The sequence below is a fragment of the Paenibacillus sp. FSL W8-1187 genome (assembly GCF_037965485.1).
Taxonomy (GTDB): Bacteria; Bacillota; Bacilli; order Paenibacillales; family Paenibacillaceae; genus Paenibacillus_O; species Paenibacillus_O pasadenensis.
Genome location: NZ_CP150181.1, coordinates 1,766,289 through 1,823,959, shown reverse-complemented (window position 1 = coordinate 1,823,959; position 57,671 = coordinate 1,766,289). Strand labels below are relative to the sequence as shown.

The following is a 57,671-nucleotide window of genomic DNA, read 5'->3' as shown; positions in this document are numbered from 1 at the left end:
CCTGTCCGGCTCAGATCGGCGCCGACAGGCGGCGTGTTGATCCGGATGTGGACGGTTTTGTCCGCTGCGGCGTACAGCTCGCCGTCGCTTCCGTTCCAGCGGAATTCGGCCGTGCCCGTCGCGCCGGCCTCCGGCTGGAACACGAGGCGGTCCAGATCGGCTGCGGCGATCGGCATGCCTGCGACGATCGGCACAAGCGGCGCATCGGCACGCTTGAGGTACAGCTTGCCCTTGGCCGGATCCGGCAGCTGTGTCACCATGATGGCGGCCAGCGGCTGCTGCTCCGGATCCACATAAGCGGATGCCTGCGCGAAGTCGGTCCGGCTGAAGGAAAGCGTCTCGCCCTTCAGCGCCGGCTTGCTCAGCGACTCCACGATCGGAGCGCGGTTGACGCCGAAGCTCGCTTGGCCCGGCTTGGAGGCATATTTGCCCTCGGCAAAGCCGGTCCAGCCGAATTCGGCTTCCCCGTCGGTGGTGGAGGCCGGACGGAATCCGAGCTTGGAGACGTTCGCGATCGCGATCTCCTTGCCGATATCGGCGGCGCTCAGCGGAACGCCGTCGTACATCAGCTCGCCGTCCTGCGGATCGGGGAGCGACGCGATGCGGATCTTTTCCAGATTGGCTCCGTTGGCCAAGGCGTCAGCGCCCTCGACGCCGTTCGTCTTGAAGAAGCTGGAACGGAAGTCCTCCGCCGCGAAGACGGACGACGGCTTGCGGAAGTCCTCCGCCAGCATCTGGATTTCCGAGGTCGGGATATCGAGCAGATGCTGCACCTTGCCCGGATTCGGGTTCGATCCGTTGCCTCCGCGATCCTCGAACAGGATCAAGTTGATCCGATAGTCCTCGCCGAGACGGATGTCCGGGTTCTCGAGATCAAGGCTCCAGCGGCCCGGCTCGCCCGGATCCACGCTGGCGACCCGCTTGCTGTCGAGAGCGAGGTTGACCTCGCGCACCGTCCCGTCCGCATCCGTGACCTCTTGGATGACGTTGGCTTCGAGCGAGAACGGGCCCTGGTATCCGGCCTTGCCCAGAAAAGCCGAATCAATCGAGATTTTCCCGTTCTTGACCGTGATGCCGGCGCTCGAAAATTCCGCCTTGTCCCGGATGCCGCCGTCCACGACGAGCTGCGCCCAGTCGATCTCGGTCACCCAGCCGGCGTTCAGCCTGCTCGACTTGAAGTAGTGGTGGATGGATGCGCCGACATACTGGTCGCCCAGCTTGATCCTGTCCGGATCGACCGACAGCACCGTCGTATTCCACTTCTCGTTGGCTCCGGACAGAGCTCCGACATAAGCGGATTGCTTGAACTCTTTCTTGTAGGAGGCCGTCGCGCTGCTCCAGCCGCCGGTCGTCTTCCACGGCGTGTAGGGATTGCCAAGCACGATATCCTCCGGCTTGTCCGACAAGTAGATCCGATCCCATTCGCCTGTCGAAGTGCTGTCCGTCCCGTCATACTCGTCGACATCGTACGCCCGTATGAGCAGCCTGGCGCTCTCGGCCGGAAGCTTGTCGACGTTCTCGATCTTGAGCTCGATCGGGTACAGCGCGTGACCGTTGGAGATGCGGTTGGTCGCGTAGTCGAGATCGCCGTCCGGCGCGCTGCCGGCGGCGCCTCCTCCCCAGTTGTCCGTATCGGTGAAATAGGTTCCGCCGACCGAAGCTTGCGCTCGGACGCCTTGAGGCGCCGGAAAACCGGACCCGAGCAGCACGGCTGCTGCGGTCAGGGCCGCTATTCGCGGCCTTGTTTTGCTATGAATGAAAATAACGTACTCCCCCTTTTTCTTTCTGACGCCGTTTTTTTATCGGCATCTAGATCGAAAATATGAAGAAATACCTATAATTTCTTAGACTTTTGTCCTAATTCGGTCCTAATTCCGTCCAAATGTCATCTCTCCACCGGAACGAACCGCACCCGGTCTCCGGGGGCGAGCAGCGCGGGGCGCTCGCGGCCGGGATCGAACAACAGGACGTCGGTCCGTCCGATCAGCTGCCAGCCGCCCGGCGACTCCGACGGATAGAGGCCGGTCTGCGCGCCGCCGATGCCGACCGAGCCGGCCGGAACGCGCGGCCGCGGCGCATCGAGCCGGGGCTGCGCCAGCTCCGGCGGCAGTCCGTCGAGATAGGGAAAGCCCGGCAGGAAGCCGAGCATGACGACCCGGTAAAGCGGCTTGGAATGCGCCGCGATGAACGCGCTCGGCGTCATGCCGCTGCGCCGCGCCGCCTGCTCCAGATCGGGCCCGTGCTCGCCGCCGTAGCGCACCGGGATCTCGATTGCGGCCCGCTCCGCCGCCTCGGGGAGCGGAGGCAGCGCGGCCAGCCGATCCTCGATCAGGCGCTGCGCCAGCCGCCACGGGACAGCGCCCTTCCGGCCGCGCTGCAGCCGCACCGGATCGTAGACGGCCAGCACGCTCTCATAGGCTGGCACCGCATCCTCCAGCCACTCCCAGCCTGCCGCCTCCAGCCAGGCCGCGGCATGGGCCAGCAGCCGCTGCAGCGGCTCGCCCTCCGGCGGCGCCGAGCCGTCCTCCGGCGGGAGCAGCAGCAGCGCCCGGTCTCCGGCCGGCTCGCAGCGCAGCGGCGGCTTGCGCAGCCCGGCAGCCGCGCCGCTCATGACCGCTTCGGACGGCCTCTCCCGCTCGCCTCCCGCCGGCTTCCGCTCCCGCTCGTCGCGCCCGCTGCCTATCGCCATCCGCTCCCGCTCGTCCCGCTCGCCTCCCGTCGCCATCGGCTACCCCTCCGCTCGTTCTCCTGCGTTGTCGGCATGCGGCGGCAGCCTCCCGCCGCCTCGCCTGCCGGCCCGTCGATCACATTCCTTCATTATCTTCGCCGCGCCGCGAAGCTGTCAACGAAGCCCGGCGGAGGACGCCTCGCCCCCGCGCGGCGTTCTCCGCCGGCGGCGCGCTCCGGCTCCGGATGGTATACTGCTTTCTATAGAGAAACTTTTTGCGCGAGGCAGTCGTTGATTGCACAGGAGGCTCACATCTACATGCTTACCGCCTGCAAGCTGGGAAAACAATACAAGACGGGCTGGGCGCTGCGCCCGCTTACGCTGGAGCTCGGCCCCGGCCTCCACGGCCTGCTCGGCCCGAACGGAGCCGGCAAGTCGACGCTACTGCGGCTGCTGGCCGGCATGCTGGCGCCGACGACCGGCGACGCGCTGCTGCGCGGCAGCTCGGTCCGCGACTTCCGCCGCAGCGGCAGCCGCATCGGCTACCTGCCGCAGAACATCCGCGTGCTGCCGCAGTTCTCCGCCCGCCAATGGCTGCTCCATGCCGCCTCGCTGCAAGGCGGCGGCTCGCTCGCGGAGCGCCGGCGCAAGGTCGACGAGGTGCTCGAGCAGGTCAATCTGCTCGGCGAGGCCGATCTGCCGGCCCGCCACTATTCGTACGGCATGACCAAAAGGCTCGGCGTCGCCCAGGCGCTGCTGTCGGCCGGCGATCTGCTGATCGTCGACGAGCCGACCGCCGGCCTCGATCCCGAAGAGCGCATCCGCCTGCGGCGGGTGCTCGCCGAGGCCGCGGCGACGCGGGTCGTGCTGCTGTCGACGCATGTGCTCGGCGACATCGGCGCGAGCTGCCGCGAGGTGATCGTGCTCGGCGAAGGACGGCTGCTGTACCACGGCAGCACCCAAGGGCTCGCCGGCTTCGCCGAGGACCGCACCTGGGCGTGGGAGACGTCGGAGAACGAATGGCGGCGCATGCCGCTGGGCGGGCTGCTGAGCGCACGGCGCACGGAGGAGGGCATCCTCTGCCGCGCGCTGAGCGACCGCCCGCCGTCGCCGTTCGCGGAGCGCGTGGAGCCGACGCTGGAGGAAGGCTATCTGAGCCTCATGAACCGCCAGCCCTCCGGAGGTCCGGCATGATTCCGAACGTGCTTCGCCAGGCGGCGATGGAGCTGCGCTCCCTGCTGCTGCTGCGCTGGACGCTGCTGCTGCCGGCCGCGGCCTCCATCTGGATGCTGCTGCACACATGGCGGCTGCGGCCGGAGTCGTCGCAGGACATCAATCTGTACGCGTCCGACACGCATCAGATGCTGCTCATGCTGACGACCGCCATCCCGCTGCTGCTCGGCGTGCTGCTCATGCGGCGCGACCTGCTCCATCCGTCCGCCGAATGGCTATTCCGGCTGCCGCTGCCCGCCGGCGGCTGGATGGCGGCCAAATGGCTCGCCGGCCTGGCCTACATGACGCTGTACACGCTCGCGGTCGGAGCGGCGTACGCCGCCTCGGCGCTGCGGCACGGCCTGCCCGCCGCCTCGATGGGGCGGCAGCTCGCCCTTTACGGACTGCTGTACGAGCATGCCTTCGCCGTCTCGCTGGCGCTTGGACTGTTCCTGGGCGTGCTGCTGCCGCTCCGCTTCTCGCTGCCGGCGGCGTTCTGCGCCTGGGTGTTCGGCTCGCTGTTCCTGCAGGCCTACATCCGGCCGGTCTACGAATGGAGCTGGCTCAAGGCGTTCTACCTGCAGCCGCTGTTCGAGAACAGCCTGCTCGGCAACGAGGTCTGGTCCTGGCCGCTCGCCCGCGGCGAGCTGCTGCGCATCATGGGCTTCGGCGCCGCGTTCTCGCTGTTCCTGCTCGTGGCCGGCGCGGCGCTGCTCGGCCGCAGCAAGCCGCCGCTGAACCGGCGGCGGCCGTGGCTGCTCGCGCTCGTCGCGATGCTGGCCGCTGCAGGAGCATTCGCGCCGTTCGCCTCGCTGGAGGCGGCCCGCGACGTCCATCGCGCGCAGCTCGAGCAGGCGGCGGCCGGCCCGGACGAACGGCTCGATCCCGCCGCCTACCGCTTCCGGCTGGAACGGATGGACCTGCGGCTCGAGCTGGCCGGCGACGGCAGTCTCGTCGCCGAGGCGACGCTCGAGCTGCCGACCGAAAAGGGCCGGCTGCTGCCGGCCGAGCGGGGGCGGACGCTGCGCTACAAGGAGCCCGGCATCGTGTCGCTGCTGCTCTATCCGTCGCTGCAGGTGCGGTCGGTCCAGCTGAACGGCGTGCCGATCGCCTGGGAGCGCAAAGGCGACAGCATCCGCTTTCCCGAGCTCATGCTCGATCGCGGCCGGCCTGTCCAGACGGTGGAGATCCGCTACGGCGGCCGGCTCGACGAATGGCTGAGCGGGCCGGGCGGCAGCGAGAGCTATCTCGCCTTCCTCCGCTCCGATGCGCTCTACCTGCCCGCCTCGCTCGGCTGGTACCCGCTGCCCGGCGGCGACACGCTGCTGGCGCTCGACGAAGACGGCAGGCTGCTCGACCGCCCGTCGTCCGCGCTGACGCCCGGCGCCGCCTACGAGGTGGAAGCGTCCGGCTTCCGCGCTCCGCTGTTCGGCACGCTGCCGGAGGAGCCGTCGGCGGACGGAGCCGTCCGCTTCCGCGGCGTCTCCGGCGCGGGACTCACGCTCGTCGGAGGCCGCTTCGAGACGGTCCGGCGGGAGGGCGAGGCGATTCGGATCGTGACGACGCCGGGCAACCGGGACGAGGCGGAAGCGTTCCTCGAGCGCTTCGAGCGGCGACGCGAAGGATTGGAGGAGCTGGCCGGAGCTCCGCTCGGCGCGGTCCGGCAGCTGTTCTTTTTCCCGATGCATCTGATCGGCGCGCCGGTCGAGGCTCCGAGCGTGAACCGCTCCTGGCATGCGGAGAACGACACGCTGTTCATCCCGCAGACGGAGCATCGCAATCTCGACGGCTACGCCGAGGACGCGCTGAGCGACCTGCTGCTTTTCGGCGACGTCGGTCGGGGAGAAGCGATGGCCCGGGAGAACGCGCTGGAGGATCCTTCCGGCAGCGAATCCGTTGCCTTGGCGATCCGCTCCGCTTATGCTTATCTGTACAACAAGCAGCGCGGCCCGGACGAGCCGTACCGCATCGAGGCGGAGGAGCTGCCGGCATGGAGGTCGATGCGCGCCTTGATCCAGGCCGCCTACGACCGAGGCCATGCCGCGCTGGCCCGCGAGGTGCTGGAGCAGTTCCGCAGCCGCGGGCTCGCGCTGCCGGAGCCGCCTCGCAGCGGAGCCGGCGAGCGCATGGCCGCAGCCGCGCCGCCGTACGTGACGGTGGACGAATTTATGAAGGAATGGCGCGCGCGCATGCCGGACGACCGCTGGCCGCCGATGACGGACGATGAAGGAGGATGACCGCGTGACGGTGACGGATGAAGAATTGGTCCAAGGAATGATGGACGGAGACCAGGCGAGCTTCGAGGCGCTGGTCCACCGCTACCATGCTCCGCTCTCGGGCTTCCTGCAGCGCCAGCTGAAGGATCCGGGGCGGGCGGAGGATATCGTGCAGGAGACGTTCCTCAAGCTGATCCGCCAGCTCAAGGACCGGCGCAGCCCCGACAACGTGCAGGCGTGGCTGTACCGGGTGGCGATGAACCAGTGCCGCGACTATTGGAAAAGCTCCGGCTACCAGACCGACCGCAACCGCTTCGGCGAGCCGCCGGAGCGCAAGGACGAGCGGCCCTCCGTCGTGGAGATGGCCGAGCGCTCGGAGACGCGCCGCGAGATCCGGCAGACGCTCGAGGAGCTGCCGCAGGTGCAGCGCGAGGTCGTGCTGCTCCGCTTTTATCAGGATCTCAAGCTGCAGGACATCGCCGACGCGCTCCAGCTCCCGCTGGGCTCGGTGAAGACGCATCTGTACAAGGCTCTGCGCCGGCTCAAGACGAAGCTCGGCAAGGAGCAGAAAGCCCCGATGCGGGCGGAAGGAGGGGAACCGGATGGAATTGCCGAACGATAAGGAACTGAAGCAGCTGGAAGAGGAGCTTCGCGGTCCCCTGTCCTCGCTGCACGCGCGGCCGGTGACGGCCTCGGATACGGCGCGCCTGCTGGCGTCGCTGCAGCCCGCCTTCGACGGGCTGCGTCCGGAGCTCTCCGGCCGAGGCGTGCCGGACTGGATGGGCGGCAGCGTGCCGGACGCCCGCCGGCCGACGCTGCTCAAGCTGCTGCGCACGCAGCTCGGCGCGTATTCGCGGGCGTACTGGCTTGCAAGCCTGGGGGTATTCCTCATGCTGATGTACATCCTGCCGTACGGCTCCGGCGAGGAAGGCTCGTCGATGCTGAGCGAGGTGAGCGCCAAGCTGTCGCTGTTCCTGCCGATGATGTTCCTCTCCGGCCTGCTGTACAGCTTCCGCAGCTGGAACCGCGAGATGCGCACGATCGAGAGCATCACGCCGTATCCGCCCGCGCTGCTGCTGATGGCCCGCGTCATGATCGTCGGCGGCCTGAACGTGCTGTTCGGCGTGGCGGCCTCGCTCTATCTGGCGACGCGCATGGAGCAGTTCCCGGTGCTGCCGTTCATCCTTCAGTGGATGTCGCTCATCCTGCTCATCGCCGGCGGCGCCGCCTACGTCATGCTGCGGGCCGGGGTCAAGAGCTCGTTCGTGATCGGCTCGCTGTTCTGGATGGCGTGGAACGTCATGGAATACGTGCTGCGCATGCCCGAAAGCGGCAGCTCCGCGCCGGAAACGATCCGCACCGCCATCTACTGGCTCTGCCTTGGAGCCGGCGCGCTCATGATTTCGATGGCGTACCGCCGCAGCCTCGTCATCAAGCGGGTCGTCTAAAGGAGGCCCGCCGATGATCGAGCTGAGCGGCGTGCGCTGGGAGCGCCGGGCCGGCGTATTCACGCTGGACGTCCCCCGGCTGCTGCTGCGCGAAGGCATCACCGTCATGGCCGGCGCCAACGGCTCCGGCAAGTCCTCCTTGCTGCAGCTGCTGGCGACCGCCGAGTTTCCCGACCAGGGCGGCATCCGCTACGGCCTCATGAGCGGCGACCGCGATCTGGCGGCGATCCGCTCGTCGATCGGCTATGTGCCGACCGGGCTGGAGCTGTACGAGGACATGCGGATGGAGCGGCTGCTGCGCTATTTGTCCGAGCTCAAAGGCGAGGCCGGCCGCGCGGAGACCGACCGGGTCATCGGGCTGTTCCAGCTGGAGCCTTACCGGCGGCGCGCGATCAAGACGCTGCCGCAGGGCATCCGCCAGCGGATCGCGCTCGCGCAGTCCGTCATCGGCTCGCCGGACTACCTGTTCCTGGACGAGCCGCTCAACGCGCTCGACTCGGTCGAGCGGCTGCGGCTGATCCGCTTCCTCGCCTCGTACGCCCGCGGCCGCGCCGTCGTCGTCTCCACGCATGAGCTCAACGAGTGGGAAGCCTGGGCGTCCCGCATCCTGTGGCTGGCGGACGGCAAGCCGCAGTTCCACGGCACGCCGCAGGAGTGGACGTCCGCCCTGCCCGGCTCGGTGTGGGGAGGATCGGTCTCGCCGGAGCGCTACCGCGAGCTGCCGCCTGGCGACCTGCTGCAGGTTCGGCCGGAGCTGGACCTCTGGAGCGTGCGCCTGCTCGCAGCGGACTGTCCCGGGCCGGAGTTCGCCGTCCAGGAGCCGACGCTCGAGGACGCGTACTTCCTGCGCTCGCGGGCGCGGCTTCGAGAGGAGCAGACCCGCATCAACACAACTCTACAGAACGATCATAACGACATGTAAGATCAGTTAATGGTAGAAAAAGGGCTGCTCTTGGTGAATTATGTTAAATATTCACTAAGAGCATCCCTTTATGCTACTTACGAAGTATTAAATTGCGATTGTTCGACTTAAAATATTCGTTTCGAATTTTCAAAGAACTATTTCGGCATAAATAATTTTTCTCCAAATCTAGTTCTTAGCTCGTTTTGAATACTTAATGCTTCCTCCTCACTTGATCCCGTAACAACAAAATAATTGCTACTCTCATCCTCATCATTAATCCAAACATTTATTTTATGAAATTTTTTGTCAAACCAAATGACATTCGAAGACACTATGCTAAACGGTTTTTTTGGACTTAAATACATTAATGAAGCCATTCGTACTCCATCTTTTTCTTTAGTTATTATTAATTCGGTTTGATTAGTCTTTGATTCATTATAAGAGTCAATAAGAATATTCCCTTTAAATGTTGACTTACCAAATAGAGAATATTTCAAATCTCCTTTGATGTGAATTTTTGTTTTACTAAAAAAAGATGAGTTTTCCGAATCCATAACTATTGCATCTCGTTTAACATCTATATTTTCCGAGAATTTAAAGAAAACAAAAAAAAGAACAATTACAACGGTAACGAAAAGGGATTTCTTATATTTCAAATTAATCATCCTTTTTTAAAAAAAATTTCGTTTAAATGAGATAATATAAAATTTTAAAAATATTCTTTTTATAAATAGTAAAATTGGATCTCGCTTGAAAGCATTGTAATGGGTATTCGACAAGAAAAGCCTTGATTAATTGGATAACGTACGTTATCACTATTCCAAGTATCAAAACTCCTTTACGAATGCAATTTTTAATTTAATCGTTTAAACAGAGTCCGAGAGTTCAATCCCAATGCTGTTAAGCGGTTTTGAGATAAATGAAGCATGGTGTCGTAAACAATGTCGTGCTTCACAAGTCTTATTAAATTCGTATAAAGGTTTCAAAATTTCATTGCCAGAGTCAACTTCTCTTCTCAAGAACTTTTTATTAATTATTCGGTAAAGCAGAAGAAACTCTGATTTAATTTATCCGCAACTTTTCCAGAAAAAATTCAATAGATAAAAACCCACTTAAAGGAAGTAGATTTGAGAGAATGTTCCTTATTCTAAGTGTAGCATAATTAACAACTGATTTTAAGCTTCACTTTTCTACAACGAAAAATTAGTCTTTATAATGCGTTAAAAGGCCCTCTCTTTAGAGGACCTTTAAGAACTAAGTAATCGAACCTGGGACACTTGGATTAGTTCCGTGAATTGTAGTGGCTAGCTTATTTTGAATGGTTCTCATTTCAAGGGAAAATAAATAAGCATTTTTTGGTGCATAAGGGCTTAAATAAGCAGCTATAGCAGCGGAACCATTTCTATGATTATCAGGCCTTAAATCATATGTTCTTGAACCCATACCGATTTGAGCACTTTCCACAGCACCGGTCGATTTCTTATAATTGAATGAGAGCGTATTCCATGATAGTGTCCCTGCCATTGAAGATGAAACAAAGCTCATTATTTGCTGGTTATCTGATTGTCCAACTTTTTTCACATACATAAAATCGACATTCTCATACCAAAGATAAGAGTAGTTTACCGAAATATTTTCAATAACTGTAGTTTTCGAAAAATTAGAATCAGTAACGAAATCTTTCACATAATCATAAACGGTTAATCCGATATTTATCGGTAGACTAATTGTTTTAGCAGCATCTTTAGCTACTGTTGCAGCTAAATTCGTCGCTCCAGCTTGAAAGGAATTATCTGACTGAATTATTTTTCCATTGGCTCCTTTTAGACTAGAGTTTTGACTGTTAGCTTCTGCTGTAAGATGCTGTACTTCATAAGTTATCCCATCTTTAACCCAATTTTCGCGATAACTAGTCCAAGCAATATTCGATTGAGATGGTATGACCACATACGGACTTATTCTGTCATAATTAGACAAATTATTAATTTTCATTTTCACTTCTTGATTGCTTAAGAATTCCACACCTAATTTCTGCATCTCATTTCCAAGACGGTTCCATTCCATTAAAAACCCTGGTTTCTCTTCAGCTAAAACTATCGCTCTCTCTGCCATTAAATCACTAATCATTTTGTTTCTAGCAGGTATTTCTTGCGAATATAAATTAACAGAATTCACTTGCTCCCTTGGTTCTAATGAAACTATGTCTTCGCTTGTCGCCGCATTACTAATACCACTAAAACTTGTAGTGATAGAAACTAGACTAGCTACTATTAAGAGCTTACCCTTCACCTTCATGGTATATCTCCTTTTATTTGGGATATTATTAATATTAACATTTTAAACCAAAAAAAACAGGGACAAAAGAACCAATCCAATAATAGGTAATAATAGCTGTTGATATATCCTTAAAATAAATTAACAAGACTTTGGTACCAAAGAATACTGGAATATGCATAATCGGCAGCTTGATTCTTCGAAAGCTCTTGGCTTGAGGTGCCTTGCATCAGTCTAGAAAGACTTAGTTACCTTTAGTGACTGTCGATTTAATGTGGACAGGTCCATTTCACATTAAAAAGTTGACTTCAGGAAAACGAAAAAAAGGCTGTCCCGTACGATCCGGCTTCATGACCGGCATCGAGGGGAACAGCCTTTTTGCTTTTGCTACTTGGAGCCGGCTTGGTCAATCAAGCCGGCGGCGATGAGCAGCCGCTGCACGAGCGCAGCCGTCTCGGCGCGGGTGATCGGCCGCTTCGGCTCCAGCCCCTTGCCCGAGCCTTGGACCAGTCCATGGCGCAAAGCGGCCGCGAACGCATCCTGCGCCCATAGGCTGACCTGGCCGCCATCCCGGTGCGCAGCCAGGGAATCGGCGCCTGCACCGCTGGCGTCCATGCCTGCGATCGCCATCGCTCGGGCCAGCATCGTCAGAGCCTCCTCGCGGGTCACGCTGCGGCTCGGGTTGAACGAGCCGTGCCCGTCGCCCTGGACGAGGCCGTACGCCTGCGCCGCCGCGATCGAGCCCGCATGCCAGACCGCTGCGTCGACATCGGCGAACGGCGAAGCGGCGGAGCTCGGAGCGAGGCCAAGCGCACGCACGAGGATCGAGGCGATCTCGGCGCGGGTGACGGCCGCATCCGGACGGTAATGCTCGGCGTCAACGCCGCTGACGACCATCCGCGAGGCCAGGTCGTTCACGGCCGGCTCCGCCCAATGCCCTGCGACATCGGCGAAGGCGGCGGGATGGTAGACGAGCGCGTAGGCGCTGTTCGTCAAGCTGTTGACAATCGCGTATTGCGCCCCGTCCCGCATCTCGATGAAGGTCGGCACATGCCGGACCGTACCGTCCTTGCCGATGACGACAGCGGTCGTGATCTTGGCCGGATCCGCGCCTTGCGGCAGCGGCAGCTCGCGCTTCACATAAGAGCTGAAGCGGTCGATCGCGACGCTTTTGCCGTCAAAGGCAGCCGCCGCCTCGAACGTCACCGGCGCCGCGGCGACGTGGAAGCCTTGACGAAGGCCGGCTTGCCGCGCCAGCTCGGCTGTCGCCGCATCGCTTTGGACGACGTCGATCCGCAGCAGGATCTCCGACAGGCGGTCCGCAGCGCCAAGCCGCGCCGCCAGGCTCGCGATGTCGATCTGTCCCGCCGGCAGCGCGTAGGTGCCGCTCGGCGCCTGCACCTGCAGCTGCGCCTTGCGGGCGGCCATCGCCTGGACGACATCGCCGGTCAGGCGGACGGATACGCCGTCGACCGGCTCGTTCGCGGCGGGGATCGCCATTACGGCCCCGTCAGCCGCAGCCGCCAGCTGCTCCAGCAGCTGCGCGCGGTTGACGGACGCGACGAGAATCGTCTGGCCGTTCGTCTGCTCCGTCGCCGCCTGCACGAGCTGCCCCTTCGGCTGGCCGTTCACCGTCATGCTCAGGCCGGGAGAGGCCGTCGGCGTCGCTGTCGGTGTCGGCGTCGCTGTCGGTGTCGGCGTCGGCGTTTCGACCGGAGTCGGGGTCGGAGTCGATGATTCCACCGGCGTTGGCGTCGGCGTCGGCTCCTCCGTCGGCTGTTCCGGCTGCGGCGTTTCCGTTGCTTGCGCTCTCTGCACGCTCACCGTATAGATGAGCATGCTGCCGTCCTGCGCGCTCACCCGGATCTCGATGACGTTGTCGCCTGCCGCCAGAGGCAGCGCGGGCGAGGCTCCCCCTCCGCTCAAGGCATGAGGTCCGCCCGTCAGCTTGCCCGTTCCATCATACACGCTGACGGCTACGGTGCCGTACACCGCATCCGCCACGCTCGGCGTGACCGTCAAGCTGGAGATCTCGCTGGCCACGCTGGCCGAGTACCGGGTCGTGCCGCTCGAGAAGGCCGGGCTCAAGTCTCCTGCCGACAGCGACAGGCTTTGCAGATCGGCATTGCTCGACTTCGGCGTCTCGATGACATACGAGAACGTCACGACGTCGCTGTCGAGCAGATTCGGCCCTGCCGCGAACGCCTTCACCGTCACGGTCTCGCCGGGAGCGCCGCTGACGGCGACTGCCGTGCCGGCGGCGCTGGCCGTCGTCGGCTCCGTGCCGTCGGTCGTATAGTAGATGGACGCGCCCGGCGTCGTCGTCGAAAGAGCGATGCCGCTGCCGTCCGCCACGACGGAGCCGCTGGCCGGATCGGCTGTCGGCGCGGCCGCCTTCCGGCTCACCGTGACGTTGATCGTGCGGGCAGCCGAGCCTCCCGCTCCGTCGCTGACCGTGACCGTGAACGGGTCCGTGCCGAAATAGCCTGCAGCCGGCTCGTATTCGATCGCATCGGCCGGCGTCAGCCCGGAGCCTCCGCTGGCAGCGACGCCTTGGCCGAGGCTGACGGCTCCATGAGTCGGCGCTGTCGTCAGCGTCCAGCTCAGCGTCTGCCCGCTGTCGCTGTCCGTGACCTTCAGCAAGGATCTGACATCCGTCGGCGAAGAGTCCTGCGCGACCGCAAGCGCCGTCTGGCTGCCCTCGAATACCGGAACGGTGTTCTGGCCGAGCGTCTTCACGAACTGCCCCTGCGCGTCGAACATCAGGATCGACCTATGGTTGTCGCTGACATAGATGGTGCCGTTTCGGTCTGTCGCCACATGGTAAGGGGAGGTCAGACTCGGGGCTGTCAACGTCATGTGATAACTGCCGTCGCTGTTATACACCTGCACCCGCTTGTTGCCGCCGTCGGCGATATAAAGGCGATCGTCGCGGTCGACATGCGCGCCCCAAGGCTGATTGAAATGCATGTTGTCCGTGCCCGGTTTGTCCTTCTCACCGATCGTCTTCTGATACGTGTACTTGTCCTGACTTTTATTGTATGTGTATACCACTATCGTGTTTCTCAATACTTGGGAGATGTATAACGTTCCCTTGGAATCCGCCGCGATTCCTAGCGGCCTGTAGTCTACATCGGGATAGCCGAAGAGCTGCTTATAGCCGCTTCCGTCCGTATTAAAGCGGTAGATCATGTTGTTGTGGTCCGTCACGAAGACATGTCCTAGGCCGTCCAGCGCGACAGACTCCGACACTGCGCTGGCTGGAAGAGCAAGGCTGCGGAGATAGCTTCCTTGGCTGCTGTACACCTGGATGCGCTTGTTGGAAGTATCCGTTACATAGATTTCTCCCGTCGCAGCATCGACTGCTACCGTCGTCGGCGTATCCAGATGGGCGTTGTCCGCCCCTCTGATCCCCGTTTCGCCCAGCGTCATCGACAAGCTCTCGTTTTCGTTGAAGACCTGAATTCGATGATTGCCTATATCCGCGACATAGATGCGTCCGCTGCTGTCCGTCGCGATGCCGCGAGGACTTTTCAGGTCCCAGCCCGTGCGGACGGCACCGAATGCCGTCGGCACGGCGGTGAAGAGCATCGCGATGACGAGGAGAAGCGATCCCCATTTTTTCATTCGTATTCCCACCTTGTCCTTGAGTGATTGCGTTCCGCCTCGTCCAGTGTAGCAGGGCGATTCTCAACACTTTCACAACAATCTCGCCAAAAAACGACAAAAACGGCTGTCGAATGATGCTTCGACAGCCGTTTCCTGCTGCAGCCGGCCTTTGCTCGTCCCGGCCGGCCAGCCTTACTCCCGTCCCATCCGTTCCTTGAGCGCCAGCGCCTGGCGCGCGCCGCTCCAATGTCCCATCTGCTCCTGCGACTCGGCCAGCAGGTCGTAATACGGGCCATGCTCCGGCTCCAGCTCGATCAGCTTGCCGAGCAGCGCCAGCCGCTGCGCGGAGCCGGCTTGGACCAGGCCGGCTCTCAGCGCCGCCGTGAACGAGGAGCGCAGCTCGATCCGGTACGCGTCCGCCCACGGGTAATGCTCCGTCTCCAGGTAGTCGCCCCGGTAGAGCCCCGCCGCGTCCTGTCCGGCCTCCCCTTCCAAGCCGGTCTTCGACCGCTCCAGCAGCTCCTCCAGATCGCTGCGGATGCCGCCCGCGTCCAGCCAATACCGCTCGTCTCCATAATGGACGATCTCCCCGCAGCCCTCCGCCTTCAGCAGGCTCCGCAAATAATAGAGCGACGTATGCAGCAGCTTCTGCGCCCGCTCCGCGGAATCGTCCGGCCACAGATGCTCCAGGATGGCATATTTGTAGACCGGTCGGCCGCGATGATGCCAGAGGTAGGCGAACAGCTCCTTGGTCTTGCGGGTGCGCCAGGTGAGCAGGCGGCCGCCTCCGCCGTACAGCTCCATGCTGCCCAGCACCTTCAGCGACAGCGTCGGCGAATCCGGCGGCGGGACGAGGTCGAGCGGACTGGCTTGCCCGGTCCCGGTCCTCCCTGTCGTCGCGCCGCTCGGCTCCTGACCGGCGCCGCTGCGATCGCGCAGCCGGTCCCGCAGGCTCTCGTAGCGCGACAGCGCCTGAAGCAGCTTGTCTTTGGCGACGGGCTTGAGCAGATAGCCGATCGCCTCCGTGCCGAACGCATCCACCGCATAATGGTGGTAGGCCGTCACATAGATCACCTCGGCGTCCGGGCAGACGGCGCGCAGCGCCGCGGCGGCTTCAAGCCCGTTCATGCCGGGCATCTCGATATCCAGGAAGAGAAGCTCGGGCTGCAGCGCGCCGCACTGCGAGATCGCGTCCGCCACGCGCTGGAACTTGCCGACGACATCCACTCCGCCCGCCTCGTTCAGCTTGATTTCCAGGACATCGAGCGCTATTTCTTCATCGTCGATCAAAATCGCCCTCATGCGCGCTCCTCCTTCGTCACGATCATCGTCATTCGAGTCCCCGCCCCCGGGCGGCTGGCGATGTCCAGCTTGCGCCCATACCTCATCTGCAGCCGGCGGTTGACATTGCCGATGCCGATGCCGCCGGCCTGCCCGGCCTCCAGCCTGGCCAGCATCGCCTCGTCCATGCCGACTCCGTCATCCTCGACCCGGATCTCGACCCCAACCGGGATGCTGCGGATCGAGACCGTCACCGTGCCGCCCTCGGGCTTGGGCCCGATGCCGTGGCGGACGGCATTCTCCACGATCGGCTGCAAGGTCAGCGGCGGCAGGAGCGCGCGCGCTCCTTCGTCGACGACGCATTCCACCTGCAGCCGCGGGCCGAAGCGCAGCTGCTCGATCGCCAGATAAGCCCGCGCCAGCTCCAGCTCCCGCTCCAGCGGGACCGCTTCGGCCAGGACAAACGTAAACTTGGCGCGCAAATAGGTCGTCAGATGCTCGATCGTCTCGCGCAGCTTGTCCACGTCCTTGTAGCTCAGCCCGATCAGGGCATTCAACGTGTTGTACAGGAAATGAGGGGTGATCTGGGCCTGCAGGAAGTCCATCTCCCGGCGCACCGCCTGCTCCGAGGAGCTTTTCATCGCCAGCAGCGACTGGACGCGGGCCTTCAGCTCCGCCAGCTCGAACGGCTTGTGCAGAATGTCGTTGGCGCCGGCGGCAAAGGCGGCCACAATGTCTGCGGTCTGGCCGGACGCGGTGAGCATGAGCACAGGAAGCTCGGACAGCCCGTGCAGCGACCGGATCTCCCGGCAGACGTCCAGTCCGGACACGCCGGGCATCATCAGGTCGAGCAGCACGAGATCCGGCTGCCGGCGCCGCAGCGCCTCAAGCGCTTCCGCTCCGCTGCTGACCGCCGTGAAGCGATGTCCGAGCGAGGCGACCGCGTCCAGCGCCACTTTCAGATTGGACGGCTCGTCGTCGACGATCAGAATGTGCAGGGCTGCTGTGGAGCCGCCGCCCTCGCCCAAGCGCATCGGATGCAGCGCCGAAGCGCCGTGCCGCGCTTCGCTCCCTTCCGCCCGCATAGCGGAGGAGGGCGCTGCGGCAGCCGCGGCGGGCCGCTCCCCGGCATCGGCCACCGGCAGCGTGAACGTGAACCTGGATCCTCGTCCGACCTCGGACTCCAGCGACATGGCGCCGCCCTGCAGCTCCACCAGCTGCCGGGCGATGCTCAACCCCAGTCCGATGCCCTCGCGCGAGCCCGCCCCCGATTCGCGGCCATGGACGAACGGCTGGAACAGCTCCTCCCGCAGCTCCGGGGGAATTCCACGGCCCGTGTCGCTGACCGTCACCGCCAGCATGTCTCCCTGCCGTGCGGCCGAGAGCGACACCGTGCCGCGCTCCGTGTATTTCAGCCCGTTTTCGAGCAGATTGTGCAAAATCTGGCGCAGCCGATTCTCGTCCGCCAGGACGAGAGGCAGCTCCGCCGGCAGCTCGTTGCGCAGCCGAATGCCCGGATTGACCGATGCGATCGCCAGCGTCTCCCAGACGAATTCGGCGGAGACCCGCATGTCGACCGGCCTCAGCTGCACCCGCAGCTCCCCGTAGCGGATCCGATTCAGATCGAGGATGTCGCCCACCAGGCCGGCGAGCCTCCTCCCGAGCCGATTCAGCAGCAGGATGTTGTCGCGATGCTCCGCTTGGAGCGGAGTCTCGGCCTGGTCCAGCAGCGACTGGGACAGGTTCACGATGCCGTGCAGAGGCGTCCTCAGCTCATGCGACGTCTTGGCAAGGAACTCATCCTTTTGCCGATCCTGGATCAGCAGCCTCCGAGAGAGCCGCTCGCTCTGCACAAAGGCGGAGCGCAGCCGGTCCGACATCAGGAACGATTGGGACAGCACGACGAGCAGCAGCGTGACGACCATGTAGTAGGGACTGTCCAGCGCCAGCTGATAGCGCGTCTGCGCGAACACCCAGCTGATGATGAGGAAAAAGGTCCCGAGCAGGATGGAATAGACCCTTGCGCCGAGATGGCGCTTGCGAAAGATCGACGTGAAGATGAAGACGAACGAGAGCGTCTGCATGAGGATGCCGGGCCACAGGAGCGGAACGAGCCCCTCGTTGGGAATGAAGATGAGCACGGCCAGAAAGCCGTAGCTCGCTCCCAGGAACGCCTTGAGCCCCCTGCCGGGCTTGTCGTCCAAATACAGCCGGACGTAATGGATGAAGAACAGGATCGACAGCGACGGCACGATGAAGAGCAGCTTCTGCAGCGCCGGGAACGAGATCGACGGAAGCAGCGACGCGAGCACGATCTCGTTGTCGATGCTGAAGAACAGGCCGAGCGAGAGGCAGAACAGGCTGAAGTAGAGCAGGTAAGGCTCGCGCCTCCATTGCCTGAACATGCCGGCGAAATAAAGGCCGAAGACGAGCAGGGCCGTGACGAGAATCATGTCGCCCATGCGCGAGACGTCTCGCCTGGCCGCCACCTCCTCCGCCCGCCCGAACTCCGGCGGCTGCACGAGTCCGCCCGGCAAATACCGGTAGCTGGCCACCTGGATGACGATGTCGATCGTGCGGCTCTCCGCCTTGACCGTCCCCAGGACGGGCAGATTGCTCGGCACGAAGCGGCTCGGGTCCGCAGCGGGCGTTCCGCTGCCTCCAAGCTCGTCCCCCGCCGCGTAAATGCGGCTGGACAGGCGGATCTTTTTTGCTCTCACGCTGTAATATCCCGGCTCGCTCACCTCGATTCGGAGCCGGTACGTTCCCGCGCCGAAGCCGTCCGCCGAGTTCCAGTTGCCGGGCACGTTCAGCAGGCTTCGTTCGCTTTGCAGCTCCTTTTCGCTCTGAGCGAAATCGGCCGGCGTTAGAAGCCTGTCTTCATAAAATTCCCATTCTCCCTGCAGCGGGATGACGCCTTGCTCCGTAAAATCCCAATCGCGGGCGTCGAGGACGCCTGCTCGCGCTTGCGGATAGTTTTCGACGGGATGGAGCCAGTAGTAGACGACGATGGTAGCGGCGGCCGCGAAAATCAGGACCAAGCCGACGAGCAGGAGCAGTTGGTTCTTCATGTCGATTCCTTCCTGATGGCTGATCGGACGGCGTGAATCGTTCCCTCACGAGGAGGATAGCCGCTAGTTCATTATCGGAATAATCGATGGAAATGCTGAACAGCCCGGCTCCGGCGGATGCCGGAAGCGGGCTGTTGCTGTTGCTGTTGCGGGAAGGGAGGATCGGGCGGATGCAGGCGGGCTCAGCCCTCCGCGTGCCGGCTGATCAGATCGACGAGCAGATCGTTCAGCGGCATGATCTGCGGCTCGACGCCCTCCGGCTGCTTATGGCCGTTGCCGATGCCGCTGTCGTCGGTCAGGAACACGTAGCTGCCGCCGGTCGAGACGGCGAGCGTGCGCAGAAGCAGCTCCGTCTCCAGGTCGGTGCCGCTCGCGGCGACCGGCACGATGCGGATGCCCTGCTTCGCCGCCTCGGCGGCCGCATGCTGGATGCTTTCGCGCTCCCGAAGTCCTTGGTGGGGCGGAGCGTCGAGCACGAGCAGCATCAGCCTCGCCCTCGCGCTGCGGCTCCAGTCATGCTCCAGCACGGCATCGGTCAGCGCCTCGGCGACCGCCTCCGGGTAGTCCTGTCCGCCGTCGGCCTCCTGCCGGGCGATATGCGCCTGCGCCTTGACGGCGTCCTCGAGGAACGGGAACGACCGCACGACATACTCGTCGTTGTGGTCGCGGTAGAAGTTCGGGCTGATCCGGACGGTCAGGTTCTGCCCGATGTTTTTCTTGACGCGGGAGACGACGTTCGTCAGCTCGGTCGATAGATAGCTCAGCTCGTCGGCCATCGACCCGGTCGTATCGATCATGAGCAGCAGGTCGAGCACGGCGTCCGGCTGCGCCGCTTCCCGGTCGGTCTCAAGCTTCATGACCCGCCCCGCCCAATCCTTCGCTTCCGCTTCTCGTACGAGAAGTCCGTTCCCCCCGTCGATTTGGACCGAGCAGTCCTGAGGCGCGGCGGCCTGATCTTTTGAGCCTCCCTGCTGCTCGCTCGAAGCAGCCGGCTCGTTTTGCAGCTCCACGTCCTGCCGGCTTCGCGACTCGAGCAGTCCCGCGAACAGCGTCGCCTGTCCCTTGCCGTCGGTGCGAGCCGTCCATTCCCGCTTGCCGCCGCATTGCAGGATGACCTCGACGTCCCGTGCCGGCTTGCCTTTGGCCGTCGCCTGCACCGTCAGGCGGCGATAGGGGGCGAAGCCCCAGGCAGCCGGATAAGGACTGTCCTGAATCAGCTCCGTCCAGCGGCTCCACGCGCCGAGATCGTCCCATTCTCCTGCCGTCAGCATGCCGGCTTGCGGTTCGGGCATTTGCCGCGGCTCTGCCTTTGGAGGCATGGCGTCCGAATGCTGGAGCTCAGCGCTTTCTGCGGCGGATGCTGCGGCGGATGCGTCAGCCGCAGAGGGCTCCTCGCTCCCTTGCGCCGCGGCAGCGCCGGACGAAGCCTCTTCCGCCGCGCTCTTCTGCGGCGCGCCGGCGACGGACTCCCGGCTGGCCGCGTCTACGGCGGCGGCTCCGCCTGCAGAAGCTTCCCCGCTCCCCGGGACCGCCCCTTCATCCGCCGCGCCGCAGCCGGTCAGCAGCGCCGCGATCAGCAGGCTGGCCGTGGCCAGCTTCAGCCGCGGACCGATCTTGGTCCATCGGAGTCCTCGGCCGCTCTCTGGCGCAGGCTGCCGGTTCGTTTCCGTGCCCGACGGCTCGTCGTTTCTCTTTTTCATGCTCATCGCCCCCGGTTGCTTTCCTGTGGGATCAAGACCCAATTCTGGATCTTGCTGTGATGGACGGACGCCCGCTCCGAAAGGTTGCATCGCGGCAGTGCCGCAGGTACAATCAGGAGCAGACGGGAGAGAAATCGACATGGAAACGTATCCGCTGCTGCTGTTGACGCTGACTCATGGCGGCTGGACGAAAGAGCTGGAGATGGAATCGGCCGAGCTGGCGCTCGTCACGGACGCCGGCTCGAGGCTGTGGTATATCGACGTGAACGGAGTGGCCGACAGCGAGCTGCTGGACTATTTCTATACGGCATCGGACATCGGCGTCGAGGTGTCCGCGCTGACGAAGGACGGCCGCAGGCTGGAAGGAACGGCTTACTTCCATGCGAACAAGCTCCATCGGGCCGCCGCGCTGCGCGGCGACGGCGAGCTGATCGGCGTTTAGGCCGGAGGCCGGCGCGGCTCCGGGCCGACCGCGATTCCAAGCAAGAGGCAGCCGGCACGTCGCTCGCGGCGCGCCGGCTGCCTCTTGCATGTTGAAAAAGCAGGGGCGGTTCCGAAGGTCAATGAAAACGACCTTTGGAACCGCCCCTTTTCAAAAATGCGGCCGCTCCCGGGCAGGCAAGGCCTGACATGCATCAGCTCTCCTTGTCTCCCCCGTCGAGCACGCGCAGGTTGTTCCGTCTCCGGCTCGGAGAGCGGACCTCCGCCTCGAGCTCCCGCACTTTGTCCTCCAGCTCGCGGATGCGCCGGGTCAGACGGTAGACCGGCTGGGCCATGAGCGCGACGGCGATCAGCAGCCACACGACCGGCAGCATTCCTTCGCTCATGACCGGTCTTCGCCGACTTCAGCCAGCGCCTCCAGCAGCAGCTCCAGCTCCAGCTCCTGAACCCGCTCCAGCAGCGGCGTATCCGCTCCGGCATGGCCGGTCAGCGCGGAGGCGGCCGCCAGGTCCGTCAGCAGCGCCGGGTCCACGCCCGGCTCGCGGCGCAGCCGGCGGGCGAGAGCCGGCTCCGCATCCGGCGTGCCGTCGAGCAGCTGCTCGGTCCGGCGGCGCCAGGTCTCGGCGCGGGGATGCGGGCCGGCGAGCCGGAACCAATACTTCGCGTTGGAAAAGTCCCCTTCCATCCGGTGCATCATCCCGTGCAGATAGCTGCCGTCGGGACCGTCCAGCTCCTGCGACAGCTCATGCGAGCGGTTCAAGCTGCCGTTGCGCAAATGCAGGCCCGATACGAGCGCCAGCAGCCGCAGCCTCGACTCCTCCTCCCCGATCCGGCGCTCACGCAGCTCCAGCAGCCGCGCCGCCTCCCGGTCGAGACGCCGCTCGCGCTCCTCGACGATCGGATTCCCGTCCGGAGCCAGCGGCAGCCTGCGCTCCTGCAGCGCGGCAGCCAGCTCTGCGGCCAGCCTGACCTGAATTTCCTGAAGTTCCCTTTCCATCCGGACTCCACTCCCTCCTGATTATCCGTCGCCCAGCGGCTCCAGTCCGCCGGCGGCAAGCGCACAGCGGAACCGATGCAGCGAGCCTTCTTCATCCTCGACCGCTACCATGACGCCGCCGTCCGCAGCGACGATGTGATGGATCTCGCCGCCGGGCACGAGCTCCGCCGCCTGTGCCGTAAGCTGCGGCAGCAGGGCGTTCTCGAGCGCGATCCGCTCGCGATGCCAGCGAGGCGGATCGGCGCGCGGCGGGTAACCGCCGGACGGCGCGCCGAGCGCGGCGGCCAAAGCCGCCGGCTCATCCGGCAGGCGTTGCCCTCTGCAGGCGCCGTCCACGAACCGCAGGCAGAGCTCGACGACGCGCCTGACCTCGGCCGCCTCGAGCGTTCCGTTCGCGTAGCGGATCTCGACGGTGCCGATCTCGCTCCACGGCCTCAGATTGATGCCGCAGCGATGGGACTGCGGCCGTCCGCTGCGCCTCAGCGCCGCCAGATCGCCGCTGGCGCGGAAAGCCTCCGCCATCTCCGCCGTGATCGGCGGCGCATAAAAGCGGCGATGCGGGCTCGTGCCGAGCAGAGAGCTAAGCGCTTCCTGCGAGCTCAGCGCCGCCTCCAGCAGCGCGGGGAGCGCGGCTTCGCCGAACGGCTCCAGCCCTACATGCACATGCAGGCCGCAGCTCCAATTGGCTTGCGCCCCTTGCCGCCTCAGCCGCTCCAGCATCGCCTCCGCTTGATCGAGCTGCTCCCAGCGGAGGGGCGGCGACTGCAGCTCGCTGCCCGACGCCTCTCCGTCTCCGTCGATCTGCTTCTCGTCCAGCGCCATCGTCCAGCCCGGCAGCAGCTCCAGCCGCTCCGGCTCGCCGCCGACGAACTCGATCTCCAGCCCGAAGCGCAGCTCCCGCCAGCGCTCCTCCATTCCGTCAGCAACGTTCCACTCGTTCCGTTCTCTCATTCTCGCCATCCTCCCTTTTACGTTTCCTCCGTTCCGACCGGACAGGAAAGCGCAGGGAGGAGCGCGGGCACGCTCGGCTCCGCGAGCGACGGCATCGACGTTTGCGCGAATTCCGGCATTGCAGCCGGATCTGACGCCTGTGCGGACGCCGACATTGCAGCCGGCTCTATCGCCTGTGCGGACGCCGACATTGCAGCTAGCTCTGACGACTGTACGGGCGCCGACATTGCAGCCGGATCTGGCGCGTACGCGGACGTCGGCCCCAGTTTTTGCTCCGGTCTTCTTACGGGATTAACGGGGCACCTTGTCTCTCGTCATCGTCCTTCCTCCCTCGCCGTTCGTTTGGGAATAGTTTACCATAACCTCCAGACCGCACCTAGCACCTTATCCAGCAGGATTATTTGTCATGAACGGCCGCTGCGAAAAGAGCCTGAAAGCAGCTCCCACTTGCTGGAGCTTACCCAGGCTGCAACGACTTGGGCCCGTATCGAAATCGCTCGCGCGATCCAAAGGACGTCGGCCTCTCTCGTCTCGGGCTAGCGGAGGCCGAACCCATCGGAGTTACGCGGAAAAACCGAGTAACTCGAGCGAGCGGAGGCCGAAACGGTTGGAGTTGCTCGGAAAAACCGCGTAACTCGGGCTAGCGGGGGCCGAATCGGGCGGAGTTGCTCGGAAAAACCGAGTAACTCGGGCTAGCGGAGGCTGCACCAGTCGGAGTTACGCGGAAGAACCGAGTAACTCGAGCAAGTGAGTGCCGCACCCGTCGGAGTTGCTCGGAAAAACCGAGTAACTTGGGTTAGCGGGGGCTGCACCAGTCGGAGTTACGTGGAAGAACCGAGTAACTCGAGCAAGTGAGTGCCGCACCCGTCGGAGTTGCTCGGAAAAACCGAGTAACTTGGGTTAGCGGAGGCTGCACCAGTCGGAGTTACGCGGAAGAACCGAGTAACTCGAGCAAGTGAGTGCCGAACCCGTCGGAGTTAAGCGGAAAAACCGAGTAACCCGGGCTAGCGGGGGTCGAAACGGTCGGAGTTGTGAGGCTAATCAAGTAACTCCGGTAGGCAGGCGTGTCGGTTAGAGTCGAAAAGACGGGCTGGCGAGACGCTGTAACCCGATTTTTTCGGGTTACAGCCTGAAAGACAGGCTGGTGAACCGCTGTAACCCGATTTTTTCGGGTTACAGCCTGAAAGACGGGCTGGCGAGACGCTGTAACCCGATTTTTTCGGGTTGCAGCTTGAAAGACGGGCCGGTTAACCGCTGTAACCCGATTTTTTCGGGTTACAGCCTGAAAGACAGGCTGGTGAACCGCTGTAACCCGATTTTTTCGGGTTACAGCTTGAAGACGGGCTGGCGAGACGCTGTAACTCGCAAAAAGGCAAGGCGAGGAGCGGGCAGCTGCCCGTTCCTCGCCTTGCGATCATTTGCCTCACCTTGCGTTGCAAAGACTTGCACAACCTTGCATTGTCTTGCCCAACCTAGCCTTGTCTTGCCCAACCTAGCCTTGACCTGCCCAACCTTGCATGGCCGCGCCCAGTCTACTAGCCTTGCTTTGCGCTTCCCCGCGCTTGCACAACCCGGCTTTGCCGCGCCCAGCTTTGCCGCGCTGCCTTGCGCCGGGCATCTGGCCCCACGCCCGCGCGGCCTACCGCTTCGCGACGTATTTGCGGATGTCGAACGAGACCGCCGCCACGATGATGAGCCCTTTGATGATGAGCTGCCAGTACGGGCTGACGCCGATGAACGTGAGGCCGTAGTTGATGACGCCGAAGATGAGCACGCCGGCCATGATGCCCGGCACGGTGCCGATGCCGCCGGCCGTCGACACGCCGCCGACGACGCAGGCCGCGATCGCGTCCAGCTCGTACATGTTGCCGTAGTTGTTCGTCGCGCCGCCGGTGCGCGCCGCCTCGAGCACGCCGCCGAGGCCGTACAGGGCGCCGGCGATCGCGTAGATGAAGATCAGGTTGCGGGCGACGTTGATGCCCGACACATGCGCCGCCTGCACGTTGCCGCCGATCGCGTACATGTTTTTGCCGAGGCGCGTCTTGTTGAAGACGACCCAGCAGATCAGGCCGACGCCGACGGCGATGAGCACAATGTACGGAAGCGTGTAGCCTCCGCCGAAGTGGATCGAGCCGGTGCCGATCTTGGTGAAGTCCGGTCGCAGGCCGGCGATCGGCTGCGACTGGTTCGGATCGGAGTCGAAGTAGATCGAGTTGATGCCGTACACGGCGACCATCGTGCCGAGCGTGGCGATGAACGGCGGCACCTTGAGCTTGGCGATGATGAAGCCGTTGACGCAGCCGACGAGCAGGCCGGCGACGATGCCGACGACGATCGGGATGCCGACCCACAGCTGGGGCAGGTTCGGGAAAAACTTCGCCGCATAGGTGTCCACCTGCAGCATCGAGGCGGAGACGACCGCCGTCAGGCCGACGACGCGGCCCGCGGACAGGTCGGTGCCGCCGGTGATGAGCACGAAGCCCGCCCCGAGCGCGATGATCGCGCGGGTGGAGTTCTGCTGCAGGATGTCGCGCAGCGTCGAGTACGCCAGGAACGTCGGGTCCATGATCGCGATCGCGACGACGAGCAGGATGAGGACGAGGAAGATCGCCCGGTTGGTGACGAGATGCTTCAGATAGCCCAGGACCGCCTGGCCGGCCGGCTTTTTCGCCGGCGTGTTCATTTGAGTGCTCATGAATGCTGTTCCCTCCTGGCTAAGCCATCCGCTGCTGCGCGGCCAGCCGCATGATTTCCTGCTCCGTCGCCTTGCGTCCGTCGAGGATGCCGGTCATCCGTCCCTCGCTCATGACCATGATGCGGTCGGACATGCCGAGCAGCTCCGGCATCTCCGAGCTGATCATGACGATGCTGCGGCCTTGGCGCGCCAGCTCGGCGATAATCGTGTAGATCTCGAACTTGGCGCCGACGTCGATGCCGCGCGTCGGCTCGTCGAGCAGCAGGATTTCCGGATCGGTGAGCAGCCAGCGGGCGAGCAGCACCTTCTGCTGGTTGCCGCCCGACAGGTTGCGGATCTGCGTGTCCACGCCCGGCGTTTTCGTGCGGAACTTGGCGACGTTGTCGGCCGCCTCCCGCCGTCCCTTGCGCTCGTCGATCAGGCCGAGCCGGCTGCGGTAGCGGCCCAGGTTGGCGATGATCGTATTTTCGTACACGGACAGCACCGGAAAGATGCCCGTCGTCCGCCGCTCCTCGGTCAGCAGCGCGATGCCGTGCTTCTTGGCGTCGGCCGGCGACTTGATGCTGACCTTGCGCCCGTCGATCTCGATCGTGCCGGACTTCAGCTGGCGCAGGCCGAACAGCGCCTCGATCAGCTCGGTCCGCTGCGCGCCGACGAGTCCGCCGACGCCGAGAATCTCGCCGCGCTTCAGCTCGAAGCTGACGTTTTGGAACGACATCGGATTCGTCGACGTGAGGCCGTCGGCCTTCAGGATGACCGAGGAAGGCGTGTTGCTGCGCTCGGGGAAGCGCTCGCTCAGATCGCGGCCGACCATGCGGCTGATGATCAGGTCGGTCGTCAGCTCGGACGCCTCCCAGGTGCCGATGTACTTGCCGTCGCGCATGATCGTCACGTCGTCGGAGATGCGCAGGATCTCCTCCATCTTGTGCGAGATGTAAATGATCGAGACGCCGCGCCTGCGCAGCTTCTCGATGATCTCGAACAGCTGCTCGACCTCGTTGCCGGTCAGCGACGACGTCGGCTCGTCCATGACGATCACCTTGGATTGGAACGACACCGCCTTGGCGATTTCCAGCGACTGGATCTTGGAGACGGACAGGCTGCCGACCTGCGCCTGCGGGTCGATGTCGAGGCCGAGATCGAGCAGCAGCGCCTGCGTGTCGCGGCGCATGCGGCGCTCGTCGACGAGCCGCAGCGGCCAGATGCCCCTGAGCGGGAAGCGCCCGAGCCAGATGTTCTCCATGACGCTGCGATGCGGCACCGGATGCAGCTCCTGGTGGATCATCGACACGCCATGCGACAGCGCGGCCCTGGAATTCGGGATGTCGACGCGCTCGCCGTCGAGACGGATCTCGCCTTCATCCGGCTTGTAGATGCCGAACAGGCATTTCATGAGCGTCGATTTGCCGGCGCCGTTCTCGCCCATGAGGGCATGGACCGTGCCGGGGCGCACGTTCAGGCTGACCCCGCTCAGCGCCTGCACGCCGGGAAAAGCTTTGGAGATGCCGCGCATCTCCAATCGATAAGGGGAGCTCATCGCTCGCGCCTCCTTTGCTGGGAAAAAGTCGGACGGCCTACGGGACGGCCGCGGAGCGGCCCTGCCGTGCCGGCGAGCGCCGGCGGGATGCAAAAGGGAGCCCGCCGCGTCCCGGGCTGCGGGCTCCCTGGCCGAGTCCCGCTTATTGCTGGGCGTCGGCGATGTTGTCCTTCAAAATCTTCTTGTAGGCGATCCAGACGTACTTGCCGTCGGTGATGTCGTAGCCGGTGTTCTCCTTCGTCGGCGTCTCGCCTTTGGCCAGCGCCGTCGCCAGGGCGACCGTCGCGCCGCCTTGGTTCTTGGCGTCGTTGAGCACGGTGCCGAGCAGCGTGCCGTCCTGCAGCGCCTGGATCGCCGGAGCGGTCGCATCGACGCCGACGACCGGCATGAACTTGTCGCCGGAGAAGTAGCCCGCCGCCTTCAGCGCCTCGATCGCGCCGAGCGCCATGTCGTCATTGTTGGCCAGCACCGCTTCGATGCTCTCGCCGCGCGCCGCGAGCCAAGCCTGCATTTTGTCCTGGCCCTTGACGCGGTCCCACATCGCCGTATCCTGCTCCAGCTTCTCGACCTTGATGCCGGCGTCCTCGATCGCCTGGATGGAGTACTTCGTGCGCAGCTCGGCGTCCTGGTGGCCCGGCTCGCCCTGCAGCATGACGTACTGGAGCACGCCGTCCTTGTTTTTGTCCGCTTCCGGATGGGCTTTCCAGTAGTCGGCGATGATCTGGCCGGACAGCGTGCCGGACTCCTCCGCCTTCGCGCCGACGTAGTACACCTTATCCCACTTGTTCATGTCCTCGGCGACCGGCTCGCGGTTCAGGAACACGACCGGAATGTCGGCCGCCTGGGCCTTGTCGATGATGACGCCGGCCGCCGTGCGGTCGACCGCGTTGATCGCCAGCGCCTTGTATTTCTTGGAGATGAACAGGTCGACCTTCTCGTTCTGCGTCGGCTGGGCGTTCTGGCTGTCGACGATGTCGAGCTGCGCCTTGCCCTCGGCCGCCGCCGTCATCGCGTTGCGCACGCCGGTCATGAACGTGTCGTCGAACTTGTAGATCGCCACGCCGATCTTCGGCTGGTCGCCGCCGCTGCCGGAGTCTCCGCCCGCGTTGCCGCCGCCGTTGTTGCCGCCGCAGCCGGCCGCCGTCACCATGACCGCCGCGAGCGCCGCCGCGAGTGCCGCTTGTTTTTTCATAAGGAATGACCTCCTGAAGGATGTAGGATGGGGGTTCGGCAGCGATCGCCTTCTCGGCGCCGCCGTCCGTTCTCATGCTCTTATTATGAAAGGGCTTGCGCTTTTTTCGAATCGAAAATCTTCCTGCTTTCTATCGAAATCTTCATTAGCTTTTTGCAGACAGACGAAAAATAGGCCCGTTCGGGCCTATTTGACGAAAGGAAACAGCAGCTTCTGATTGTCCATCCAGAACATGCTGTCCGGGCTGACCGCCTTGGTCGCGAGCGCGACTCTCGCCTCCGGCTTCTCTCCGCGCAGCAGCCGGTCGGCCTGCCGCATGCCGAGATAGCCGGCGTTGAAGCCGCTCTGCACGACGAGCCGGTCGATGACGCCGTCCTGCAGCAGCTCCAGCTGCTCCGTCTCGCTTCCGAAGCCGACGATCTTCACCTCGGAGGAAGCGCCGCGTCGAAGCGACTCCCGCGCCGAGCTGAGAACGCCCTGCTCCTGGAGCGCGACGATGCCGTCCGCCTCGTCCATGAGCTGGCGCGCCGCCTCGCTGCAGCCGTCGGAGGAGGAGCCGCAGGAGTAGCCCTCGGTGACCGTGATCGCCGGATGGCGGGCGAGCTCTTCCAGCACGCCGGCATGCCGCTCCTCGTAGCCGGGTGCGGAGGAGTCGGCGCCGAGCACGGCCACGCGCCCGTAGCCGCCGAGCAGCTCCGCCATCGCCGCGCCGGCCTGGCGGCCGGCCTCGCGGTTGTCGATCGTCACCGCGCTCGCGACTCCGTCCACCGGATAAGCGTCGCTCAGCGTGATCACGGCCGCTCCAGCCGCATGTGCGAGCTTCACCACCTCCGCCAGCTGCAGCTCGCCGTCGGGGTCGAGCAGCAGCGCCTCCGCGCCTTCCTTCAGCGCGCGGCTCGCCGCCTCCGCCTGGCCTTCACCGGGCCGGCCCGCCTCCTTCTCCACATAGTCGAGCCGGTAGCCAAATTCCTTGGCCGCCGCCTCCGCGCCGAGCCGGATCGCGCCGGCTAGCGCGCCGTCCGACTGCGGCGCGATCAGCGCGGCCAGACGGGGCGGCGGCGACGCGGCAGGCGCGGCGGAGCCGGAGCAGCCGGCGGCGGCGAGCAGCGGCAGGAGCAGCAGGGCGGCCGGGAGCCGTGCGGACAGCCATGCGGAGTCCGGCGAGCCGGCCGACAGCCCGCGCAGGCGGCGGATGCGCGCGAAGGAGCGCCGTCCGAGTCGCTCAAGGCTGCTTTTCATCGTCGATCTCCTCCTCTGCGGCTTCCGCCGGAATGCGCACCGTCACCGTCATGCCCTCCTCGAGCTCGCTGCGGAACTCGAGGCCGTACGCCGCGCCGTAATACAGCCGGATCCGGTCGTGGATGTTGCGCAGCGCGACGCCGGAGCCCTTGCCCGTCCGCGACGGCCGGCGCTCCGGCGCCTCCGCGCTCCCGCGTTCCCCGCTGAGCAGCAGCGCGGCCGCCTCCGGCGCCATGCCGGCGCCGTTGTCCTCGACGAGCAGCGTCAGCACGCCGTCTTCCACGAACGCCTGCACCTCGATCCGCCCTTCATCCGCCGAATATTCGAGCCCGTGCTCGATCGCGTTCTCCAGCAGCGGCTGCAGCACGAGCTTCAGCGTCCGGCAGCGCTCCGCCTCCTCCGTCGCCCGGATGGCGAACGTGAACTTGCGGCCGAAGCGCAGCTGCTGGATCGTGAGGTAATGATGCGCGTGCTCCAGCTCGTCCTTGACCGAAATGAGCGTGCGTCCTTGGCTGAGGCTGATGCGGAACAGCTTGGACAGCGAGGTGATCATCGTGACGACCTCCTCGCCGCGGCTCATCGCCGCCATGCGCACGACCGAGTTGAGCGTGTTGTACAGAAAGTGCGGATTGATCTGGGCTTGCAGCGCCTCCAGCTCATGCCGCCGCTTGGACTCCTGCTCCAGCACGATCTGCCCCATGAGCTGGCGGATCTTGTGCACCATCAGATTGAAGCGGCGCGACAGCCGCTCGACCTCGAGCGGTCCCTCGACCGGCAGCTCGACGTCGAACTGGCCTCTTTCCACGGAGCGCATCATCTTCTCCACCCGCTTGAGCGGCCGGATGATCGAGCGGGCGAGCAGCATGCCGAAGAGCAGCACGAGCACGAGACTGGCGGCGACGACGCGCACGAGGTAGCGGTTCACTTCCTCCCGCGTCGTGAGCAGCTCGTCGAGGTAGCTCACGCCGACGATCTTCCACCCGATGTTGGCGACCGACTTGACGGTGACGAGCCTGCGCTCTCCGTCCAGCTCCTCGACATAGTCGCCGGAGGAGACGAGCGCGCCTTCGACGTTCTCCCGCTTGAGCCCCATGTAGATGAGCTGCTGCTGCGGATGGTAGACGATGTTGCCCGCGCCCTCGTCGATGATGTAGGCGTAGCCCTGCCGGCCGAGGCTGATGCGGCTGCACAGCTCGTCGATCTGCTTGAAGTTGATGTCGACGAGCAGGATGACCTCCTGCGCCTGTCCGTCCTGCTGCACGGTGACGCGCTTGCTCATGCTGACGACCCACGGATAGCCGCCTTTGTACAGGTTCTGGATATGCGGCAGCGAGAAGCCGAGATGGTCCGGCACGCGCAGCGCCGCCTGGAACCAGCCCTGGCCCGTCACGTTCGCGCTCGGGCGCAGCTCCGCGGCCGGGCGGTTTTTGAGCAGCGTGCCGTCCTCGGCGAACAGCGCGATCGAGACGATGTCGTCGCGGCTGCCCATGAGCGTGTCGAGCTGCGTGTCGACCTCGCTGCCGTCCCATCGGCCTTTGTCCAGCAGGTTCTGCTCGATCGCCCGATAAAAGCTCGACAAGCCGCGCACGTAGTCCTCGAGGTTGTAGCTGACCTGATCGACGATCTGGCTGGAGGAGGTGAAGGCGCTGCGCTCCGCCGATGCGGAGAACTTGTCGTGCAGCAGGAAGGCGACCGTGCCGATCGCGATGACGATCATGACGGAGAACGACCAGGTGACGATCGACTGGATGCTGCTGACGCGCGAATGGCGCACCCGCTCCTTGAAGCGGGCCGCCTCCTTGAGCGTCGGCCGCTTCACGGCAGCGGCCCCGCTTCCGCTTCCTTGGCCCGGCTGCGGTATTCCTTGGGCGTCGTGCCGGTATGCTTCTTGAAGCAGAAGCTGAAGTAGTTCGGCTCGGAGAAGCCGATCCGCTCGGCGATCTCGAACGCCTTGAGCTCGGTCGAGCGCAGCAGCTCCTGCGCGAGCTCCATGCGCAGCTGCAGCACGTACTGGAGGAACGTGAGCTTCACCTCGCGCTTGAACAGCCCGCAAAAATAGCCGGCGCTGATATGCAGATGCGAGCAGACCCTCGCGATCGACAGCTCGGGATCATGCAGATGCGCGCGGGTGAAGCGGATCGCCTCCTCCACCAGATCCTTGTACGCATGCTGGCGCGTGCCCGCGATGCGCTGCATGACGGCCGCGCCGAGCTCCCCCAGCCAGCGCCTCGCCTCGCCGAGTCCGGCGAGCCGGGACAGCTCGGCATACGGCTGCGCTCCGGCTCCGAGCAGCTCCTCGAGCTCGACGCCGGCGGACTGGGCCGTGCGGCAGATCGCCGTCAGCACTTCCATGAGGTACATCTGGATGCCGCTGTACGTATGGCTTTCCCGAATCTCGCCGAGAATGTCCGCCAGCAGCGCCTCCAGCTCCTCGGCCGTGCCGACCTTGAGGCAGCGCGCGAGCGCCTGCTCGCGCAGCTCGTCGAAGCGCAGCGGCTCCGACGGCCGGCGCTCGACGTCCTGCAGGAAGACGAGCCGGTCCATGCCGGGCACGAGCCGATAGTCGAGCGCGAGCAGCGCTTCCTCGTACGCTTCCTGCAGCTCGGACAGGCTGCGCTTGGGCAGGCCGGTGCCGATCGTCACGGGCAGCCGCAGGTAGAATTCGACGCTGCGCGCGAGCTGCTCCAGCGTCTGCTGGCAGCTCTCCTTCCAGCCGGCCTCCGCGATGCCGAAGTCCATGAGCACGATGCTGTCCTGATGGAGGAAAGCGATGCCGCGCCGCGCCGCCGACCAGATCTCCTCGGCGACGTTGAGCACGGCGAACAGCTTCAGCTCCTCGTCCGGCGACTGCCGGAGCGAGCCCTCCGTGCCCGCGTCCTCCTCCAGCTCTCCGATGCGGACGACGGATACCGAGCAGCCCTCCCCGTCCAGGCTCAGGCCATACTGCTCGGCCTTGCGCCGAATGGCCGCCTCCGGGTAGCGGCGATACAGCAGCGAGCTGAGGAACTGCCCGCGCAGCTGCGGCAGGCTCCGGTAATAGTGCTCCCGCAGCTCGCGCGCGTCCTCGCGCTCCGCGCGCTCGCGGTCCATCCTTTCCTTAAGTCCGCGCAGCAGCTCCGTCAGGCTCGCCGCCGTGAACGGCTTGAGCAGGTACTCGTCGACGCTCAGCGAGACGGCCTGGCGGGCATAGTCGAACTCGTCGTAGCCGGTCAGGATGACCGTCTTGGCCAGCGGCAAGGCCGCCTGCAGCCGGCGGACGAGCTCGAGCCCGTCCACGAACGGCATGCGGATGTCCGTCAGCACGACGTCCGGCAGCAGCCGCTCGGCCAGCTCCAGCGCCTCCAGGCCGTTCTCGGCCGTCGCCGCGACCTCGAAGCCGCACTCCTCCCAGCGGATCTCCGCCCGCAATCCTTCTCGGACATCGGCCTCGTCATCGGCCAGCAACACTCGGTACATGCGATCCTCTCCTGCCCTCTTGTCTCTCGGAACTAAAACAATAGCAGGTCGCGTCTCTGTTGTAAACGCATACTTATTGGGCGTGCAGACGCGAAAAAGCCGCCCCTGACGACCGTGGCGGTCGTCAGGGGCGGCTTCGCAGGCTCCGGGCGGAGCGGACGGCGGCTTATTTGCCGTGCAGCACTTCGGGGGTCGTCAGCTGATCGTAGAAATCGACGATCCGGTCCTGCTTGTCCGAGCCGCGCTGCGCCATCGCCGAGCGGGGATGCTCGTCGAGCAGGCCGGTCACCATGTACTCCATGATGTATCCCCACTCTTCCTTTTGGCGAAGCGGCAGCATATGCTTCTCGATCATCTCCAGCACCGGGCGGACGCTGTACTTCGTGCCCGGCAGATGGGCGACGAGCAGCTCCGTGTTGCAGTTGCCGGCGGCGCGGCCCATGCCGTATACGCTCGCGTCGAGGAACTCGACGCCCTTGTCGACGGCGAGCAGCGTGTTGGCGAACGCGAGCTGCTGGTTGTTGTGCGTATGCACGCCCAGCTTCTTGTTCGGCAGATGCTGCTTGAACTTGTCGATCAGGTAGCCGAAGTCGCTCGGCTTGAGGCTGCCGTAGGAATCGACGACGTACACGACGTCGACGACGCTCTCGCGGATCGCGTCGAACGCCTCGATCAGCTGGTTCTCCATGACGTTGGACAGCGCCATGATGTTGAGCGTCGTCTCGTAGCCGCGCTCATGGAACAGCTCCACGAGCTCGAGCGCCTTGTCCACGTCCTGGATGTAGCAGGCGACGCGGATCAGGTCGAGCATGCTCTCCGAGCGGGGCAGCACGTCGCTCTCGTCGACGCGGCCGATGTCCACGAGGGCGGACAGCTTCGTCCGGCCCTTGTTCGGGAGCACCTTGCGCAGGAAGTCGTCGTTCAGGAAGCGCCAAGGGCCTGCGGCATCCGCGCCCTTGAGCAGCTTCGGCGAGTTTTTGTAGCCGATCTCCATATACTCGACGCCGGCCTCGTCCAGGCTGCGGTATAGATCTTGCACGAATTCGATGCTGAAGTCCCAGTTGTTCACGAGGCCTCCATCACGGACGGTGCAGTCGACAATTTTGCTTGGGGTCGTTTTGGCGGACATGATCGCAGAACTCCTAACATGGTAAGGTAACGTTCATCCTATGATACGGGAAATCGGTAAAGAACGCAAAAGATTTGTCGTGCCGGCTCCGTCTCAGCGGAGCTCCATGCCGCCGTCCCGCAGCACGAGCTCCGCGAGCGTGCGCGTCATGACTCCGGTCGCGCCCTTGCTCTCCCAGCCGCGCGGCCGGCCGATCCACGACGTGCCGGCGATGTCGACATGCACCCAAGGCTTGTCCTCCGCGAACGCGCCGATGAACAGGCCGGCGATGCTCGCCGCGCCTTCCCGGCCCGCGCCGTTTTTCAGATCGGCGGCGGCGCTGTCGAGCTTGCGGCGGAATTCGGCATAGGCCGGCAGCGGCCAGACGCGCTCGCCGCTGCGGATCGCCGCTTCCTCCAGCTCGCGACTCAGCGTCTCGTCGTTGCCGAGGATGCCGGAGGCCGTGTCGCCGAGCACCGACACGACCGCGCCGGTCAGCGTCGCCACGTCGACGAGCTTCGTCGCCCCGCGCCGGATCGCGGTCGTCATCCCGTCCGCGAGCACGAGCCTGCCCTCGGCGTCCGTGTTGACGATCTCCACGGTCATGCCGTTCATCATCGTCAGCACGTCGCCCGGCTTGAACGCCCGGTCGGAGATCATGTTCTCGGCCGAAGGGATGACCGCGACGACGTTGGCCTTCGGCTTGAGCTTGCCGATGATCCGCATCGCGCCGAGCACCGCCGCCGCGCCGCCCATGTCGCCGATCATATCCTCCATCCCGGGAGCGCGCTTGAGCGAGTAGCCCCCGGTATCGAACGTGATGCCCTTGCCGATCAGGCCCCATTTCTCGACGCTGTCCGGATCGCCCTCGTAATGCAGCACGATCATGCGCGGCGGATGGACGCTGCCTTTGCCGACGCCGAGCAGGCCGCCCATGCCGAGCTCTCCCGCCGTCCACTCGTCGATGATCTCGACGTCGAGCTCCGCCTCGTCCGCGAGCCGCTCCGCTTCCTCGGCCAAAGCCTCCGGCGTCAGCTCGCTTCCCGGCAGATGCACGAGATCGCGCGCCCAGGCGACCGCCTCGCCGGCGAGCTGGCCGCGCGCGAACCCTTCGTTCCAGGCCGCCGCTCGGCCTTCGTCCGCGCCGCCGCACAGCTGCAGCTCGATCTGCAGCTCACTCGCCGCCGGCGGCTCGCCGGAGCGCGACTTGGCGCGCTCGTAGCCGCCGAGCGTCAGCCCTTCGGCCAATGCCGCGGCCGCCTGCGCCGTGCCGAGGCTGTCGCCTACGCCGTCATGCAGCTGCAGCGGCACGAGCAGCACGGCGCGCTCCGCTTTTTGCGCCTTGAGCTCCCGTGCCGCGGCCGCGCCGAGGCGGCGCAGCCCGTCGCCCGTCGCGAACGACTCGCCGAGGCCGACGAACACGGCCGCCTCCGCCTCATGCAGGCCGAGCAGCGGCATCGTCAGCGTCTGCTCCGCCGCCGCCTTGAAGGCGCCGAGCCGAAAGCTGCGGCGCAGCGCCTCCCGCACGGCGGGAACCGCGAGCGGGTCGCCGGCTCCAAAGTCGCCTCCGGCCGCGTCCTCCTGCAGCTCGGCCGGAGCCACCGGCCGCACGATCAGCGCGCCGGCCGCTTCCGCCGCCTCCGAAACCTTATGAGAAAAAGTGATGGTCCTGTTCATTCGTTTCCGCTTCCTTTCGCTTTCCCTCGATCCATGCGGGTCCAAAACGCAAAAAAAACCGGGGAGATCTCCCCCGATTTTAAGTCTTTTGCTCGGCAATTGGCAAATAGATCATGAACGACGTGCCTTCCCCCGCGGTGCTCGTGACGCGGATCGTGCCGGAGTGGTTGCGGACGATCCGGTAGCTGACCGACAGCCCGAGGCCTGTCCCCGACTCCTTTGTCGTAAAAAAAGGATCGAACAGACGGTTCAGCGTCGCCCGGTCCATGCCCTTGCCGTTGTCGCGGATCGTAATTTCGGCGAAATCCGACTTGCGGTCCAGGATGACGTCGATCCGCCCTTCCCGCTCGCCCTCCAGCTCCGCGATGGCGTCCATCGCGTTTTTGAACAGGTTCAGCACGACCTGCTTGATCTGCTTGACGTCGATCGAGACATGCAGCTCGGAATCCTGCGCCTCCAGCGAGATGAAGCAATTATGCATGAGCGCCTCGCTTTCGCTGAGCAGGCTGACTTCCTTGAGCAGCGACGCGAGCCGGATCGTCTGCTTCATCGGAGCGGTCGGCTTGGAGGAGTTGAGGAATTCGTAGATGATGTCGTTGGCGCGGTCGATCTCCGCCACCATGATCTTGGCGTACTCCTCCTTGCCGAGATCGACCAGCGTCGGCCGCAGCAGCTGGATGAAGCCGCGGATCGAGGTGAGCGGATTGCGGATCTCATGCGCGATCGCGGCGGCGATCTTGCCGAGCATCGCCAGCTTGTCGTTCTGGTAGGCGGTCTGCTCGATCTGCTTGTATTCGGATACATCTTTCATGCTGATGAGATAGTCTCCGTCCAGCTGGTCGCCGTAGGTCGCCGTGATGAGCAGATGGCGGCCGCTGCTGTCCTGGAACTCGAAATACTTGTTGCGGCGCACGATGATCTCGCGATAGAGACGCACCAGCAGCCGCCTCGTCGGACGGGTCAGCTGGGCGTGGCGGAGGATTTCCAATATGCTGCAGCCGACGAGAGTCTTGCGGGGAACGTCGAGAAAGCGGGCCATCTGCAAGTTCATGAACGTGACGATGCCTTCCGTATCGAACAGAGCGATGCCGCTGTCCATATGCTGCAGCACGTTCTCGTACTTGCTCTTGACCCGCTCGAAGGAGCGGTAGGAGCGGCTGAGCAGCTCCCTCATCTCGATGTACCGCTCGTCCGCCGGACGCTCGGGCTGGTACCGGAACCGGTAGGCGACCATCAGCTCGATCAGGAACAGGAACGAGCGGCCGTACAAGTCGAGCGCTTCCTCCGAGTCGACGTTGAGGACGATGTTGCGCATGCTCTCCTCGTGGATCGCGATGATCTCCTCCGGTCCGATGTTATGGAACATTTTCCCTAGCTCTGTTGCCTGATACAGCGATGCCTCGCTCCCGCTTCGAATATATTCGGCAAGCGCCGGGAAATAGCGCTTTCGAATTGCCTGCATTAGCCTTGCTCCTCTCCGGTTGCAAACAGCTGGAGCTGTATCGGTGTCGAACTCATGTAGAAGGACGGAGGCAGCCATTTGCGGAACGTGATGCAGGTGCCGATGCGTCTCGTGATGGCGATGTCCCATTCCTCCGACCAAAGCGAATTCCATTCCTCTTCCAGCTCAAGGGAAAAGCTGCAGCTGCCGATGAGCGACCATTCCAATCCGGCTTCTCCCGTTTCCTTGCGCACTTTGCCGATCAGCATCTGGCTGCGCCGATGCATCTCTACGAAACCGCTCGATAGCTCGGATATGGCATAAGCGATGCGCGTCTGGTCGATGATGCCGAAGCCAAGCTCCCGCGCCAGCTCCCGGCCTCGTTGACGAGCTCGGATCGCATCCCTCACATTGCTGATGTTGAACAGTTCCATCTCCATGTACGAGCTCCGCCCTCCCTGTTCCTTGCTGTCAGGATCGCAGTCAAGCCGTCGATTCGTACATCAATCATAGGATTGGCTGTCAACAAGTGTCAATCGGAAATAATGTCGAAAATTGCCAGATCCAGCCCGCTCCGAAACTCGGATCGGCCCCTGCCAGAAGACGCGCGAAAGCGGGCCTGTCCGGCCCGCTTTCGACATGCGTCGGCTCATCAGCGATCGGAATGCCCGTCCCGGCCATCCCGCTGCTCCCGCTGCTCCTTCCGCTTGGCTTCGGCCTTTTTCCGTTCGGCCTCCGCGCTGCTTTTCGCTTTTTCGTGCTCCCGCTTCCGCCGATCCGCCGCTTCCCGGATCCGCTGCTCCGCCTTGCTTCGAATCTCCGCCGCCTTGGCGGCGGCTTCCTTGGCGCGGCTGTCGCGGGCTTGCTCGAGGCGGCGCTCCGCCTCGCGCTGCTTGCGCTCCAGCGCCCGGCGAGCCTGCTCCGCCTCCCGCTTCCATTGCTCCAGCCCGCGCCTGAACTCGCGCTGCTCCCGTTCGCGGCTTTCGGCCGCCTTTACGTTCCCGGCAGGCTGGGCCGATGCCGGATGGCGGCTCGGTCCATGCGGCGGATGCGCGGACGGACGGCCGACCGGGTCGCGCTGCCGCTCGGCCGGGGGCGTCGCCGTGCGCGCCGGCGCCGAGGCAGCCGCCGGCGGCTTCTCCGCCGCCGGACGGGCGGGCGGCGACGGCGTTGCGGCCCGCTCCGCGGCCGGACTCGCCGGCTGGACGGCGGACGCCTTCGCCCGAGCCGACTTTTCCGCCTCCAGCAGCCGATCCAGCTTCTCCTCATCCAGCTCCGCGCTGTCCGGCACGAGCGCGTCCAGGCCGCCCTGCCAAACGGCCGTTGCCGGCAGCGGCTGCGTGCGCAGACGGTCGAGCGACACGTCGTAGCCTTTTTCCATGGCCAAAAGATAGACGGTCATCTGGCCGACGGACAGGCCGAGCTCCTCCGCTTCCAGAAGCACCTGCGGCGTCGAGCGCAGCTCGGTCACCTGCAGGCCGTCCTCGCCGGCCTGCTCCGCCGCCGACTCCAGCGCGTGCCGCGCCTGCGCGCCGAGCTCCGTCAGCTCTTCTCCGTTCCCTTTCAGCCGGACTCCCGCGAGCAGCACCTTGGCGGTCTCCTGCTTCAAGTAATCCGATTCGGCCAGCCGTTCCGCCAGCTCCTCCATGACGAGCGAGGCAGGCTGCCCGCTGTAGTCGAGCTCTTGGACGAGCGGCACGGCATCGGCATTGACCGCGCGCAGCTGCCGCACCATGAGGTCGGCGTCGACGCCGACCTCGAAGCTCGGATTGATGTCGAGGCTGATGTAGGCGACGACCGGATGGGCCGCCGCCCGGCCTGCGTAGAGGACGGGGATCGCCAGCAGCAGCGCCAATGCTCCCGCCGCCGCCGGCAGCACCCAGCGCGGCCGGACCGCACGGACGGCGGGCGGGAGCTCGACCTCTTGGCCGACCGCTTCCCCTCCGCGGCTTCTGATCTTGCGGAAGCTGCCGTCGGGCGTAAGCACGATGACGCTGCCCTTCTTGACCTCCAGCACGATGCCGTTCCCGTTCACCGTTTTCTCCCCCCCGCCGCCTGCTCCTGATTCCGTTCCAAAGGCTGCCGGCCTTGGCGCAGCAGCAAGTAGTCTTCCAAATAAGGATAATGGCCGCGCAGCAAGACCGCGATCGCGATCAAATACTTGCGGTTGCGCTCGATCGTCTTGCGCGAGACGGAAGACTGCTCCATCAGCTCCTTGACCGGCAGCCGCCGCTTGTCGACGAGCATGCCCCACAGGCAGTCCTGATCCGCCAGGCGAAGCGCGATGCCCTGCAGCAGCCTGCGGGAGTCCTCGTGCTTCGGCGAGCACTCCGCAAGCTCCGCGAAGCGGATGCCGTAGCCCTTCAGCTCCGCGGCGAAGTCCTCGATCTCCAGCCGCCGCTCCTCCGCGTCGCGATCGAGATGGAAGCGCGAGACGGCCTGCTGGATCCATGCCGCCTGCAGGCTGTCCTCCAGCTCGCCCTCCTGGTCGAAGCTGCCGGAGGGCACGGTCTGGCGGTGGCGCTTCTCGCGCCGGATATAGTCGATCAGCCGGCGGCGGATGACCGTTTCGGCGAAGCCGGTGAACGATCGTCCCGACGCGGGGGAAAAATGCTCGATCGCTTCATTGAACGCGATCATCGCGATGCTGAACTCGTCGTCGCGTACCGGATCGATATACCGCTTGCAGAACCGGCTGGTCGATTTGAGGATGAACGGACGGTAATCCTGGATGAGCTTCTCCCGCAGCGCTTCGTCGCCTGCCTGGATCCGCCCCAGCGCCGCGCGGAGCTTGTCCGGTTCGGAGACAGCGGATTGCTGCTTGACGCTGAAGCGTCCGAACCATCTTTTGAACACCATCAGCAGCAACAGAGCACCTCGTTTCCTATACGGTTCGCAGCGTCCCGCCCGATTGCGGGAGTCGCTTCAAATAAAAAAGCCTCCTGCTACAGGAGGCGCCGTTCGTCTCTAGCAAAGACCTTCCGAGGTCCGCTTGGCTTTCAGCTTGTTGCGGCGGGAATTGAGGATGCCGAGCCTTTTCTTGAGCTCCGCTTCCCAGTCCGCGTCTCCGATATGCTTGGCGAAGCCGAGCAGGTCGAGCGCCATGTCGATCTGGCTCAGGACCACTTCCATCGGATCCTCGTTGTCATGGTTCACGCAGTTCTCGAACAGCGACTTGCCGCGCTGGTCGACATAGTCGTGGAAATCCACCTCGGAAACTCCGTCTCCATGCGCATATTCGGCTAATAGTTCGTATTCGCTTTCTATCATATAATGAATATCTACGCGATGGCAAACCGGACAGAACAGAATGGGGACGTTATGAATGTGGGTCCGATAGTGTCTGAGCGTTCCTTTCGTGCCGATCATGCTCGCTCCGCAGCAAAAGCTCATCCTGGTTCCCTCCTTGTACTCGCCGTCCGCCAATCGGAATGGCTTGGATCGTTATCTGCATTCTATTCGGCAATGCCTAGCGGAATTCCTGCCAAACCGCCGACGGTTACGGAAGCGGAGCCGGAGGCAGGTCCTCGGGCTTGATTTCGGGCTCCTGCGGCAGCTGCGGCAGCTCCGGTCCCGGATCGGGCATGATTTCCGGCTGCGGATCGGCTGGCGGCAGCTCGGCGGGCTTCGGCTGCTCGATTTCAGGGGCGGGCGGAGGCGTTATTTCCGGCTCCGGCGGCTGCGGCAGACGGGGAGCATCAGGGTCGCGAGGCGGCTCAGCCGCTTGCGGTCGTTCCGTTTCATGGGTCATTTCAAGGGGCCTCCTTCATAGGTCGATGCCTGCTGGATTTGCTTATCCTTACCCTTGGAAAGCCGCTTGGACGCAGAAAGAGCCGCGTGCGCCTGATCAGAATTTGGGGCGAGCGGCCGGAAACGCGGAACCGACATCGAAGACTTTCTAGAATGAAAAAAGCCAAGGCGGAATGCCCTGGCTACCCTGGAAGGGATGAATTCAGTTGGAGCGGACCGGTTTGTCGCCCGGCTTCCAGTTCATCGGACAAAGTCCGCCGGACTGCAGCGCTTGGAGCACGCGCAGCGTCTCCTCGACGCTGCGGCCGACGTCGTTGTGGTGGACGACCTGATGCTTCAGCTCGCCCTCCGGATCGACGATGAACAGGCCGCGCAGCGCGATGCCTTCTTCTTCGATCAAGACGCCGTAGTCGCGGGCAACCTGCTTCGTCATGTCGGATGCCAGCGGAAAGCTCAGCTTGCCGAGTCCGTTCTCGCTCTTCGGCGTGTTGATCCAGGCCTTGTGGCTGTGGACGCTGTCGATGCTGACGCCGAGGATGTCCGCGTCCAGCTTGCGGAACCGGTCGGCCGCATCGCTGAGCGCCGTAATTTCCGTCGGGCACACGACCGTAAAGTCGAGCGGATAGAAAAAGAAGACGAGCCATCTGCCGCGGTAGTCGGAAAGCGACGCCCTGCCGAACTCCTTGCCCTCGCCGTCGACGGTCTCCATCGTAAAATCCGGCGCCGGACGGCCGACCAAACGTTCTGCCATGATTCCGAAACCCTCCTTCACGCTAAATGCGCATCGGAATTAGGTTGTCCAAAAAACGGCAGTCCATTCGAAAGGAGGGGGCTTCCCGCGAGCCGGAAAGCTTAGCGGATCGCGCCCGCGATCAGGTCGCCCATCGCTTCGGTGCCGATCGCCTTGGACTTGTCGACCGCGATGTCGCCCGTGCGGTGGCCGGCGTCGAGCACTTCCTTGACCGCGTCCTCGATCGCTTGCGCCGCGTCATGATAGCCGAACGTGAGGCGGAACATGAGCGCGACCGACAAAATCGTCGCGATCGGATTGGAGATGCCCTGGCCCGCGATGTCGGGAGCCGATCCGTGCACCGGCTCGTACAGGCCGAAGCTGCCTTCGCCGAGCGACGCCGAGCTCAGCATGCCGATCGAGCCGGTCAGCATCGCCGCCTCATCGCTCAAGATATCGCCGAACATGTTCTCCGTGACGATGACGTCGAAGCTCGACGGACGGCGCAGCAGCTGCATCGCGCAGTTGTCGACGAGCACATGCTCCAGCTCGACCTCCGGATACTCCGGAGCGATCCGGTTCACGACCTCGCGCCACAGGCGGGACGTCTCCAGCACGTTCGCCTTGTCGACGGACGCCAGCCGCTTGCTGCGCGTCATCGCGATGTCGAACGCCTGGCGCACGATGCGCTCGATCTCCTGCACGTTGTAGACGCAGGTGTCGACCGCTTCCTGCCCGTGCTCGCCCTCGCGGCGGAACTTCTCGCCGAAGTAGATGCCGCCCGTCAGCTCGCGCACGACGATCAGGTCGGTGCCCTCGAGCACCTCGGGCTTCAGCGTGGAGGCATCCTTCAGGCAGTCGAACACCGTCGCCGGACGGATGTTGGAGAACAGGCCGAGCGCCTTGCGGATGCCGAGCAGTCCCGTCTCAGGACGCAGCTCCTTCGAGTTGTTGTCCCACTTCGGTCCGCCGACCGCGCCGAGCAGCACCGCATCGGCCTTTTGGCAGATGTCCAGCGTCTCCTGCGGCAGCGGGGTTCCCTTCTCGTCGATGGCGATGCCCCCGAACAGGCCGTGCTCGAATTCGAAGCGGTACTCGTACCGCTCCTCGATTTTCTTGATGACCTTGATGGCCTCGCCGACGACTTCCGGTCCGATGCCGTCGCCTGCGATGACCGCGATCTTTTTCACTTCTGCCATAGTTGAACACTCCTGTCTCGTCTCGATAACGAATGAGAATAACTATCATCAGTTGTACCATACTCCCGCTCGATTGTTCCAAGATAGGATAGCTATGGTGTTGATAGGGCGCGCCTATAGAGCAGCCTTCGCGAGATGAAAAAGCCCGCCTGCTGCGAAAACAGGCGGACCGGATGGGGCTGTAAAGAGAAGCTCGCGTAGCGTCAGATCAGGCTCATCTTGTCGCGGCGGCCCGGGGCCTTGCGCTTCTCGATGAGCCGGTTGAGCGCGTCGACATACGCGCGCGCGCTCGCCTCGAGGATGTCCGTGCTCACGCCGCGGCCCTGCGCGGATACGCCGTCCTGCAGCAGCACGACATGCACCTCGCCGAGCGCGTCCTTGCCGTCCGTGACGGACTTGATGGAGTAGTCGTCCAGCTCGACCGTCTCGCCCGTGACGAGGTCGATCGCGTTGAACAGGGCGTCGACAGAGCCGTTGCCCTCCGCCGTGCCCGACTGCACGCCGCGCCCCTCGACCCGGATCGAGACGGATCCCTTCGGCGTAGAGCGGTTGCCGTAATGGACCTCGACGGTTTCGAGCGCGTACACCTCCGGCGTGTCGACGAGCTTCTCCTCCAGCATCGCGAGCAGATCCTCGTCCGTGACGTTCTTCTTGCGGTCGGCCAGATCCTTGAACTTGGTGAAAGCGGCGTTCAGCGCCTCGTCCTCGAGCTCATAGCCGAGATCGAGCAGCTTCTCGCGGAACGCGTGGCGGCCGGAGTGCTTGCCCATGACGAGCTTCGACTCCTTGATGCCGATCGTCTCGGGAGAGATGATCTCGTACGTCGTCTTCTCCTTGAGCATGCCGTCCTGATGGATGCCGGACTCATGGGCGAAGGCGTTCGCGCCGACGATCGCCTTGTTGCCCGGCACGACCATGCCGGTCAGCTTGCTGACGAGTCGGCTCGTACGGGCGATCTCGGTCAGCTTGAGGCCGGTCTTGGCGCCGTACAGAGCCGCGCGCGTCTCCAGCGCCAGCGCCACTTCCTCGATCGCCGTGTTGCCGGCGCGCTCGCCGATGCCGTTGATCGTGCCCTCGATCTGGTCGGCGCCGTTCTGGATCGCCGCCAGCGCGTTCGCCGTCGCCATGCCGAGGTCGTCATGGCAGTGGGCGCTGAGCTGGATCGTCTCGATGCCCGGCACCTGCTCTTTGAGCGTCTTGAAAATGTTGCCGAACTCGGCCGGCGTCATGTATCCGACCGTATCGGGGATGTTGACGACGGTCGCTCCCGCCCGGATCGCCATCTCCGTCACCTCGCACAGGAAGTCCAGCTCCGTGCGGCCTGCGTCCTCCGGCGAGAACTCGATCTTGGCGAACTTCTGCTTCGCGTAGCGGATCGCCTTGTCGGCCGTCGCGAGCACCTGCTCCTTCTCCATCTTGAGCTTATGCTTGCGATGGATCGGCGACGTCGCCAGGAAGATGTGGATGCACGGATCGGCCGCATCCTTGAGCGCTTCCCAAGCGGCGTCGATGTCGCGCTCGACGGCGCGCGCGAGGCCGATGACGGTCGCGGACTTGACCGCTGCGGCCACCGCCTGCACCGCCGCCAGATCGCCCGGCGAGGCGGCCGGGAAGCCGGCCTCGATGCGGTCGACGCCGAGCTTCTCGAGCTGGAGGGCGATCTCCACCTTTTCCCGGGTATTCAGGTTGACCCCGGGCGATTGCTCGCCGTCGCGGAGCGTTGTATCGAAAATATAGATCTTGCGCAAGCCGGCACCTCCGTTCGGTAGGATTGTTTAGCTTATGAAGCGGCAAACGCGCCTCATTCCAGGTGGAAGAAGCGCGCTGCCGTGCTGCTTGACTCGTCTTACTTCTTGATCCAGTGCATCAGCTCGCGCAGCTGCGCGCCCGTCTTCTCGATCGGATGCTCGGCTTCGTTGCGGCGGGTCGCCGTCAGCATGGCGCGGCCGGACTTGTTCTCGAGGATGAAGTCGCGGGCGAATTTGCCTTGCTGGATGTCGGAGAGCACTTCCTTCATCGCTTTTTTCGTCTCGTCGGTCACGATGCGCGGGCCGGTGACATAGTCGCCGTACTCGGCCGTGTTGGAGATGGAGTCGCGCATCGACGCCAGTCCGCCTTCGTACATCAGGTCGACGATCAGCTTCAGCTCATGGAGACATTCGAAGTACGCCATCTCCGGCGCGTAGCCCGCTTCCACCAGCGTTTCGAAGCCGGCTTTGACGAGCGCGGACGTGCCGCCGCAAAGGACAGCCTGCTCGCCGAACAGGTCGGTCTCGGTCTCTTCGCGGAACGAAGTCTCGAATACTCCGGCACGGGTGCAGCCGATGCCCTTCGCGTAAGCGAGGCCGATCGCCTGGGCATTGCCCGTCGCGTCCTGCTCGACCGCGATCAGGCCAGGAACGCCGAAGCCTTCGACGTACGTGCGGCGCACCATGTGGCCCGGCGATTTCGGAGCGACGAGCAGCACGTCCGTGTCCTTGCTCGGCACGATTTGGCCGAAGTGCACGTTGAAGCCGTGGGAGAACATGAGAGCGGCGCCTTTTTTGAGGTTCGGGGCGATCTCATCGTTGTACACCTGGGCTTGCGTCTCGTCCGGCATGAGGATCTGGACAACGTCCGCCTTGCGGGTCGCGTCGGCGACGGTCAGCACCTCGAAGCCGTCGTTGCGGGCTTTGTCCGCGGACTTGCCTTCGCGCAGGCCGATGACGACCTTCACGCCGCTGTCGCGCAGGTTTTGCGCTTGAGCATGGCCTTGGCTGCCGTAACCGATGACTGCTACCGTCTTGCCTTGGAGAACGCTGAGATCCGCGTCGTTTTCATAGAACAATTTAACTGCCATGATGAGATGATGCCTCCTTTGGATTGGAACCCCTTTGAGCGGGTGTTTAAAGAGACAGCGCGTTAAAGCTCGAGCGGGGAGCGGCTCGTCTGCCTTCCTTAAACTCCCGCTCAAAGCGGGTTTTTGAGGTGTTATAGGTAAAAACAATAGCTTTATAGATTCGTTGTCGAACTTATCCGAAAATTCGCGCTACAGTCCGGCGGCGCATCGTCTGGCTCCTGGCGCGGAGCGAGTCAGGAGCGGACGGTGCCGCGGTTCATGGCCGTCACGCCGGTGCGGGAAAGCTCCCGGATGCCGTATGGACGCAGCAGCTCGATCATCGCGTCGATCTTGTCGGTCCCTCCGACCGCCTGCACGATCAGCGAGCTCGGTCCGATGTCGACGACCGCGGCGCGAAACGTCTCGACGACGCCGAGAATTTCCGGACGGGCTGCCGGCTCGGCGTTGACCTTGATCAGCGCCAGCTCGCGGGCGACCATCGGGCTGCCGCTCACGTCGACGACCTTGATGACGTCGATCAGCTTGTACAGCTGCTTGGACACTTGCTCCAGCACCTTCTCGTCGCCTTCCGTGACGATGACCATGCGGGAGAGGCCCGCTTCCTCGCTGGCGCCGACCGTGATGCTCTCGATGTTGAAGCCCCTCCGTCCGAACAGGCCAGCCACGCGCTGCAGCACGCCCGGCTGGTTGTTCACGAGGACGGCGATCGTATATCTCTGGTTCATTGTTCATCCCCCATCAGCATGACGTCGATCGTGTTGCCCTGGGTGACCATCGGGTAGACGTTCTCGCCTTTGCGGACGACGAATTCCACGACTGCCGGACCCGGATGGGCAAGCGCTTCTTTCCAGGCCGCCTCCGCCTCCTGCTTGTTCGTCGCGCGGAAGCCTTTGACGCCGTACGCCTCGGCCAGCTTGACGAAGTCGGGGCTGCCTGCCAGGTCGATGTGGCTGTAGCGGTTGTCGTAGATGATCTCCTGCCACTGGCGCACCATGCCGAGCACCTGGTTGTTGATGATCGCGACCTTGACCGGAATGTTGTTGATCGCGCAGATCGCCAGCTCCTGGGCGCACATCTGCATGCCGCCGTCGCCATTGATGCTGACGACGAGCCGGTCCGGATGCGCCATCTGCGCGCCGATCGCGGACGGGAAGCCGAAGCCCATCGTGCCGAGGCCGCCGGAGGTGATCCAGGAGCGCGGCTGGTTGAAGCGGTAGTACTGCGCCGCCCACATCTGATGCTGGCCGACGTCCGTCGTGACGATCGCGTTGCCCTCGGTCGTATCGTGGATCATGCCGATGACCCACTGCGGCTTGAGCTCGGTGTCGGAATCGACGTACCGCAGCGGCTGGTCCTGCTTCCATTGCCGGATCTGGGCGCGCCAGGCGTCCGCCTTGTCGGCATAGCCGACCTCCTGGTTGAGCAGGCCGAGCGTCGTCTTGACGTCGCCGACGATCGGGATGTCCGTCGGCACGTTTTTGCCGATCTCGGCCGGATCGATGTCGATGTGCACGATCTTGGCCTTGGACGCGAAGCCGTCCAGCTTCATCGTCACGCGGTCGTCGAAGCGGGCGCCGATGTTGATGAGCAGGTCGCTCTCCTGGATCGCCTTGTTGGAGGCGTACGCTCCGTGCATGCCCGGCATGCCGACCCACAGCTCGTTGCCGCTCGGGAAGCCGCCGAGGCCGAGCAGCGTCGTCGTGACCGGAATGCCCGTCTTGACCGCGAACTCCAGCAGCTCCTCATGGCCGCCCGAGTAGACGACGCCGCCGCCGGCGAGGATGAGCGGACGCTCCGCTTCGGCGATCGCCCGGACGAGCTTGTCGAGCTGCGGCTTGCGCGGCGTGACGGTCGGATTGTAGCCGCGGATGCTCACGTCCGTCACCGGCTTGAACAGCGCCTTGGCCGCCGAGACATCCTTCGGGATGTCGATCAGGACCGGGCCTTTGCGGCCGCTGTTCGCGATGTGGAACGCCTCGTGGATGACGCGCGGCAGGTCCTCGACGTCCCGCACGAGATAGCTGTGCTTCGTGATCGGCATCGTGATGCCGGTGATGTCCGCTTCCTGGAACGCGTCCGTGCCGATGAAGCTCGTCGCGACGTTGCCCGTAATGACGACGAGCGGCACGCTGTCCATGAACGCGGTCGCGATGCCGGTGACGAGGTTCGTCGCTCCCGGTCCGGAGGTCGCGATGCAGACGCCGACCTTGCCGGAAGCTCTCGCATAGCCGTCCGCCGCATGGATCGCGCCTTGCTCGTGGCGGGTCAGCACGTGGTTGAAGTCCTTGAAGCCGTGCATGGCGTCGTAGATGAACAGCACCGCGCCGCCCGGGTAGCCGAATACACATTCCACGCCCTCGAGCACCAGGCTGCGGAGCAGCATTTCAGAGCCGCTCACCACTTCCGGCTTCCTCATTCTATCCATGATCTCTTCCTTGGAGCGCACTGCTTCGCCTTGCATCACCATCATGTGATCCTCCCTTCGTGACGGCGGCGGTGTCGACGGTCCGCCTTCGCCCCTATCGTATTGGCTGAATCAAAAAAACCTTTCGCCCTCTATGCCGAAGCATAGGGACGAAAGGTTGATCTTCCGTGGTACCACCCAGGTTTACGCCGCATCTCGCGATGCGGAGTCTCAAGAAGTAAGACGCGAGATGCATGCCTCATCGGTCCTACTTCGGCAGGTTAACGCATGCCAGGCGATTCTCCCTAATGAAAGCGCAAGGGCGCTTCGTTCAGGAAAACAGCTCCGAGGTGAGCTCGTTGGAAAGGGATGCTGGCGGCGGTTGCAGCGAATCCGTCGCTCTCTGGACAGTAGAGCCCTTAACACTTCGTCCTCTTCATTGCTGTTCGGGTATTAGCTTAGACCTTATTATAGGTTTGAGCTTATCATCCGTCAATACTTAGATTACGCGGCTGCAGGAAAAGTTATGTACGAGGCCGGAAAACGAATCGCTTCGCAACCGGCCCCGCTTCGGCATAGACTGTGGAGACGGCCGCGGCGGATGCCCGCTCCGCCTCATGCGGAAGCGCTCCGCCGGCCCGTCGGAAGGAGTCTCCCGCATGCGCCAAATCCGCTATCGCGGGCATCGCCCGGACGATCTGCCGACGCTGATCCGCCTCATCCGCACCGAGCTGATGCCGATGTCCCATACGGTCAGTCCCGACGATCCCGCCGTGCTTGCCGAATTGCCGGACCGCTTCGACAGCGGCCGCACGATCGTCGCCGCTCCCGAAGGCGGCCCCCCGCTCGGCTTCGTCCATTTCGGCCAGATCCACTCGCTGCTCCACATCGACATGCTCGTCGTCGATCCGGCCAGCCGCAAGCACGGCATCGGCCTGGAGCTCATGCGCCGCGCCGAGCGCGAAGGAACGCTGGGCGGGTCGCTCATGGCCGTGCTGTTCGTCGACGACGTCAACGAAAAGGCGCGCCGATTCTACGCCCGCGAGGGCTACGAGCCGGTGCGCCATTTTCCCGATCTGAAGGTGACGCAGTGGACGAAGCCGCTGCGATCCGAAGGTCAGTAGAACCCTTTCGGTCCGACTGGAGGGCAGCAGCCCGGTCCATAAGGGCCGTAAGGACCTCCAGGGCCGCCCGGTCCCGGTCCATAAGGGCCGTAAGGGCCGGGTCCCGGTCCGTAGGGGCCGCCGAAGCCCCCGCCATAAGCGCCGAAAGGAGCGAGGCCGATCGCAAGGACGGAGAACAGCGCCAGCGGCAAGATGAAGGCGCGGGTGCCCGCCTTGCCGGCTTGCTCCTGAACGCGCACATAGAGCTTGTCGCCGTTCAGCTTTTCCAGCTTGCCCGTTACGACCGAGCCGTCCTTCATCTTGACCTCGACCGTCTGGCCGATGAGTGCCTGCACTTGCTGCTTGGAGACGTTAGACAACATGATTCCTCCTTTCCGTTCCTTCCAGCTTATTCTCCCGGCGGCCGTCCCGGCTGTACGGATGTCCGCATGAACGCAAAAAAAGGCTGCTCCCTGTCATCTGCATGACGGGAACAGCCTTTTGATGCTAGGCGTTCAGCTTTTGCTTGGCTACGTCAGCCAGGCTGTTGAACGAGCCGATGTCGTTCACGGCCAGGTCGGCAAGAACCTTGCGGTTCACTTCGACGCCGGCTTGCTTCAGGCCGAACATGAATTTGCTGTAGGACAGGCCGTTCAGACGCGCAGCGGCGTTGATGCGGACGATCCACAGCTTGCGGAAGTCGCGCTTCCGTTGGCGACGGTCGCGGTACGCGTACAGCAGGGATTTGTTGACCTGCTCCTTTGCGGTTTTAAACAGGCGATGCTTGGAACCGAAGTAACCCTTTGCGAGCTTAAGAATCCGTTTGCGGCGACGGGCGCGAACGAATCCGCCTTTTACTCTTGCCATGATAATACCCTCCTGTAGGTTCTAATCAAATAAATCTCAGGGAAATGCTATTTCAGTTGCGCGAGGCCTTGAGCCAGACGGCTTACGTCGCCGGCAGCCATGTTCGGCTGGGTAGCCAGAACGCGCTTCGTGCGGCCCGATTTATGGGAGAGCAGGTGGTTGCGGTACGCCTTGTAGCGCTTTACCTTGCCCGTTCCCGTGATCTTGAAGCGGTCTTTCAGACTGCTGTGGGTTTTCATCTTAGGCATGTCGTTATCCTCCTTGAATAAATGAAAATCAATTGTTGTTCTTCGGTGCCAAAATCATGATCATGCTGCGTCCTTCCAGTTTCGGCACACGCTCGACGTTGCAGATGTCGGCCACTTCGGTCTGGAGACGCTCCAGAATGCGCTGGCCGACCGCCGCATGCGCGATCTCGCGTCCGCGGTAGCGGACGGAGGCTTTGACCTTGTCGCCTTCGCCAAGGAACTTGATGACGTTGCGGAGCTTGGTCTGATAATCATGCTCGTCGATGTTGGAGCGGAACCACACTTCCTTCAGATCGACGATCTTCTGGTTTTTGCGGGCTTCCTTCTCCTTCTTCTGCTGCTCGTAGCGGAACTTGCCGTAGTCCATGATGCGGCATACCGGCGGCTTCGCTTGAGGAGCGATGTTGACCAGATCCATGTTGGCATCGATGGCCATCTGCAGCGCCTCGCGGATCGGCTTGATGCCAAGCTGCTCGCTCTCGGGTCCGACCAGGCGTACTTCCCTCGCCCGGATGTCGTCGTTGATTTGGTGATCTCGGCTAATAATCGTCCACCTCCGAATGGGATTGGTGTTGCGCGCGTGAATGCTCTATAAAAAGCAAAAGCGGGTCCTGGAGCAGGACCCGCGTGAGACGCCGTAGTAGATCCGTCCTCTCTCCGCAAGGAGGGAAGGCGGCCATATTGCGTATCGCATACCAGCCGACGGCGTCGGTCAGGTGAGAAGCGGGCGCTCCTGCTTGTGCGAATATGTCGTTGTAAATTGCATGAAATCAAGAACACTTGAACTAATGTACCATGACGACGAGCTGCCTGTCAACCGCCCTACGAAGCCTGCTTGCTCTGCACTTCCTCCAGGCGGATGACGCGCGTATGCTGCGTATGGCTCCATTGCTTGTTGTTCTGCGTGAAGAACGCATAGAACGTGATCGGCAGCCAGCTGAGCTGGAAGACGATCATCGACAGCAGATGGGCGTACATCTTGCCGGACTTGATCCCTTCAAGCGCCATGACGAGCGGGAACATAAGCGCGGCGGACGCGAGCGCGACGGCCGGCACCCAGAATGGAAGATACGCATAGATCGACGAGAACACATTGTCTGCCGGCAGCACGTAATCGATCCAGATGACGACGGTGCCGACGAAGCCGAGCAGCGTGCTGTAGACCGAGAACGAGTACAGCGCCGCATCGAACTTGACGAAATTGCGCTCCTTGATGCTGGCCCAGAGCAGCGGGAAGAAATACTGGCGGGCGACGGTGAAGTGGCCCTGCATCCAGCGCAGGCGCTGGCGCGCCGAGGCGCGGAAGGAGACCGGCTTCTCGTCGTACACCTTGGCCTCGTAGTTGAGCACCGGATGCACGCCGCGCTGCACGCAGCGCATGGAGAACTCCAGGTCCTCGACGAGGCTCGTCGCGCCCCAGCCCATTTCCTTCAGCAGGCCGCTTTCGAAGCACATGCCGGTGCCTCCGAGGAAGTTCGCCATGCCGAGGTTGCGGCGCGACAGCTGCCAGAGGCGGTTGCAGTACCAGTAGGTAATGCCGTAGGATGCCGTGACCCAGGAGTCGTCCGGATTTTTCGTATCGAGGTAGCCCTGGATGACTTGATGGCCATTGCACAGGTCATTGTTCATGTGGATGAGGAAATCGGTGTTCACCAGATTGTCCGCGTCGAACATGACGACGGCGTCGTACTGCTTGGGCATCGCCCACAGCTCCTTCAGCATCCATTCGATGGCGTAGCCCTTGCCTTTGAGCTGGTTGTTGAACCGCTCGCAAGCGTGCGCGCCCATGCTGCGGGAGATGTCGGCCGTGCCGTCCGTGCAGTTGTCGCAGATGACGAACACGTCGTACAGCTCTTTCGGATAATCCAGGCGGTTCAGGTTCTCGATCAGCGCGCCGACGACCTTCTCTTCGTTGTGGGCCGCGACAAGAATGGCGAACGATTTCTGCGGCTTGTGCCGGATCGTCTTTTTCTTGCGGACGATGCCGAACAACGCCAAGCCGAACTGATAGATTCCGACGAATGCCAGGAAAATTTGCAATGCGATCATGATGGAACTCGCGATCATTTGTGTTGCCCCCTTGAGACCCCGATTTTAATATTCTCTCTGTACATGCTGCGGGCTCTTTTCTCTCTGTGTTGGTTTTTTTAATGTCAGCTTTTCTGGAAACGGCCCTTTTGATTTTCCACGGAACCCGTAGCTTTGTCAAAAGGCGAATCCCCTTCGTTTCGGCTCAAAGCAAGGGGAAAAACGCTTGCAACGAGCATTAAAGACTAGGATGCCCTCATTTGCTTGCGCTAACCGCTTCTTCCATTCATTTGCTGGCGTTTTGATGCTTTCGTCCTTACCGACGAGCGACCGCCTCGAAAAGTTCTCCAAGGTCCGACAAAAGGCGGTGACAATCCGGTGAACGACGGGTTTCGCTTCAAGGACGCATCCGCCAGCGGATGCGTCCTTCCTCCCATCATTACCACGCCCGCGAAACCTAAAACGGCTTTCGCTTCATTCAGCCCTAACAAATCTGCTTTAGAATGAAGCTGCGACATATTCAGATCGCACGCGGAAGGTTATGATAGGGGTACAGAATACCAAACCGACGGGAGGAGTGGCGATGTTCATCGGCTGGCTCCGCATGAAGGAGCGAAGGCTGCTGCTTTGGCTGAACCGCGGCCCTGCGGGAGCGAGGCTCGGCGCCGTCGTGAGGCGCTGGCTGTCGACCGTGACGCATATGGGCGGAGCGACGTTCACGCTGAGCGCCTCCCTGCTGCTCTTGCTGCTCGGCGAAGGAGCTTGGGAGCTCGCCGGCTGGCAGAGCCTCGCGGCGGTCGTCGTCAGCCATATTCCGGTCGCCGTCGTCAAGCGCACGCTCAAGCGGCTGCGGCCCTACCAGGCGATCGAAGGCGTCCGCACGGGCAAAAGCCCGCTGGCGGACTCCTCCTTTCCCTCCGGCCATACGACAGCGGTTTTCGCCTGGATCGTCCCGTTGTCGTACGCTGCCGCTTCCGAGCTGCCCGCCTGGCTGCCGCTCATCGTCGCTGCCGCCGCGCTGATCGCCGGTTCGGTCGGATGGTCCCGGATGTACCTGGGACTTCATTACCCGTCCGACGTCGGCGCCGGAGCGCTGCTCGGCACGTTGACCGCGCTGCTGGCCATCTCGTTCATCGGCAGCTAGGCCGCTCGCGGCGGACAGGCTGCCGCTGCCGGAGGCAGGCGCAAAAGCGAACCGCCCGCCGTCCCCTTGCAAGGGAACGGCGGGCGGTTCGCTTTCGTTATCAGGTCCGCTGCGGCGGCAGGCTCACGCCTGGGAGCCGTGAAGCTTGGCCTTTTCCAGGTCCTCGCGCTCCTTGGCCGCCTCGCGGCTGCGGCGGGCGTTCTTCTCGTCGCGGTATGCGGCGAGCGCGGAAGCTCCGACGACGACCTCGCAGCGGTGGATCGGCAGCCCTTGCTGGATGAATTTGCTTTCGTACTCGGTGAGCACCAGATCGTCCCGCACCTCGTCGCGATGCAGGTCGAGCGAGATGGCGCGCATCTGCATCTCCGTCTCGGCGTAGCTGTTGAGCGAGAACTCGAACAGCAGCCGCGAATCCGTCTTCTGATGGATCTCGCCGTATTCATTGAGAATTACCGCGTACTGCTCCAAAAAGCGCGGATGCGACAGCCGCCGGCGCGCATGCTTGGACTTCGGCCACGGATCGCTGAAGTTCAGGTAGATCCGCTCCAGCTCGCCGGGGGCGAACATATCCGAGATGTTCTCGATGTTGGCGCGCAGCAGCGCCAGATTCGGCGGGTAGCCCTCCAGGCCGAGCTCCTCCCTCGCCAGCAGCGCCTTTTCGCTCGCGCGGCGGATCAGCTCGTCGTACATGTCCACGCCGATGTAGTTCACGTCCGGGTTGCGCACGCTGTGCTGGCTGATGAACTTGCCCTTGCCCATGCCCAGCTCCACATGGATCGGCTTGTCGTTGCCGAAAAATTCCTTCCACTTGCCTTTATGCTTCTCGGCATCGAGCACGACGAGGCGCGGCAGCGCCTCCAGCTCCTCGCGGATGCCTTTTCTTCCTCTCAAGCGCATGATTCGATTATTCCTCCAATAGCCTCGGCCGTCGGCCTAAGCAGACTCTACCGTCCTATTGTGCCTAAGACAGCTCCGCTTGTAAAGAAAAAGCGGCTCCGGGAGGCTGTGCCTGCCGCGGAAACCGCTCGGTTCGAAAGAGTGGATGCTAGTTCAGCATCTGATAGGGGATCGGCTGCTCCAGCTCGTACGTCTCGGACAGCACATGGTTCAGCTTGCGGCGGGCCTCGATTTCAAGGCGGTGATTGCCGTGGAACCGAATTCCGGCGAGGGCCATCAGTTCCTTGACCGTGAGCTCGATCGTGACCTTGCTGTCGCCTTGCGGAATTTTCACCGTGTTCATGTTCATCACCTCATGGATTTTTTTACAGCATTCCCAGGAGATCGGGCGCTTATGAAAATCAGGGTCGCGGCAGCGTTCAAGTGATGAAAAACCCTTGATTTAATTGATTTCTTTCCTCTTTAATTTAACACATCATGTAAGGTTTATCAAGCCCAAAATAAGCGCTTTCATTATTTATTTTTTCCAGCTTGTCCACCTCGGGCCGCAGGCCTGCATGCCCGGAGACCTTTGGCGCGGAAGCGAAATTCAGGTATGATGGTAGCAACCCGACGCGGCGGGCGGCTGCGGCCGTCCGACCGCCGAATCCGAGCGTTTTTGAAAGGAGCCGACATGCAAGCTGCAACGCCATCCGCCTCTTCCCCGCTCCTGTGGGGAGACAAGCGGTTCCATACCTGGAATTACGAGATGAGAGAGCAGTTCGGCGGCAAGGTGTTCAAGGTGATGCTGGACGCCGGCTTCACCTGCCCGAACCGCGACGGTGCCGTCGCGACGGGCGGCTGCACGTTCTGCAGCGCGCGCGGCTCGGGAGACTTCGCCGGCAGCCGCCGGGACGACCTCATCCAGCAGTTCGATACGATCCGCGACCGCCAGCATCTCAAATGGCCCGACGCCCGCTACATCGGGTATTTCCAGGCCTACACCAATACGTACGCGCCGGTCGAGGAGCTGCGCCTCTATTATGAAGCGATCCTGGCGCAGCCGGGCGTCGTCGGACTCTCGATCGCGACCCGGCCGGACTGCCTGCCCGACGATGTCGTCGACTATCTCGCCGAGCTGAACGAGCGCACCTACCTCTGGATTGAGATGGGGCTGCAGACGATCCACGAGTCGACCTCGGACCTCATCAACCGCGCCCACGACACCGCCTGCTACCTCGATGCGGTGCGGCGCCTGCGCGAGCGCGGCATCCGCGTCTGCGCCCATATCATCTACGGCCTGCCGCAGGAGACGCATGAGATGATGCTGGACACCGGCCGCGCCGTCGCGGCGATGGACGTGCAGGGCATCAAGATCCATCTGCTCCATCTCATGCGCAAGACGCCGATGGTCAAGCAGTACGAGGACGGACTGCTGCGCTTCCTGGAAATGGACGAGTACGTCCAGCTCGTCGTCGACACGCTGGAGCTGCTGCCGCCGGAGATGATCGTGCACCGGCTCACCGGCGACGCGCCGCGCGAGCTGCTGATCGGACCGACCTGGAGCCTGCGCAAATGGGAAGTGCTGAACGCGTTCGACGACGAGCTCTCCCGCCGCGGCACCTGGCAGGGACGGCTCTGGCAGCCTGCCGCTCCCGGCCTGCTGCCGGAGCCGGAGCACGCGCCGGCGCTGACCAAGCCGGGCCGCAAGCTGTCCGCCGCCAAGTACGCCGCTCTCATGAAGGCGGCAGCGCAGGACGCGCCGGGCTGCGAGCCGGGGGAGCGGAGCTGATGGGCCTGCTCTCCGTCATCGGCATGGCGCATGGCTGGGTGCGCCAGCGCGTCCAGCCCGGCGACGCGGTCATCGACGCCACGCTTGGCGGCGGCGTCGACGCGCGCTTCCTCGCGGAGCTCGTCGGACCGCGCGGCTCGCTGATCGGCTTCGACGTGCAGGAGGAGGCGCTGCGGCGCACGCGCGAGCGGCTCGAGCCGCTGCAGGCAGCCGGCCGGCTGCCTGCGCGCACCTCCCTGCTGCTGCAGTCGCACGGCGAGCTGGAGACGGCCGTGCCGCCGGAGCTCCGCGGCCGGATCGCGGCCGTGCTGTTCAATCTCGGCTACTTGCCGGGCTCCGAGGATACGAGCCTCATCACGACGCCGCAGACGACGCTGCCGGCGCTGGAGGCCGCGCTCCGCGTCCTTCGCCCCGGCGGCATCCTCGCCTGCGTCCTCTATCCCGGCCACCCCGGCGGCGCCGAGGAAGCGGACGAGGTGATGCGCTGGACGGCCGGCCTGCCGGCGGAATCGGCGCAGGCGGCCGTCTATCGGCTCGTGCAGAAGCCGTCCGCGCCCTACGCGCTCGGCATCGAGAAAAAAGCTTCGCCGACCGGCTCGCCCGAGCCGAGTTCATTCCATTAAAAGGAGGAAATATCAAATGGCTATCCGCAAGCTGGAGCATGTCGGCGTCATGACGGCGCATCTGGAGGCTTCGATCGACTTTTACAAGCAGGTGCTCGGCATGGAGCACACGTACACGCTGACGCACACGAACGGCGTAATCCGCCTCGCCTTCCTGCGCTTCCCCGGCTCCGAGCAGACGGAGCTGGAGCTGATCGAGGGCTATGACTCCGATCTGCCGGCCGAGGGCAAGACGCATCATATCGCCTTCACCGTCGACAACGTCGAGGAAGAGTTCGAGCGCATCAAGCGGCTCGGCGTTCCGCTGCGCGACACCGAGCTGACGACGCTGCCGAACGGCGCGCGCTACTTCTTCTTCTACGGACCGGACGGCGAGCTGCTCGAGCTGTTTCAGCCGGGACAGGCTCCTACCGCCTGACGGCCTCCCGTCCTGTCGGCAATCATCCTCTACATATCTTTCGAATAGGAGTGGAAATAGAGATGACACTCGCACCATACCCGCTTAAATTCAAGCCTGAAATGAAGGAACGCGTCTGGGGCGGCCGCGCCCTGGAGCAGTTCGGCCTGGAGCTGCCCGACGGCCACATCGGCGAAGGCTGGATGATCGGCGATCATCCGAACGGCACGACCACCGTGCTCGGCGGACCGCTGGACGGCCTCGGCCTCGACGAGATCCGCGAGCGCTACGGGCGCGAATGGTTCGGCAGCAAAGGCTTTTCCGAGAAGAACGGCCGCTTCCCGCTGCTCATCAAGCTGCTCGATTGCAACGACGACCTGTCGGTGCAGGTGCATCCGACCGACGCCTACGAAGGACTGCCGGCCGGCGAGCTCGGCAAGACGGAGATGTGGTACATTCTCGACGCCAAGCCGGGCGCCAAAATCATCTACGGCCTCAAGGACGGGGTCGACCGCGCCGCCCTGCGGCAGGCGATCGACGAGGACCGCGTCATG

General features: G+C 63.4%; 50 protein-coding genes (2 of these 50 cut by a window edge). 12 read left to right on the top strand and 38 right to left on the bottom strand.

Translation table 11 applies throughout. From position 1 onward, the window contains the following. Both NYE40_RS07950 and pxpB read right to left on the bottom strand, forming a co-directional pair. A protein-coding gene (locus tag NYE40_RS07950; protein ID WP_339279747.1) for an S-layer homology domain-containing protein crosses the window boundary here: on the bottom strand, positions 1-1,709 show its beginning. Its footprint begins 3,241 nt before the window's first position; 1,709 of the gene's 4,950 nt are visible here — the first part of the coding sequence; its start codon is at positions 1,707-1,709; the stop codon falls past the left edge of the window. 176 nt (positions 1,710-1,885) lie between these two features. Next, entirely contained in the window at positions 1,886-2,725 is an 840-nt protein-coding gene (gene pxpB / locus NYE40_RS07945; protein ID WP_339279746.1) for a 5-oxoprolinase subunit PxpB, read from the bottom strand. Between the two features lie 261 nt (positions 2,726-2,986). On the opposite strand from pxpB, the gene NYE40_RS07940 reads away from it, so the two are divergent. The 5 genes from NYE40_RS07940 to NYE40_RS07920 are packed head-to-tail and all read left to right on the top strand — an operon-like array spanning position 2,987 to position 8,466. Then, on the top strand, positions 2,987-3,862 hold the full coding sequence (locus NYE40_RS07940; protein WP_339279745.1) for an ATP-binding cassette domain-containing protein: 876 nt from the start codon (positions 2,987-2,989) through the stop codon (positions 3,860-3,862). After that, entirely contained in the window at positions 3,859-6,117 is a 2,259-nt protein-coding gene (locus tag NYE40_RS07935; RefSeq protein ID WP_339279744.1) for a hypothetical protein, read from the top strand. Before NYE40_RS07940 ends, NYE40_RS07935 begins: the two co-directional genes overlap by 4 nt. A 4-nt stretch (positions 6,118-6,121) precedes the next feature. Next, positions 6,122-6,718: an RNA polymerase sigma factor gene (locus tag NYE40_RS07930; RefSeq protein ID WP_228551354.1), complete on the top strand. Its 597-nt coding sequence runs from the start codon at positions 6,122-6,124 to the stop codon at positions 6,716-6,718. Beyond that, on the top strand, positions 6,699-7,544 hold the full coding sequence (locus tag NYE40_RS07925) for a hypothetical protein (protein WP_028599909.1): 846 nt from the start codon (positions 6,699-6,701) through the stop codon (positions 7,542-7,544). The genes NYE40_RS07930 and NYE40_RS07925 overlap by 20 nt, the downstream gene beginning before the upstream one ends. A gap of 13 nt (positions 7,545-7,557) precedes the next feature. Further along, positions 7,558-8,466 (top strand): ABC transporter ATP-binding protein, encoded by a 909-nt coding sequence (locus NYE40_RS07920; RefSeq protein ID WP_052333455.1) that lies wholly within the window; start codon positions 7,558-7,560, stop codon positions 8,464-8,466. A 137-nt stretch (positions 8,467-8,603) separates the two neighbouring features. Here NYE40_RS07920 and NYE40_RS07915 read toward each other — a convergent pair whose 3' ends face one another. The 6 genes from NYE40_RS07915 to NYE40_RS07890 all read right to left on the bottom strand — a co-directional run bounded on the left by NYE40_RS07915 (position 8,604) and on the right by NYE40_RS07890 (position 20,383). Next, a complete protein-coding gene (locus tag NYE40_RS07915; protein ID WP_127464568.1) occupies positions 8,604-9,104 on the bottom strand; it encodes a hypothetical protein in 501 nt (166 codons plus the stop codon). A 598-nt stretch (positions 9,105-9,702) separates the two neighbouring features. Next, on the bottom strand, positions 9,703-10,743 hold the full coding sequence (locus NYE40_RS07910) for a hypothetical protein (RefSeq protein WP_127464569.1): 1,041 nt from the start codon (positions 10,741-10,743) through the stop codon (positions 9,703-9,705). 366 nt (positions 10,744-11,109) lie between these two features. Continuing rightward, the gene (locus NYE40_RS07905; protein WP_028599910.1) at positions 11,110-14,349 is read right to left on the bottom strand and encodes an S-layer homology domain-containing protein; all 3,240 of its coding nucleotides are present in this window, start codon (positions 14,347-14,349) and stop codon (positions 11,110-11,112) included. A gap of 174 nt (positions 14,350-14,523) precedes the next feature. Beyond that, positions 14,524-15,633, bottom strand: a complete 1,110-nt coding sequence (locus tag NYE40_RS07900; protein WP_028599911.1) for a response regulator — start codon at positions 15,631-15,633, stop codon at positions 14,524-14,526. Further along, positions 15,630-18,683 (bottom strand): ATP-binding protein, encoded by a 3,054-nt coding sequence (locus tag NYE40_RS07895; protein ID WP_101808819.1) that lies wholly within the window; start codon positions 18,681-18,683, stop codon positions 15,630-15,632. The genes NYE40_RS07900 and NYE40_RS07895 overlap by 4 nt, the downstream gene beginning before the upstream one ends. Positions 18,684-18,865: 182 nt before the next feature. Further along, positions 18,866-20,383: a vWA domain-containing protein gene (locus tag NYE40_RS07890; RefSeq protein WP_164820182.1), complete on the bottom strand. Its 1,518-nt coding sequence runs from the start codon at positions 20,381-20,383 to the stop codon at positions 18,866-18,868. 139 nt (positions 20,384-20,522) lie between these two features. Between NYE40_RS07890 and NYE40_RS07885 the strand changes: the two genes are divergently transcribed. Beyond that, positions 20,523-20,825: a hypothetical protein gene (locus tag NYE40_RS07885; protein WP_028599914.1), complete on the top strand. Its 303-nt coding sequence runs from the start codon at positions 20,523-20,525 to the stop codon at positions 20,823-20,825. Between the two features lie 193 nt (positions 20,826-21,018). On the opposite strand, the gene NYE40_RS07880 is transcribed toward NYE40_RS07885, so the two are convergent. From NYE40_RS07880 to ilvB, 23 genes are all read right to left on the bottom strand, one after another. Further along, positions 21,019-21,210, bottom strand: coding sequence for a hypothetical protein (locus tag NYE40_RS07880; protein ID WP_028599915.1), 192 nt, complete (start codon positions 21,208-21,210; stop codon positions 21,019-21,021). Beyond that, positions 21,207-21,821 (bottom strand): hypothetical protein, encoded by a 615-nt coding sequence (locus NYE40_RS07875; RefSeq protein WP_101808818.1) that lies wholly within the window; start codon positions 21,819-21,821, stop codon positions 21,207-21,209. The genes NYE40_RS07880 and NYE40_RS07875 overlap by 4 nt, the downstream gene beginning before the upstream one ends. 21 nt (positions 21,822-21,842) lie before the next feature. Then, positions 21,843-22,772, bottom strand: coding sequence for an amidoligase family protein (locus tag NYE40_RS07870; protein WP_164820183.1), 930 nt, complete (start codon positions 22,770-22,772; stop codon positions 21,843-21,845). A gap of 1,639 nt (positions 22,773-24,411) precedes the next feature. After that, on the bottom strand, positions 24,412-25,455 hold the full coding sequence (mglC, locus tag NYE40_RS07865; RefSeq protein WP_052333458.1) for a galactose/methyl galactoside ABC transporter permease MglC: 1,044 nt from the start codon (positions 25,453-25,455) through the stop codon (positions 24,412-24,414). Between the two features lie 31 nt (positions 25,456-25,486). Continuing rightward, a complete protein-coding gene (locus tag NYE40_RS07860; protein WP_028599918.1) occupies positions 25,487-27,004 on the bottom strand; it encodes a sugar ABC transporter ATP-binding protein in 1,518 nt (505 codons plus the stop codon). A gap of 142 nt (positions 27,005-27,146) precedes the next feature. After that, complete coding sequence (locus tag NYE40_RS07855) at positions 27,147-28,196, bottom strand: galactose ABC transporter substrate-binding protein (protein ID WP_028599919.1); 1,050 nt, start codon at positions 28,194-28,196, stop codon at positions 27,147-27,149. Between the two features lie 186 nt (positions 28,197-28,382). After that, positions 28,383-29,435, bottom strand: coding sequence for a substrate-binding domain-containing protein (locus tag NYE40_RS07850; protein WP_339279743.1), 1,053 nt, complete (start codon positions 29,433-29,435; stop codon positions 28,383-28,385). Then, complete coding sequence (locus NYE40_RS07845) at positions 29,419-31,152, bottom strand: sensor histidine kinase (RefSeq protein WP_339280034.1); 1,734 nt, start codon at positions 31,150-31,152, stop codon at positions 29,419-29,421. The genes NYE40_RS07850 and NYE40_RS07845 overlap by 17 nt, the downstream gene beginning before the upstream one ends. 98 nt (positions 31,153-31,250) lie before the next feature. Continuing rightward, positions 31,251-32,891 (bottom strand): response regulator, encoded by a 1,641-nt coding sequence (locus NYE40_RS07840; RefSeq protein ID WP_028599921.1) that lies wholly within the window; start codon positions 32,889-32,891, stop codon positions 31,251-31,253. A 166-nt stretch (positions 32,892-33,057) separates the two neighbouring features. After that, the gene (locus NYE40_RS07835) at positions 33,058-34,020 is read right to left on the bottom strand and encodes an aldolase catalytic domain-containing protein (protein ID WP_028599922.1); all 963 of its coding nucleotides are present in this window, start codon (positions 34,018-34,020) and stop codon (positions 33,058-33,060) included. Positions 34,021-34,113: 93 nt separating this feature from the next. Continuing rightward, positions 34,114-35,676: a leucyl aminopeptidase gene (locus NYE40_RS07830; protein ID WP_339279742.1), complete on the bottom strand. Its 1,563-nt coding sequence runs from the start codon at positions 35,674-35,676 to the stop codon at positions 34,114-34,116. Between the two features lie 79 nt (positions 35,677-35,755). Further along, positions 35,756-37,138 carry an ATP-binding protein gene (locus NYE40_RS07825; RefSeq protein WP_028599924.1) on the bottom strand — a complete coding sequence of 461 codons (1,383 nt, stop codon included), beginning with the start codon at positions 37,136-37,138 and terminating at the stop codon, positions 35,756-35,758. Further along, a complete protein-coding gene (locus NYE40_RS07820) occupies positions 37,138-37,557 on the bottom strand; it encodes a hypothetical protein (protein WP_052333461.1) in 420 nt (139 codons plus the stop codon). Before NYE40_RS07820 ends, NYE40_RS07825 begins: the two co-directional genes overlap by 1 nt. A gap of 212 nt (positions 37,558-37,769) precedes the next feature. Continuing rightward, entirely contained in the window at positions 37,770-39,152 is a 1,383-nt protein-coding gene (locus NYE40_RS07815; RefSeq protein ID WP_339279740.1) for an anti-sigma factor domain-containing protein, read from the bottom strand. Beyond that, a complete protein-coding gene (gene sigI / locus NYE40_RS07810; protein ID WP_339280033.1) occupies positions 39,149-39,976 on the bottom strand; it encodes an RNA polymerase sigma factor SigI in 828 nt (275 codons plus the stop codon). The genes NYE40_RS07815 and sigI overlap by 4 nt, the downstream gene beginning before the upstream one ends. Before the next feature lie 108 nt (positions 39,977-40,084). Continuing rightward, positions 40,085-40,510, bottom strand: coding sequence for a hypothetical protein (locus NYE40_RS07805; RefSeq protein WP_028599927.1), 426 nt, complete (start codon positions 40,508-40,510; stop codon positions 40,085-40,087). Between the two features lie 106 nt (positions 40,511-40,616). Next, complete coding sequence (locus NYE40_RS07800; RefSeq protein WP_028599928.1) at positions 40,617-40,868, bottom strand: hypothetical protein; 252 nt, start codon at positions 40,866-40,868, stop codon at positions 40,617-40,619. A gap of 201 nt (positions 40,869-41,069) precedes the next feature. Then, on the bottom strand, positions 41,070-41,618 hold the full coding sequence (locus NYE40_RS07795; protein ID WP_339279739.1) for a peroxiredoxin: 549 nt from the start codon (positions 41,616-41,618) through the stop codon (positions 41,070-41,072). 101 nt (positions 41,619-41,719) lie between these two features. Continuing rightward, positions 41,720-42,796: a 3-isopropylmalate dehydrogenase gene (gene leuB, locus NYE40_RS07790; RefSeq protein WP_339279737.1), complete on the bottom strand. Its 1,077-nt coding sequence runs from the start codon at positions 42,794-42,796 to the stop codon at positions 41,720-41,722. Positions 42,797-42,999: 203 nt separating this feature from the next. Next, on the bottom strand, positions 43,000-44,544 hold the full coding sequence (locus NYE40_RS07785; protein WP_339279735.1) for a 2-isopropylmalate synthase: 1,545 nt from the start codon (positions 44,542-44,544) through the stop codon (positions 43,000-43,002). A gap of 98 nt (positions 44,545-44,642) precedes the next feature. Then, on the bottom strand, positions 44,643-45,635 hold the full coding sequence (gene ilvC, locus NYE40_RS07780; RefSeq protein WP_028599932.1) for a ketol-acid reductoisomerase: 993 nt from the start codon (positions 45,633-45,635) through the stop codon (positions 44,643-44,645). A 233-nt stretch (positions 45,636-45,868) separates the two neighbouring features. Next, a complete protein-coding gene (gene ilvN / locus NYE40_RS07775; RefSeq protein ID WP_028599933.1) occupies positions 45,869-46,360 on the bottom strand; it encodes an acetolactate synthase small subunit in 492 nt (163 codons plus the stop codon). Then, entirely contained in the window at positions 46,357-48,102 is a 1,746-nt protein-coding gene (gene ilvB, locus NYE40_RS07770; protein WP_339280032.1) for a biosynthetic-type acetolactate synthase large subunit, read from the bottom strand. Before ilvB ends, ilvN begins: the two co-directional genes overlap by 4 nt. A gap of 596 nt (positions 48,103-48,698) precedes the next feature. Here ilvB and NYE40_RS07765 point away from each other — a divergent pair. Beyond that, on the top strand, positions 48,699-49,163 hold the full coding sequence (locus NYE40_RS07765; protein ID WP_052333462.1) for a GNAT family N-acetyltransferase: 465 nt from the start codon (positions 48,699-48,701) through the stop codon (positions 49,161-49,163). On the opposite strand, the gene NYE40_RS07760 is transcribed toward NYE40_RS07765, so the two are convergent. From NYE40_RS07760 to NYE40_RS07740, 5 genes are all read right to left on the bottom strand, one after another. Then, positions 49,157-49,525 carry a hypothetical protein gene (locus NYE40_RS07760; RefSeq protein ID WP_028599935.1) on the bottom strand — a complete coding sequence of 123 codons (369 nt, stop codon included), beginning with the start codon at positions 49,523-49,525 and terminating at the stop codon, positions 49,157-49,159. The genes NYE40_RS07765 and NYE40_RS07760 overlap by 7 nt on opposite strands. 124 nt (positions 49,526-49,649) lie before the next feature. Then, positions 49,650-50,009 carry a 50S ribosomal protein L20 gene (gene rplT / locus NYE40_RS07755; RefSeq protein ID WP_028599936.1) on the bottom strand — a complete coding sequence of 120 codons (360 nt, stop codon included), beginning with the start codon at positions 50,007-50,009 and terminating at the stop codon, positions 49,650-49,652. Between the two features lie 47 nt (positions 50,010-50,056). After that, a complete protein-coding gene (rpmI, locus tag NYE40_RS07750) occupies positions 50,057-50,257 on the bottom strand; it encodes a 50S ribosomal protein L35 (RefSeq protein WP_028599937.1) in 201 nt (66 codons plus the stop codon). A gap of 28 nt (positions 50,258-50,285) precedes the next feature. After that, the gene (gene infC, locus NYE40_RS07745) at positions 50,286-50,783 is read right to left on the bottom strand and encodes a translation initiation factor IF-3 (RefSeq protein ID WP_043111625.1); all 498 of its coding nucleotides are present in this window, start codon (positions 50,781-50,783) and stop codon (positions 50,286-50,288) included. Positions 50,784-51,079: 296 nt separating this feature from the next. Continuing rightward, positions 51,080-52,321, bottom strand: coding sequence for a glycosyltransferase family 2 protein (locus tag NYE40_RS07740; RefSeq protein ID WP_028599939.1), 1,242 nt, complete (start codon positions 52,319-52,321; stop codon positions 51,080-51,082). Between the two features lie 547 nt (positions 52,322-52,868). Here NYE40_RS07740 and NYE40_RS07735 point away from each other — a divergent pair. Further along, on the top strand, positions 52,869-53,429 hold the full coding sequence (locus NYE40_RS07735; protein ID WP_052333463.1) for a phosphatase PAP2 family protein: 561 nt from the start codon (positions 52,869-52,871) through the stop codon (positions 53,427-53,429). A gap of 123 nt (positions 53,430-53,552) precedes the next feature. Here the strand turns inward: NYE40_RS07735 and trmB are convergent, their stop codons facing one another. Beyond that, positions 53,553-54,326, bottom strand: coding sequence for a tRNA (guanosine(46)-N7)-methyltransferase TrmB (gene trmB, locus NYE40_RS07730; protein ID WP_028599941.1), 774 nt, complete (start codon positions 54,324-54,326; stop codon positions 53,553-53,555). Between the two features lie 148 nt (positions 54,327-54,474). Continuing rightward, a complete protein-coding gene (locus NYE40_RS07725; protein WP_028599942.1) occupies positions 54,475-54,669 on the bottom strand; it encodes a hypothetical protein in 195 nt (64 codons plus the stop codon). A 330-nt stretch (positions 54,670-54,999) separates the two neighbouring features. Here NYE40_RS07725 and NYE40_RS07720 point away from each other — a divergent pair, with 330 nt between their 5' ends. From NYE40_RS07720 to NYE40_RS07705, 4 genes are all read left to right on the top strand, one after another. After that, the gene (locus NYE40_RS07720; protein ID WP_084137445.1) at positions 55,000-56,097 is read left to right on the top strand and encodes a TIGR01212 family radical SAM protein; all 1,098 of its coding nucleotides are present in this window, start codon (positions 55,000-55,002) and stop codon (positions 56,095-56,097) included. Continuing rightward, on the top strand, positions 56,097-56,720 hold the full coding sequence (locus tag NYE40_RS07715; RefSeq protein WP_028599943.1) for a class I SAM-dependent methyltransferase: 624 nt from the start codon (positions 56,097-56,099) through the stop codon (positions 56,718-56,720). Before NYE40_RS07720 ends, NYE40_RS07715 begins: the two co-directional genes overlap by 1 nt. A gap of 16 nt (positions 56,721-56,736) precedes the next feature. Next, positions 56,737-57,138: a VOC family protein gene (locus NYE40_RS07710; RefSeq protein WP_028599944.1), complete on the top strand. Its 402-nt coding sequence runs from the start codon at positions 56,737-56,739 to the stop codon at positions 57,136-57,138. Positions 57,139-57,200: 62 nt separating this feature from the next. Then, positions 57,201-57,671 carry the start of a type I phosphomannose isomerase catalytic subunit gene (locus NYE40_RS07705; protein WP_028599945.1) on the top strand. 504 nt of this gene lie beyond the right edge of the window, so only the first 471 of its 975 coding nucleotides appear in the window; the start codon lies at positions 57,201-57,203; its stop codon lies off the right edge, out of view.

Coding starts and splice junctions, on each gene's coding strand:
- NYE40_RS07840 (WP_028599921.1), bottom strand. CDS start 32,891: ATGTACCGAGTGTTGCTGGCCGATGACGAGGCCGATGTCCGAGAAGGA.
- NYE40_RS07905 (WP_028599910.1), bottom strand. CDS start 14,349: ATGAAAAAATGGGGATCGCTTCTCCTCGTCATCGCGATGCTCTTCACC.
- NYE40_RS07710 (WP_028599944.1), top strand. CDS start 56,737: ATGGCTATCCGCAAGCTGGAGCATGTCGGCGTCATGACGGCGCATCTG.
- NYE40_RS07735 (WP_052333463.1), top strand. CDS start 52,869: ATGTTCATCGGCTGGCTCCGCATGAAGGAGCGAAGGCTGCTGCTTTGG.
- NYE40_RS07795 (WP_339279739.1), bottom strand. CDS start 41,618: ATGGCAGAACGTTTGGTCGGCCGTCCGGCGCCGGATTTTACGATGGAG.
- NYE40_RS07855 (WP_028599919.1), bottom strand. CDS start 28,196: ATGAAAAAACAAGCGGCACTCGCGGCGGCGCTCGCGGCGGTCATGGTG.
- NYE40_RS07765 (WP_052333462.1), top strand. CDS start 48,699: ATGCGCCAAATCCGCTATCGCGGGCATCGCCCGGACGATCTGCCGACG.
- ilvN (WP_028599933.1), bottom strand. CDS start 46,360: ATGAACCAGAGATATACGATCGCCGTCCTCGTGAACAACCAGCCGGGC.
- NYE40_RS07845 (WP_339280034.1), bottom strand. CDS start 31,152: ATGATCGTCATCGCGATCGGCACGGTCGCCTTCCTGCTGCACGACAAG.
- NYE40_RS07850 (WP_339279743.1), bottom strand. CDS start 29,435: ATGAAAAGCAGCCTTGAGCGACTCGGACGGCGCTCCTTCGCGCGCATC.
- rplT (WP_028599936.1), bottom strand. CDS start 50,009: ATGGCAAGAGTAAAAGGCGGATTCGTTCGCGCCCGTCGCCGCAAACGG.
- rpmI (WP_028599937.1), bottom strand. CDS start 50,257: ATGCCTAAGATGAAAACCCACAGCAGTCTGAAAGACCGCTTCAAGATC.
- NYE40_RS07895 (WP_101808819.1), bottom strand. CDS start 18,683: ATGAAGAACCAACTGCTCCTGCTCGTCGGCTTGGTCCTGATTTTCGCG.
- NYE40_RS07885 (WP_028599914.1), top strand. CDS start 20,523: ATGGAAACGTATCCGCTGCTGCTGTTGACGCTGACTCATGGCGGCTGG.
- NYE40_RS07870 (WP_164820183.1), bottom strand. CDS start 22,772: ATGAGAGAACGGAACGAGTGGAACGTTGCTGACGGAATGGAGGAGCGC.
- NYE40_RS07825 (WP_028599924.1), bottom strand. CDS start 37,138: ATGCAGGCAATTCGAAAGCGCTATTTCCCGGCGCTTGCCGAATATATT.
- ilvC (WP_028599932.1), bottom strand. CDS start 45,635: ATGGCAGTTAAATTGTTCTATGAAAACGACGCGGATCTCAGCGTTCTC.
- NYE40_RS07830 (WP_339279742.1), bottom strand. CDS start 35,676: ATGAACAGGACCATCACTTTTTCTCATAAGGTTTCGGAGGCGGCGGAA.
- NYE40_RS07720 (WP_084137445.1), top strand. CDS start 55,000: ATGCAAGCTGCAACGCCATCCGCCTCTTCCCCGCTCCTGTGGGGAGAC.
- NYE40_RS07800 (WP_028599928.1), bottom strand. CDS start 40,868: ATGACCCATGAAACGGAACGACCGCAAGCGGCTGAGCCGCCTCGCGAC.
- NYE40_RS07940 (WP_339279745.1), top strand. CDS start 2,987: ATGCTTACCGCCTGCAAGCTGGGAAAACAATACAAGACGGGCTGGGCG.
- NYE40_RS07715 (WP_028599943.1), top strand. CDS start 56,097: ATGGGCCTGCTCTCCGTCATCGGCATGGCGCATGGCTGGGTGCGCCAG.
- NYE40_RS07900 (WP_028599911.1), bottom strand. CDS start 15,633: ATGAGGGCGATTTTGATCGACGATGAAGAAATAGCGCTCGATGTCCTG.
- NYE40_RS07725 (WP_028599942.1), bottom strand. CDS start 54,669: ATGAACACGGTGAAAATTCCGCAAGGCGACAGCAAGGTCACGATCGAG.
- leuB (WP_339279737.1), bottom strand. CDS start 42,796: ATGGCAGAAGTGAAAAAGATCGCGGTCATCGCAGGCGACGGCATCGGA.
- sigI (WP_339280033.1), bottom strand. CDS start 39,976: ATGGTGTTCAAAAGATGGTTCGGACGCTTCAGCGTCAAGCAGCAATCC.
- ilvB (WP_339280032.1), bottom strand. CDS start 48,102: ATGGTGATGCAAGGCGAAGCAGTGCGCTCCAAGGAAGAGATCATGGAT.
- NYE40_RS07875 (WP_101808818.1), bottom strand. CDS start 21,821: ATGGAAAGGGAACTTCAGGAAATTCAGGTCAGGCTGGCCGCAGAGCTG.
- NYE40_RS07920 (WP_052333455.1), top strand. CDS start 7,558: ATGATCGAGCTGAGCGGCGTGCGCTGGGAGCGCCGGGCCGGCGTATTC.
- trmB (WP_028599941.1), bottom strand. CDS start 54,326: ATGCGCTTGAGAGGAAGAAAAGGCATCCGCGAGGAGCTGGAGGCGCTG.
- NYE40_RS07820 (WP_052333461.1), bottom strand. CDS start 37,557: ATGGAGATGGAACTGTTCAACATCAGCAATGTGAGGGATGCGATCCGA.
- NYE40_RS07890 (WP_164820182.1), bottom strand. CDS start 20,383: ATGAAAAAGAGAAACGACGAGCCGTCGGGCACGGAAACGAACCGGCAG.
- NYE40_RS07925 (WP_028599909.1), top strand. CDS start 6,699: ATGGAATTGCCGAACGATAAGGAACTGAAGCAGCTGGAAGAGGAGCTT.
- NYE40_RS07860 (WP_028599918.1), bottom strand. CDS start 27,004: ATGAGCTCCCCTTATCGATTGGAGATGCGCGGCATCTCCAAAGCTTTT.
- NYE40_RS07805 (WP_028599927.1), bottom strand. CDS start 40,510: ATGAGCTTTTGCTGCGGAGCGAGCATGATCGGCACGAAAGGAACGCTC.
- NYE40_RS07910 (WP_127464569.1), bottom strand. CDS start 10,743: ATGAAGGTGAAGGGTAAGCTCTTAATAGTAGCTAGTCTAGTTTCTATC.
- NYE40_RS07835 (WP_028599922.1), bottom strand. CDS start 34,020: ATGTCCGCCAAAACGACCCCAAGCAAAATTGTCGACTGCACCGTCCGT.
- NYE40_RS07880 (WP_028599915.1), bottom strand. CDS start 21,210: ATGAGCGAAGGAATGCTGCCGGTCGTGTGGCTGCTGATCGCCGTCGCG.
- mglC (WP_052333458.1), bottom strand. CDS start 25,455: ATGAACACGCCGGCGAAAAAGCCGGCCGGCCAGGCGGTCCTGGGCTAT.
- NYE40_RS07935 (WP_339279744.1), top strand. CDS start 3,859: ATGATTCCGAACGTGCTTCGCCAGGCGGCGATGGAGCTGCGCTCCCTG.
- NYE40_RS07760 (WP_028599935.1), bottom strand. CDS start 49,525: ATGTTGTCTAACGTCTCCAAGCAGCAAGTGCAGGCACTCATCGGCCAG.
- pxpB (WP_339279746.1), bottom strand. CDS start 2,725: ATGGCGACGGGAGGCGAGCGGGACGAGCGGGAGCGGATGGCGATAGGC.